General features: G+C 54.3%; 42 protein-coding genes and 1 riboswitch (2 of these 43 running past the window's edge). Of the genes, 10 read left to right on the top strand and 32 right to left on the bottom strand.

The window, feature by feature from the left end:
* From R70723_RS04265 to R70723_RS32525, 8 genes are all read right to left on the bottom strand, one after another.
* A protein-coding gene (locus R70723_RS04265; RefSeq protein WP_039870064.1) for a polynucleotide kinase-phosphatase crosses the window boundary here: on the bottom strand, positions 1–78 show its beginning. 2,538 nt of this gene lie to the left of the window's left edge; the window shows 78 of its 2,616 coding nt (coding positions 1–78); the start codon lies at positions 76–78; the stop codon falls past the left edge of the window.
* On the bottom strand, positions 75–1,532 hold the full coding sequence (locus R70723_RS04260; RefSeq protein WP_039870062.1) for a 3' terminal RNA ribose 2'-O-methyltransferase Hen1: 1,458 nt from the start codon (positions 1,530–1,532) through the stop codon (positions 75–77). Before R70723_RS04260 ends, R70723_RS04265 begins: the two co-directional genes overlap by 4 nt.
* A gap of 2 nt (positions 1,533–1,534) precedes the next feature.
* The gene (locus R70723_RS04255) at positions 1,535–2,386 is read right to left on the bottom strand and encodes a nucleotidyltransferase domain-containing protein (protein ID WP_047171323.1); all 852 of its coding nucleotides are present in this window, start codon (positions 2,384–2,386) and stop codon (positions 1,535–1,537) included.
* A gap of 90 nt (positions 2,387–2,476) precedes the next feature.
* Positions 2,477–2,647: a hypothetical protein gene (locus tag R70723_RS33245; protein WP_156123778.1), complete on the bottom strand. Its 171-nt coding sequence runs from the start codon at positions 2,645–2,647 to the stop codon at positions 2,477–2,479.
* A 162-nt stretch (positions 2,648–2,809) separates the two neighbouring features.
* Entirely contained in the window at positions 2,810–4,795 is a 1,986-nt protein-coding gene (locus R70723_RS04250) for a DUF6449 domain-containing protein (RefSeq protein WP_039870061.1), read from the bottom strand.
* Complete coding sequence (locus tag R70723_RS04245; RefSeq protein ID WP_039870059.1) at positions 4,770–5,672, bottom strand: ABC transporter ATP-binding protein; 903 nt, start codon at positions 5,670–5,672, stop codon at positions 4,770–4,772. The genes R70723_RS04250 and R70723_RS04245 overlap by 26 nt, the downstream gene beginning before the upstream one ends.
* Positions 5,665–6,051 carry a GntR family transcriptional regulator gene (locus tag R70723_RS04240; protein WP_039870057.1) on the bottom strand — a complete coding sequence of 129 codons (387 nt, stop codon included), beginning with the start codon at positions 6,049–6,051 and terminating at the stop codon, positions 5,665–5,667. Before R70723_RS04240 ends, R70723_RS04245 begins: the two co-directional genes overlap by 8 nt.
* Positions 6,052–6,644: 593 nt before the next feature.
* The gene (locus R70723_RS32525; RefSeq protein ID WP_231574821.1) at positions 6,645–7,751 is read right to left on the bottom strand and encodes a polysaccharide deacetylase family protein; all 1,107 of its coding nucleotides are present in this window, start codon (positions 7,749–7,751) and stop codon (positions 6,645–6,647) included.
* Between the two features lie 536 nt (positions 7,752–8,287).
* Here R70723_RS32525 and qoxA point away from each other — a divergent pair.
* The 4 genes from qoxA to qoxD all read left to right on the top strand — a co-directional run bounded on the left by qoxA (position 8,288) and on the right by qoxD (position 12,206).
* Positions 8,288–9,298 (top strand): cytochrome aa3 quinol oxidase subunit II, encoded by a 1,011-nt coding sequence (gene qoxA / locus R70723_RS04230; protein WP_039870055.1) that lies wholly within the window; start codon positions 8,288–8,290, stop codon positions 9,296–9,298.
* Positions 9,299–9,374: 76 nt separating this feature from the next.
* On the top strand, positions 9,375–11,318 hold the full coding sequence (gene qoxB, locus R70723_RS04225) for a cytochrome aa3 quinol oxidase subunit I (RefSeq protein WP_039870054.1): 1,944 nt from the start codon (positions 9,375–9,377) through the stop codon (positions 11,316–11,318).
* On the top strand, positions 11,315–11,911 hold the full coding sequence (qoxC, locus tag R70723_RS04220) for a cytochrome aa3 quinol oxidase subunit III (protein WP_039870053.1): 597 nt from the start codon (positions 11,315–11,317) through the stop codon (positions 11,909–11,911). The genes qoxB and qoxC overlap by 4 nt, the downstream gene beginning before the upstream one ends.
* A gap of 1 nt (position 11,912) precedes the next feature.
* Complete coding sequence (gene qoxD / locus R70723_RS04215) at positions 11,913–12,206, top strand: cytochrome aa3 quinol oxidase subunit IV (protein WP_039870052.1); 294 nt, start codon at positions 11,913–11,915, stop codon at positions 12,204–12,206.
* 105 nt (positions 12,207–12,311) lie between these two features.
* Here the strand turns inward: qoxD and R70723_RS04210 are convergent, their stop codons facing one another.
* The 14 genes from R70723_RS04210 to R70723_RS04140 all read right to left on the bottom strand — a co-directional run bounded on the left by R70723_RS04210 (position 12,312) and on the right by R70723_RS04140 (position 40,680).
* A complete protein-coding gene (locus R70723_RS04210; RefSeq protein WP_039870051.1) occupies positions 12,312–14,021 on the bottom strand; it encodes a methyl-accepting chemotaxis protein in 1,710 nt (569 codons plus the stop codon).
* Positions 14,022–14,163: 142 nt separating this feature from the next.
* Positions 14,164–14,859 (bottom strand): ECF transporter S component, encoded by a 696-nt coding sequence (locus R70723_RS04205; protein WP_039870049.1) that lies wholly within the window; start codon positions 14,857–14,859, stop codon positions 14,164–14,166.
* Positions 14,832–16,526 carry an ABC transporter ATP-binding protein gene (locus tag R70723_RS04200; RefSeq protein ID WP_039870047.1) on the bottom strand — a complete coding sequence of 565 codons (1,695 nt, stop codon included), beginning with the start codon at positions 16,524–16,526 and terminating at the stop codon, positions 14,832–14,834. The genes R70723_RS04205 and R70723_RS04200 overlap by 28 nt, the downstream gene beginning before the upstream one ends.
* On the bottom strand, positions 16,442–17,386 hold the full coding sequence (locus tag R70723_RS04195; RefSeq protein WP_052421179.1) for an energy-coupling factor transporter transmembrane component T: 945 nt from the start codon (positions 17,384–17,386) through the stop codon (positions 16,442–16,444). The genes R70723_RS04200 and R70723_RS04195 overlap by 85 nt, the downstream gene beginning before the upstream one ends.
* Positions 17,383–18,252 carry a DUF4430 domain-containing protein gene (locus R70723_RS04190; RefSeq protein WP_047171017.1) on the bottom strand — a complete coding sequence of 290 codons (870 nt, stop codon included), beginning with the start codon at positions 18,250–18,252 and terminating at the stop codon, positions 17,383–17,385. Before R70723_RS04190 ends, R70723_RS04195 begins: the two co-directional genes overlap by 4 nt.
* Before the next feature lie 240 nt (positions 18,253–18,492).
* Positions 18,493–23,679 (bottom strand): S-layer homology domain-containing protein, encoded by a 5,187-nt coding sequence (locus tag R70723_RS31870; RefSeq protein WP_052421178.1) that lies wholly within the window; start codon positions 23,677–23,679, stop codon positions 18,493–18,495.
* A 244-nt stretch (positions 23,680–23,923) separates the two neighbouring features.
* Positions 23,924–24,131, bottom strand: a riboswitch (cobalamin riboswitch).
* A gap of 1,037 nt (positions 24,132–25,168) precedes the next feature.
* Positions 25,169–28,504, bottom strand: coding sequence for a GAP1-N2 domain-containing protein (locus R70723_RS04175; RefSeq protein WP_039870046.1), 3,336 nt, complete (start codon positions 28,502–28,504; stop codon positions 25,169–25,171).
* A complete protein-coding gene (locus R70723_RS04170) occupies positions 28,501–29,763 on the bottom strand; it encodes a hypothetical protein (protein ID WP_039870045.1) in 1,263 nt (420 codons plus the stop codon). The genes R70723_RS04175 and R70723_RS04170 overlap by 4 nt, the downstream gene beginning before the upstream one ends.
* A gap of 71 nt (positions 29,764–29,834) precedes the next feature.
* A complete protein-coding gene (locus R70723_RS04165; RefSeq protein ID WP_039870044.1) occupies positions 29,835–30,470 on the bottom strand; it encodes a hypothetical protein in 636 nt (211 codons plus the stop codon).
* Positions 30,471–30,514: 44 nt separating this feature from the next.
* A complete protein-coding gene (locus R70723_RS04160) occupies positions 30,515–31,792 on the bottom strand; it encodes a vWA domain-containing protein (protein WP_039870043.1) in 1,278 nt (425 codons plus the stop codon).
* Between the two features lie 125 nt (positions 31,793–31,917).
* Positions 31,918–32,277, bottom strand: a complete 360-nt coding sequence (locus R70723_RS04155) for a hypothetical protein (RefSeq protein ID WP_039870041.1) — start codon at positions 32,275–32,277, stop codon at positions 31,918–31,920.
* Between the two features lie 676 nt (positions 32,278–32,953).
* The gene (locus R70723_RS04150; RefSeq protein ID WP_039870040.1) at positions 32,954–35,470 is read right to left on the bottom strand and encodes a transcription initiation factor TFIID; all 2,517 of its coding nucleotides are present in this window, start codon (positions 35,468–35,470) and stop codon (positions 32,954–32,956) included.
* 4 nt (positions 35,471–35,474) lie between these two features.
* On the bottom strand, positions 35,475–38,864 hold the full coding sequence (locus R70723_RS04145) for a tubulin-like doman-containing protein (protein WP_039870039.1): 3,390 nt from the start codon (positions 38,862–38,864) through the stop codon (positions 35,475–35,477).
* 13 nt (positions 38,865–38,877) lie between these two features.
* Positions 38,878–40,680, bottom strand: coding sequence for a VWA domain-containing protein (locus tag R70723_RS04140; RefSeq protein ID WP_039878227.1), 1,803 nt, complete (start codon positions 40,678–40,680; stop codon positions 38,878–38,880).
* A gap of 176 nt (positions 40,681–40,856) precedes the next feature.
* Here R70723_RS04140 and R70723_RS33240 point away from each other — a divergent pair, with 176 nt between their 5' ends.
* From R70723_RS33240 to R70723_RS04130, 3 genes are read left to right on the top strand one after another with little or no spacing between them, the layout of a single operon-like run.
* Positions 40,857–41,009, top strand: coding sequence for a hypothetical protein (locus R70723_RS33240; protein ID WP_156123777.1), 153 nt, complete (start codon positions 40,857–40,859; stop codon positions 41,007–41,009).
* Positions 41,002–41,925 (top strand): hypothetical protein, encoded by a 924-nt coding sequence (locus R70723_RS04135; RefSeq protein ID WP_039870038.1) that lies wholly within the window; start codon positions 41,002–41,004, stop codon positions 41,923–41,925. Before R70723_RS33240 ends, R70723_RS04135 begins: the two co-directional genes overlap by 8 nt.
* Before the next feature lie 57 nt (positions 41,926–41,982).
* On the top strand, positions 41,983–43,905 hold the full coding sequence (locus tag R70723_RS04130; RefSeq protein WP_039870037.1) for a hypothetical protein: 1,923 nt from the start codon (positions 41,983–41,985) through the stop codon (positions 43,903–43,905).
* A gap of 680 nt (positions 43,906–44,585) precedes the next feature.
* Here the strand turns inward: R70723_RS04130 and R70723_RS04125 are convergent.
* The 6 genes from R70723_RS04125 to R70723_RS04100 form a co-directional block, all read right to left on the bottom strand.
* Positions 44,586–44,915 carry a DUF6468 domain-containing protein gene (locus R70723_RS04125; protein WP_039870036.1) on the bottom strand — a complete coding sequence of 110 codons (330 nt, stop codon included), beginning with the start codon at positions 44,913–44,915 and terminating at the stop codon, positions 44,586–44,588.
* A gap of 82 nt (positions 44,916–44,997) precedes the next feature.
* Positions 44,998–46,137: a 3-dehydroquinate synthase gene (gene aroB, locus R70723_RS04120; protein WP_039870034.1), complete on the bottom strand. Its 1,140-nt coding sequence runs from the start codon at positions 46,135–46,137 to the stop codon at positions 44,998–45,000.
* Positions 46,138–46,177: 40 nt separating this feature from the next.
* Positions 46,178–47,170, bottom strand: a complete 993-nt coding sequence (locus R70723_RS04115; protein ID WP_039870032.1) for a phosphotransferase — start codon at positions 47,168–47,170, stop codon at positions 46,178–46,180.
* Between the two features lie 15 nt (positions 47,171–47,185).
* Complete coding sequence (locus R70723_RS04110; protein ID WP_081957189.1) at positions 47,186–48,046, bottom strand: GNAT family N-acetyltransferase; 861 nt, start codon at positions 48,044–48,046, stop codon at positions 47,186–47,188.
* Between the two features lie 20 nt (positions 48,047–48,066).
* Positions 48,067–48,603, bottom strand: a complete 537-nt coding sequence (locus R70723_RS04105; protein ID WP_039870028.1) for a tubby C-terminal domain-like protein — start codon at positions 48,601–48,603, stop codon at positions 48,067–48,069.
* Between the two features lie 34 nt (positions 48,604–48,637).
* Complete coding sequence (locus R70723_RS04100; protein WP_052421177.1) at positions 48,638–49,147, bottom strand: NUDIX domain-containing protein; 510 nt, start codon at positions 49,145–49,147, stop codon at positions 48,638–48,640.
* A 153-nt stretch (positions 49,148–49,300) separates the two neighbouring features.
* Between R70723_RS04100 and thyX the strand changes: the two genes are divergently transcribed.
* Positions 49,301–50,002, top strand: coding sequence for an FAD-dependent thymidylate synthase (gene thyX / locus R70723_RS04095; protein WP_039870027.1), 702 nt, complete (start codon positions 49,301–49,303; stop codon positions 50,000–50,002).
* A gap of 116 nt (positions 50,003–50,118) precedes the next feature.
* Here thyX and R70723_RS04090 read toward each other — a convergent pair whose 3' ends face one another.
* The 3 genes from R70723_RS04090 to helD form a co-directional block, all read right to left on the bottom strand.
* Positions 50,119–50,784: a P-loop NTPase family protein gene (locus R70723_RS04090; RefSeq protein WP_039870025.1), complete on the bottom strand. Its 666-nt coding sequence runs from the start codon at positions 50,782–50,784 to the stop codon at positions 50,119–50,121.
* Complete coding sequence (locus R70723_RS04085; RefSeq protein WP_039870023.1) at positions 50,781–51,359, bottom strand: GNAT family N-acetyltransferase; 579 nt, start codon at positions 51,357–51,359, stop codon at positions 50,781–50,783. The genes R70723_RS04090 and R70723_RS04085 overlap by 4 nt, the downstream gene beginning before the upstream one ends.
* A 122-nt stretch (positions 51,360–51,481) precedes the next feature.
* Positions 51,482–53,917 carry an RNA polymerase recycling motor HelD gene (gene helD / locus R70723_RS04080; protein ID WP_039870020.1) on the bottom strand — a complete coding sequence of 812 codons (2,436 nt, stop codon included), beginning with the start codon at positions 53,915–53,917 and terminating at the stop codon, positions 51,482–51,484.
* 332 nt (positions 53,918–54,249) lie between these two features.
* Here helD and infC point away from each other — a divergent pair, with 332 nt between their 5' ends.
* Together infC and R70723_RS04070 are read left to right on the top strand one after the other, a co-directional pair.
* Complete coding sequence (gene infC / locus R70723_RS04075; protein WP_039870018.1) at positions 54,250–54,777, top strand: translation initiation factor IF-3; 528 nt, start codon at positions 54,250–54,252, stop codon at positions 54,775–54,777.
* Positions 54,778–55,026: 249 nt separating this feature from the next.
* A complete protein-coding gene (locus R70723_RS04070; RefSeq protein WP_039870016.1) occupies positions 55,027–56,304 on the top strand; it encodes an IS110 family RNA-guided transposase in 1,278 nt (425 codons plus the stop codon).
* A gap of 785 nt (positions 56,305–57,089) precedes the next feature.
* Here the strand turns inward: R70723_RS04070 and R70723_RS31865 are convergent.
* Positions 57,090–57,671, bottom strand: the 3' end of a protein-coding gene (locus R70723_RS31865) for a sensor histidine kinase (protein WP_052421176.1). 882 nt of this gene lie beyond the right edge of the window; 582 of the gene's 1,464 nt are visible here — the last part of the coding sequence; its start codon lies beyond the right edge, outside the window; it ends in the stop codon at positions 57,090–57,092.

Here is a 57,671-nt window from a genome sequence, read left to right as displayed (position 1 = left end):
GTTTGACGGCCCGACCAGCACGATAATGCCGCCGTGCGGAAACGGAATGGTCCGCTGTGCTTCATTTTTTTCCGTCATTGCAGGTGTTCTCCTCTCGTAAATACCGCCATCTGCGTCGGGTATCCATACTCTGCAGAGTCTTCACCGATTCCTGTAATCTCAGCTGTATATTGAAAAGCTTCAGTCCAGCGGGTGCACCAGGCCGAGAAGGCTTCACGCCCCCACTCAAACCGGTGGTCAGCATGCCGGATTTCTTCCTGCTCCAGCCCGTATACGGTGTTGTAATCCTTGTTCGGCGTTGTCACAATCAGGGTCTTGGGGGCATATTGGCCAAATATAGTATCTATCACCCGGTCCAGCCGGTGTTCATCAATGTGCTCTATAACCTCACAAAGAATCATAACATCTCTGCCGCACAGAGACTCATCAAAATAAAACAGCGAGCCGGTAACAGGCTCGGGAACAACCGCTCCCGGCCTGCCCTCAAGCTTGGCAAAGCGCTCCATCGCCCGCAGCTGTGCAGTGGCTGAAGGCTCAACCGCCCGGATCTCGCGGACGCCCGGCACACTGCTGAGCCTGGCCGACAGCTTGCCTTCTCCGGAGCCGAAATCAACAATGCTTGCTTTGGCATCCAGCTCCCCGACCGTCCGGGCAATGGCCTCGTAACGCAACTCATTGAGCCGCACCTTTGGCGCTTCTTGTACTTCGGGCAGAGCACCGGAGGCGCCAGATGCGCTGGAGGCAGCTTCTGCTGCTGCCAGTTGACCAGCGGCTATCCCGGAGCCGTCCGGGGCAGCGGCCTGCAGCTCTTTTGCAGCTGTTTCCTCATACTGTCTGATCATTCCGGCAAAACGCAGCGTACGCTTCAGAATCAGTGTCCGCTGCGGATGCTGCTCCAGCCAGCCTGCACCGTAACGCCGCACCTTATCCACTTCGTCTTCACTGATGTAATAATGCTTGTAATCATCCAGTGCGGGCATCAGCACAAACAGCTGCTGCAATGCAGTCTGCACGGTCTGCCTTCCTTTAAGCCGGATATAGCGTACTGAGCTGCGCGCTTTTAACGCAAAGGTATATTCCGCATCGCCGCGCTCCAGGGCAACCTCATAGCCGAGAGCCCCGAACAGCTCTTCCACCGTGCGGTCAGGCAGATTGGAGGCCACAGGACCGAAGCTCAGCTCCAGCTGAAGCGGCTGTGTGACCCAGGGCAGGTATGCTTCCTTGGGCTTGCCGTTCAGCGCCGTGCCGAGTGCTCCGCGGATATAGGAGCAGAACAGGCTGCCGGTCACGAATTCACGGTCATTGATATACTGCGTAATGTCATTATGTGCTGAGGAATCTCCCTTTACGAGCTCTACCGGATCCGGCGTTACATAGATGACCGCCTCCGCCTCTTCCTCAGAGGAGGCGGTAAAGGCAATACGGACTCTCGCTTCTTTTTCAGTCCGGTCGTACAGGTTGTTCGGGTTTTTGGCCAGCAGATGGGACAGCATGCCCGCTCCGGCTCCGGTCGCCCTGATGATTAAATGCATCTCTAGTTCCCTCCATAAGCGTTGCCTGGCGGCCTCCTGACTCCTTTTAATCCTGCAGTCCAGGAGCTTTCATTCCCCCAAACCTCCGCCAGTGCGCTGTAAAATAGTACGTCCAATTGTTCATCCGGTACACCGTCAGCTGCTTCAAACAGGGATGCTGACTCTTCAAAATGGGCAATTAACTGCTCCAGATAGTTATTTATAACCTCAAGTCGGGGCTCCACATTCAGCTCGTCGCCGGACATTTTACGAAGCAGCAGCTGATCTACCGCGCGCCGCAGCGGAGTTCCCCCGGGAATCAGCGTCTCTACGAGCACGGAGAACTCCAGCGGCGGAACCTCATTATATTTCTCGATCCAGGCACAGGCGAGCAGCGGCCGGAGCACATAGAAGTATTTCTTGATCTTGACCTCACTGCCCTGAAGGTAGCTGCGGTAGTTCCCCCGGGCCATGTTCAGATAGTGATAAATACAGGATTTGGGTGAAAAGCCTAGCGGAGAAAGTGCACGGATGCTCTCGGCCACCGTGTAGTTTTCCTCATACCGGATGCCGGACTGCAGCCATTCCAGCAGCGGCGGGTTCGATTTGCGGAACAGCAGCAGCGCTTTTTTCAGATCCCAGCCGCTTATGTCCAGCAAATTACTGACCGGCCGTTCAATGACATCCCTTGGCTCAAAAATCGAAAGATACGCTTCAGGCCGGCGGATATACAGAAACCTCACATCGTAGTCACTGTCCTTGGACGGAAAGCCCCAGGCCCGGCTGCCTGATTCACAGGCATAGAGTATACGCACCTCTTCCTCCGCTTCAATCATGCGCAGCTGGCGCCTTATTTCCGATTGGATTTCAGACATCTGCTTCATGCCCCCTTCTCTTCAAAAAAATATAAAAAGGCCATGGACTCCATCGTCCATGGCCTTACCCGGTTTGCAGCTGAATGCAGGTTACGTATTGCGGCTACGGGTAGATAAGGGTGCCGTCAATAAATAATCTGCTGCTGAAACCAGATTATGCTCCAGGGAGGACAGGGAGGCTGAATACAAGCAAGGATTCTCGGAATGCATAAGATTCTCAAAGCTATTATTGATGCTGAACGCATTCTTGTAAGTATTCATCTGCCGCTGACCTCCTTTAACGTATAGTTTAAAAATGGATTAACCGTTTCAAAAAGCATGGGCATTGCCCGATGTTAGCATTTTCCAACAGCATAAGCTAAGGCTCCAGTTTCTGTCAACCCGGGGGCGGCAAAAGCCTGCTTACCGGCGTCCTAGCGAGGGTTACGGAAGAAATGCTTGAATTGCCGGAGTCAGATCCTCTTCCCGCAGCGTGATATAATCTCTTCTTCCTTCTTTGAATTCCAGCTTCACCAGATAACCACCCTCAGAGTTAGTATAATATCGTCCCCGGTCAAGGATATCTTTAATCGCTGCCGCATCCTGAACTGCAGCTAAACGGTTCTCCGTGCGTGCCAATTCCAAGTGGCGTTCGGGATCATAACGGTCATTGCCGCTGAATCGGCCGGCATATTCGTTCGGAATAATCTCTGCTGATTTCACATCTGCCGGAGTAATACGGATTTTGTCTGCGTAACCCCGCTGCTCAAGCCACTCCGTCAGCTCACTGAAGGAATGCTTCCACTCGTAATCGGAGAAGTAAGGATAGTCTGGATCCGGCTTGCCTATAATCTGAATGCTTGAATAAGAACGTTGCCCGCCCATCTGGTCTTCATAGCTCATATTCATAATTTCCCGTTTCAATATCTCTTTAAGCTCGTTAACCTCCTGCGGATTGGAGATAATAAGCGCCTTGTTATAATGACTGAAACGTATGCCCTCTATCTCTTTATCAAGCTGGAAAAGTCTATACAATGTGCTTTTATACCCCTGGCTCTCCATCACTGTGCGCAGCTCCGGTTCAAAGCCGGCTACGGGAACCTGGTAGGACCGGTTCAATGTCCGGCCGTTATCCAGCTTGTAAGTCAGATAAAATTCACGGTATTCCCCTCCCTGCGGACGAGGCCTAGCGCTTGTCATGGCCTGATGCAGCATGCGGACAGCTTCAACGTAGTCCTTATCCTTGATGAAGGGATTCACTTTGTCTGTAAAGGGATGTGCATTGTTCCAGTAGGCATCGTATGTTGAATAATTATCTGAAGCAAACACGCCCTCTACCTTATCCGCAGCCGGCACCCGTTTCTCATAGCCGGTGAGCCCGGACACCGGAACATACAGCACAAGCCCCAGCAGTGCCGCATATGCAGCAAACTCCAGCGATGCCTTGCGGGTCAGAATCAGCCACGTTTTACGGATGAGCATCTCCGCAGCAATGTAACCGACCAGAGCACCGATCAGGTGCCCTGCGATAATCCAGCCAAGCTGCTGGTACCGGAGATGAGCGAAATAAGTGCCGGAGAGTAGCATGGCACAGAGCATGACCCCCGCCTTGAACAGCGGATTAAAGTACGTGAACGCGATCGCCTGCCCCGCCTTCTCCCCATGGCGTTTACGGTACAGCAGAAAGGACAGGGCAAACAAAAGGACGGACAGTGCCGAATAAAGCCACAGATAGCCGGCAGTGAACGGATTGGTTTTGACATAGATCATATGCAGCAGCGGGGACCAGACATCATTCCGGCCGCCTAATCCGTACCATGCAGGGTACCCATACAGGTACATGCTGAAATGTTCATTCACCAGCATAAGCAGCACGGCGGGCAGAGCCAGAAGAACATAGATCACTACCCCCTGAAGCACGGATTGGCCGGTACAGATACCGACAAACACACTGAAAATAAACAGGAACAGCGTAAGGACCGTCAGCGTCAGGCACCATTTCCCCACGTCCGCCCAGGAGTAAATATACATGTTGCCATCAAGTGTCCTCACAATTCCGGTGACTGCAGCAGTCAGCCAGACAGGTGTGAGTACCAGAATCAATCCGCTTACGGTATGCGACACCAGCAGGTGTTCCCGGCGCAGCGGCAGGCTGTGCCACAGGTCGGAGGACGCTTTGGCCTGCAGATAACGGAACAGGAACAGGGCTGCCGCAACCGGCACCGTAACGGAGAACAGCATCTGGATCTCCCCGCCAATGAAGAACAGATTGTCTAGAGACCGGCGCTCCGGATTGGGATCATCATTCAAAAACAGCTGCAGCGGCAGCGCAAATAACAGGACGAGCGAGTAAATAATTCCGATCCAGCCGTGCTGGCGCAAGTTCTGGCGGATGACACTGCTGTTAAAGAAGAATCGGCTGCGCATCATATCCGGCATCCCCCATTTCATAAATAAAGATTTCTTCAAGCGTCAGCGGCAGCAGATCAAATACATACGGCTCATATACATGAAAAGCCTGTGCGATCCGCTCACGGTCTCCCTTAACAATATACAGGCTGACACTGCCCCGCTGCTCCTGATGGAGGATCTGCAGCTTCGCTTCAAGCGCGCCGGCGTGGCGCTGATCGCGGAAGGCCACCTGGATTTTATGCGTGTCCGCCTTCAGGTCATCCAGCTCCTTCTCCACCAGCATCCGGCCGCCGTGCATAATGCCCACATGGTCACACAGATCTTCAATTTCCCGCAGATTGTGCGAGGAGATCAGGACAGTGAGGCCGCGGTCAGCCACCTCCTGGAACAGCAGATTCTTGATCTGCCGGCGCATGACCGGATCAAGCCCGTCAATCGGCTCGTCCATAATCAGCACCTCCGGCGTACAGCTCAGTGCAAGCCAAAGAGCCGCCTGGCGCTGCATCCCCTTGGAGAATCTGCTGAGCTTCCGCTTCCGGTCCAGCTTAAAAGCTGTACCCAGCTCCTCAAAGCGCTTCTCACTCCACGAAGGATAGACCGACCTGTAAAATGCAGCCATACTCCGTACCGACGCCTGCGGGAAAAAATACGGGCTGTCCGGCATAAAAATATTCCTCCGCTTGATATCAGGTGCTTCAAAGACCGGCTCGCCGCCGACTGTAACTGTCCCTTCATCAGGCCGGTAAATCCCGGCAAGTGTTTTCAGCAGTGTGGTTTTGCCTGCACCATTTGACCCGAGCAGGCCGTAGATCGTTCCTTGCCGTACAGTCAGCGAGAGGCAGTCGACCGCCTTTTCCCCCTGAAAGATTTTACTTACCCCGCGCATCTCAATCATGCTTCTCCCCCTCTCTTTGTTCCAGAACCTGCCGGTATAATGCGCTGATCTCACTCTCGGTGAAGCCGAGATAGACCGCCTCAGCCATCAGCCGCAGCAGCTGACCGCGCAGCTCCGTACGCTGGCTCTCACTGCGTTCCTGTGCCAGCGGCGCTACAAAGCTCCCCTTTCCGGGCAGGGAATAAATAAAGCCTTCACGCTCCAGCTCCCGGTAAGACTTCTGTATCGTATTGGGATTGACTGTGAGCTGTGAGGACAATGTTCTGACCGATGGAAGCTGTTCGTCCGCCTGCAGGATGCCGTGCATAATCATTTCTTTCACCTTGTCAGTCAGCTGCTCGTAAATCGGCTTGCGGCTGCGGACATCCAGTTCGAACATAGGCGCCCTCCTTTACTAAGCTACAAATATGGAAAACTTAGGTGTATTAACTGTACTACTATTATTAATACAGTTAACCGGAATTGTCAACGCAAAGAAACGGCCTGCCCGCTTTGAGCCGGTTAGCCGTTTCTTTGATTTAGCTATTCGGGGGCTACTGTCGTCCGAGGTTATCGAGATGGATTTTCGCCGCTTTTTCATCAAAATCAGTGCCGGTAGCTCGATTCAGCCCCTAGCAACATCGCTACCATTTAGCAGCTCAGCGGATAGCTGCATTTTGTGCAGCTAAAAAGGGCATTTTTGAGTCTTGGTCGGCTATAACTGCACTCTGTACACTTATATCGCGGTAATTCCAGCCAAATCAGGCTATCCGCCGGTTTTAATTGCACGGAATACATTTATTCCTGAAAAAGCAGCGCTACATGCCACTTTAGTTGCACCAAATACACTTATTCCAACTTCGCAGTTCCGCCACCAGTAACGTCTGTACGCAAGCAGCTCGCAAGCAGCTCGCAAGCAGCAAAAAAGCCAGCAGACTGAGTCTGCCGGCCTCTTTTCACAAACATTTTTACAACACGCAATAAGCTCCCCGCTTACCGCTCATCATTCCAGAAATTTAGCGGCTTCATATCCTTGGTGATTACAGCAAAGCTGTAGCCTTCCTTCTTGAAGGTCTCCAGCAGGCGCGGCAGCACCTTCAATGTGGCCTTTTGGTCGTGCAGCAGAATTACTGGGTTGGTCTTGGAGGACTGCAGCTTGTGCACTTGGCTCATAACCGAGTTATAGATCTTATCGCTGTCTTCCTTGTACCGCCAGTCCTCTGAATCGACATTCCAGTCCCACAGGTGGTAGCCCTGATTCAGCACCTTGTCCCGAAAGTTCTTGGTGAAGTATGGCTTACTGCCGTATGGGGGACGGATGAGCGTCGTTTCTGCCCCGCTGATTTTCTTCAGCACGGCATTGTCTGCTGTCATTTCAGCCAGCGCTGCTGCCGGTGAAGCGTAAAACTTCTCCTTGCGGTGGGTCATCCCGTGCAGCCCGAGTCCGTGCCCGTTCTTCTGAGTCCGCTTAACCTGGGCAGGATAACGGTTCATGTTCGGCCCGAGCATGAAGAAGGTGGCCTTAACCTCATATTTGTCCAGGATATCCAGCAGCTGCGCGGTGGTTGCGGACGGCCCGTCATCAAAGGTCAGGTACAGGGTCCGCCCTTTAACCGCATTGTCCCCGGAGGGAGCAGGCGTACTGACAGCCTGAGGCTTCAGCTTATCGCCATATTTCTCTACGAAGGCCTTGTCACTCAGTGCTGCTGAAGCATCCCGTACTCTCAGTAAATATTTATCTCCCTGAAAGGTTATGCTATATCCGAGGTAGCTGCTTATTTTCACCGGAACCATCAGACTGCCATTCCGTAAAAAGCTGTCCACCGGCACAACCGTTCCATCCTGCAGCTTAAGTCCGCCGTTATTATTAAGCAGACGGGCGGATTTGCCGCCGGCTGCAACCGCGATTCCGTCTGTCTGGCCGGTAATTGTCCAGTTCAGCTCCGTTGATAGCGCACGCAGCGGAATGTAGTAGCTCCCCTGAACCGGGACAGCCTCAATTTCAGTCAGCTTGTCATTCACACCCAGCTTCAGGCTGACGCCCGCTCCTGCAGCGCTTGCTGGAGTATACAGCACACCAAAACATACAAATAAAGACATTATTACAAGCATTCCTTTTTTAAGCACAAGCAGAATCTCCAATCTATGTATATTTGAATCTAACTCTACCATACATAGATATAACGAAATTTGAGAGATTGTAACCGGGCGCCTAAAATATTGTTACTTTTTCACGCAGTGACATATAGCACAGCATCCCCTTTTAACAAATCGGGCGCAACTTTCGTCGAATGCTGTCACACCAACAAAGAAAGCGGTTAATTTTAATCAGTTTTACCTATAATAATTGTGACGATTTTAGTAACTTTAAGCTAATTTTGAACAAAGTTTGAACAACCTTAAAATAAGCTTAAAGCCCGCTACTACAGTGATGTTTGTCATACATAACAATAGTTGTAACAAATTGATCACATATTATTAACTTTATCGCCATTTTTGAGGTCTTTTCTAGATATTCTTACAGAATATGTATTTTGCAATTCGGGTAAGTAATTCTTAATATATAAACAGGTTAATTTTTCGCCAGCCAACAACGAACGGCTAATGAAAAGAATTATTGAAGGAAGGAGTTCTATATGAAAAAAAAGGGACCGTTATACGCTTTGTTTCTCGCCCTGCTCGTTATTCTTCCGGGATGCAGTTCGCTCGCCGTACTGAATCCTAAGGGCCCGGCTGCACGGACGTTATCTGACACCATTATCCTCTCAATCGTGGTGATGGCGTTTGTCCTGGCAGTTGTCTACATCTTATATATCTTCGTCCTGGTGAAATACCGGGCAAAGAAGAGCAATGAAGGCTACATTCCTGAACATGAGGAGGGCAACAAGGTCCTTGAAGCGATCTGGATTATTATCCCGATTATCATCGTAGCCTTTTTGTCCGTTGTGACTGTAAAGTCCACTCATGCGGTAGAGAATGTTGCAAGCGAGTATAAGGATCAGGCTCCGCTTGTCATCTATGCCTCCTCCTCCAACTGGAAATGGCATTTCAGCTATCCTGAGGAAGGCATTGAAACGGTAAACTACGTGAACATCCCGGTTCACCGTGCAGTAGAATTCAGACTGTACTCCTTCGGGACGATCACCAGCTTCTGGGTTCCGCAGCTGGCCGGACAGAAATACGCGATGAGCGACATGCTCACCTACCTTAACCTCTCCGGTGATACCGTAGGCTCTTATATCGGAAAGAACTCGAATTTCAGCGGCAAAGGCTTTGCCCATATGGAATTTGAGACACTGGTTATGACAGACGCGGATTATCAGGACTGGGTAAAAGAAGTGAAGGAAACAGCGCCTGCGCTTACTGAGGATGAATTCAAAGGCCTGCTGGCTGCCGAGCATCTCGGCCGCAAGACTTACTCCTCTACCCATCTGGAATTCAGCCCGCCTCCAGGCGATCACAGCGAGCATATGAGCGGTCACGGCACGGAAACGGATATGCACAACGGCGGTGAAGAGCACGAGGATAACAAGGAAATTCATCCTTCCCCTGCACCTTCCAGCCAGACGGAGTTCGACAGCAATCCTGCCCCTGAGGTAGAAGAGCCGCTGCCTAGCTCGCCTGTCGAAGAGCATACTCACGAGTAACAAACAACCATGGAGCTAAACAGCTCTTATATAGCATGAAGCATGCTACAGCAACAACCTGAAAGGAGCCACCCTAATGGATTTAGAGAAATTTAAGGTTCACGGCGAACCCTTGATTTATGGAGCCATGATCAGCATCGCACTTGCCACCATCGGGATTCTCGTCGGGTTGACCTACTTTAAGAAGTGGGGCTATCTCTGGCGTGAATGGCTTACCACTGTGGACCACAAGAAAATCGGGGTTATGTATATCCTTGCTGCCCTCCTGATGCTCTTCCGCGGTGGCGTCGACGCCATGATGATGCGACTGCAGACTGCAGCGCCTGAAATGAAATTCCTTGATGCACAGCACTACAATGAGGTCTTTACCACCCACGGTCTGATCATGATCCTCTTCATGGCCATGCCGTTTATCATCGGTCTGATGAATGTCATCATACCGCTGCAGATTGGCGCAAGAGACGTTGCCTTCCCGCGTCTTAACGCCGTCAGCTTCTGGCTCTTCTTTTTCGGGGCCATGCTGCTTAACATCTCCTTCGTCATCGGCGGTTCACCGGATGCAGGCTGGTCCGCTTACTTCCCGCTGGCGAGTCTGGAGTTCAGCCCGACCGTAGGTAACAACTACTACTCTCTGGCCTTGCAGATTTCCGGTATCGGTACGCTCATTACAGGGGTTAACTTCATTGTTACCATCCTCAAAATGCGCGCTCCGGGCATGACCCTGATGAAGATGCCGATGTTCACCTGGTCTGTCCTTATCACAAACGTTATTATCGTCTTCGCCTTCCCTGTGCTCACCGTAGCACTGGCACTGATGATGTTCGACCGCCTGTTCGGTTCACAGTTCTTCACGATGGCCAACGGCGGGATGGATATGCTCTGGGCCAACCTTTTCTGGGTATGGGGACATCCCGAAGTATACATTGTTATATTGCCGGCCTTCGGTATATACAGTGAAATTATCGCCACCTTCTCCAAAAAGAACCTGTACGGATATACCTCCATGGTATTCAGTATGGTTATTATCTCCCTCCTGTCCTTCCTGGTATGGGCGCACCATTTCTACACCATGGGTCAGGGCGTAATGGTCAACAGCTTCTTCTCCATCACCACGATGGCGATTGCTGTACCGACAGGGGTCAAGATATTCAACTGGCTGTTCACCCTGCGAAAGGGACGAATAACCTTTACTACACCGATGCTGTACACGCTGGCCTTTATCCCGATCTTTACCATCGGCGGGGTTACCGGCGTCATGCTGGCGATGGCCAGTGCCGATTACCAGTACCATAATACGATGTTCCTGGTAGCGCATTTCCACTATGTCCTGATTCCGGGCGCGGTGTTCGCCGTTATTGCCGGGTTCCACTACTGGTTCCCGAAAGTATTCGGCTTCCGTCTCAATGAGCGTCTGGGCAAGCACGCCTTCTGGTGGATCATTATTTCCTTTAACGTAACCTTCTTCCCGCTGTTCTTCCTCGGTCTGATGGGGATGACCCGCCGTATGTACACCTATTCGGAAGAGACCGGCTTCGGTCCGCTGAACATGCTGTCATTCGCCGGAGCGGTAGGTCTGGCTATCGGCTTCCTGCTGCTGGTGTACAACATCTACTGGAGTACCCGCTACATGCCGAGAGATACAACAAGCGATCCGTGGGATGGACGTACCCTGGAATGGGCTACACCAAGTCCGATCCCGGCTTACAATTTCGCAATTGTGCCTAAGGTTAAATCCCTGGATCCTTTCTGGGAATCCAAACAGAAGAACGTTCCGCTGTTTGAAGACAAAATCACCAAGATTCACTTGCCGAACAATACCGGGAAGCCGTTTATCCTGGGTGTAATCTTCTTCTTCCTGGGCTTCTTCCTCGTATTCAGCATGTGGATTCCGGCTATTGTCGCCGGTGTCGGTGTCATTGTTATGCTGGCAGCGATGTCCTTTGATCAGGACCACGGCTTCTACGTATCAGCCGAAGAAGTTATTGCAACTGAAAAGAAACTGCGGGGTGAGACTGTATGAAGATAGATGCGTCGAAGCCGCTGGAATATTCAACAGAAGAGAATAGTAACAAGATCTTCGGCTTCTGGGTTTTCCTCGGAGCTGAAATCCCGCTCTTCGCTACATTGTTCACTGTATACTTCGTAATGGTTAACCGTTTTGCCGACGGACCGAGCGGACCAGAAATCTTTGAAATCGGCCCCTTGCTGATATCAACCTTCCTGCTCCTGACAAGCTCGTTCACAATCGGTCTTGCGGTGCACGCTATGCGCCACGGATACAAGAAAGCCATGATGTTCTTCATGGCGATTACACTGCTGATGGGTCTTGGCTTTATCGGCGTTGAAATTGAGGAGTTCCTCACCTACGTTCATGAAGGGGCCACACTGCAGACCAGCGGGTTCCTGTCCAGTCTGTTCGTATTGCTCGGAACCCACGGTGCCCACGTCAGCTTCGGCTTCCTGTGGGGAGTAGGGATTATGATTCAGTTGTGGCGCCGGGGAATTACCCCTGCTACCGCCAACAAAACATTTATCTTCTCACTGTTCTGGCATTTCTTAGACGTAGTCTGGATCTTCATCTTCAGCTTCGTCTATCTGAAAGGAATGATGTGATATGATAAAGCAACTGTTTCCGATCCGCCATGTGATGGGCTATCTGGCCTCGCTGGTCCTTTCAGCCGCTGCGCTGATTGTCATTTACGGCGATCTGTCCCATACAGCCAATGTGGTGGTATTGACGGTCACTGCACTTATCCAGGCTTCCCTGCAGCTGTTTGTGTTCATGCACATCGGCGAATCGGCAGATACCAAGAAAGAGCTTTACCTCAACATCGCCTATGCTTTGTTCGTAGGTCTGATCACCCTTTTCGGTACCCTCTTCATCTTCGTATGGGGCTGGTACGCTTAAGCTTTACAGCTTAATGCCTGTTCCTACTAAAAATCCCCTGGAGCTCAATGCTCCAGGGGATTTTTGCTGTATCTGTGCTGCTAATATCTATTGTTTGTTATACAGCTATAGCTTGAACCTTCCAAGCTCCTTCTGCAGGTCCTCAGCCAGTGTAGCAAGGTACTGGGCAGACGTGGACATCTCACCCATTGCTGACAGCTGCTCTTCACTTGCGGCGCTGGTATCCTGAACATCCTCCGCGCCTTTCCGGGAAGCCTCACTCACCTGCTCCATCGCCTCTGTCACCGACTGGGATTCTCCGGAGACATGCTCAACCGCGTTTCTGATCTGCTCGGTCTGCCGGACAGCCGAACGGATCGCCGACTGAATATCGGCAAAAGCCAGAGAAACCGCTTCACTCTGCGCTACACCCAGCGCTACAAGCTCAGACCCGGCTGTCATCGAATCGACAGCACTGCCCGTCTGCTGCTGGATATCTGTAATAATCTCTGTAACCTGCAGGGAGCTCTGGCCTGTCGCTTCAGCCAGCTTGCGGATCTCTTCAGCCACAACGGCAAAGCCGCGGCCGTGCTCCCCTGCTCTGGCAGCTTCAATGGATGCATTAAGCGAGAGCAGGTTAGTCTGGGTAGCAATTGCATTGATTGTAGTAATGATCGTGTTAATCTCCTCAGAGAGGCTGCCCAGGTTGCTGACAACATTCTGAGTAGCGGCCACACTCGAGTTAATTTCACCCATCCGGGTAATTATGCTGTCTACCGCCTCAGCACCGTGCTCAGTCGAAGCGGCAGCAGCGTCCATCAGCTCAGCCATATCCATGCTGCTGCGCTCAACTGCCGCAATATCCTCTGCCATCGTCTGTACGGATGCCGTAGTGCGGTTAATACTGTTCGCCTGAGCCTCAAAGCCGGCAGCAATATCGCCGGAGGCCTCTGCAATCAGATGCGAAGCGCGTGCAGTCTGCTCTGCACTGGCACTCATCTCCTCGGAAGAAGCAGACAGCATTTCTGCACTCTCGGAGATGCCCTGCATCATCCGCTTCAGGCTGGCGAGCATCGAGTTGAAGGACTGGTTAATCTGGCCGATCTCGTCTCTGGAGGTATAGGCAGCCGTTACCGTCAGATCCCCTTCTTCCGCCCGGTTCATCAGCGCCTGAAGCTCCTTCAACGGCTTCGTAATCAGCCGGGAAATTACAACGCTGATGGCAATGCACAATACCCATGCGGCAGTGATTAGAATTGAGCTGACGGTACGTGAGGTTCTGGCATTATCCAGCGTCAATTCATTATGTGCTTCAGCATCTTCTATCAGTGCAGCCGAAGCATCATCCAGCAGGCTGACCATTCTTGCCCGCAATTCACTAAAGGCGCCGCCTGAAAAAACCTGATAGCCTTCTTCGCTCAGGTTCCTGCCTGCCAGCTGGATGATATTGTCCCGCTGTGTCCGGTAATCCTCAAGCAGCGACAGATATTCACTGACTCCGTTGCTGACTGCAGCATTGGTGAAGTCAACGGCTTTCAGCTCTTCCATCACTTCATTGTTCCGCTCAATCCGGTCCTGAATCTGCTCAGCAAGCATCTCACTTTGGTCAGCCGAACTTGCCAGCAGGTCCTCCAGAAGAAAGGATTCAATCGCCCGGTTATTGGCGCGTATTTCCGTTACCAGATAAATGGGCATGAGATTCTGGCTGTAGGTCTCCTGCGAGCGGTCAGCCAGCTTATCCGTGAACAGAATCCCGGTCATGCCGACGCCGATCACCAGAATTACAGCTACGGCTACCAGAACTGCCATTTTAAATTCAACTCTTAAATTCCTCATTATCCTTATTCCCGCCTTCTCCCAATCTTGCTACCTATATTATATCGGCGAAAAAAGTCGAAAAATGATGCATTGTGAAAAATATTGTCGAAACAAGAATTCTGATTTGAACTACTGCTTTTTCTGTTAAGGGGTTGTTAGTTCAGTCTGTATAGTCCTTAAGCAGCCCATATTTCCGGCGGAAGCGTTCCAGCACACTGGTCCAGCCTCCGGCGAGTATAACCAGAAAGAAGACATTTGACAAGGCATGGGCCAGGTCAAAATAAAAGCTGGAAGCAAAAGCGGCGGCCACAAGGCCCCAGCTGAAGGCATCCGGCAGGCTGATTATGTACCAGATGTTCATGATCCACCCGAACAAAAAGCCCCAGAGAAAGCCAAACAGCAGCATTCCGGCACGTTTCTTCATCCACCACGAATTCCGCAGCCACCCGGTGCTCAGCCCGGCCATCCCCCAGGCAAACATCTGCCATGGCGTCCATGGCCCTTGTCCGAAATAGATGTTCGAGACAAGCGCAGCCACCGCCCCGATAATGAAGCCCGCCTCAGCACCGAAAACATAGGCTGACAGCATAACAATGGCTGATACCGGCTTCACACTGGGCAGCGCCGCGAACGGAATCCGGCTGACCGCGGCGATTGCCGACAATACAGCCAGCAGCACCAGCTCCCTGGACTCCAGCCTGCGGCGTTCCAGCCGGAGAAAAACGGGCAGCAGCGCCGCCCCGAGCAGCACTAGGCTGAGCAGCATATAATGGCGGTCCTTCAGTGCTGCCATTAGCGACAGCCCTGCCAAAAATACCGCAACAGCGATTAGGAGCGGGTAGCGTAAGCGTGCCATGCTGTCATCACATCCTCAATGGTCAATGCCCGGGGCAGCAAATCACGCGCCATGCGGTTGACCGCAGTTGTATAGAAATAATTGCTGCTGAAAAACGCTGCAGGCTCACCCTCAGCCGTAATACTTCCGTCAAACAGCAGTGCACAGCGGGAAGCATAACGTGCAGCAAACTCCACATCATGGGTTACAACAGTAATGCTCATCCCCTGCTCCCGCAGAAGCGCAAGCAGACCGGCAAACCGGGCCTTTGCAGCCGGGTCAAGCCCTTTGGTCGGCTCGTCCAGCAGCAATACCGCAGGCTTGAGCAGCAGCACCATCGCCAGGGCCAGCTTCTGCTGCTGGCCGCCGCTTAGGTCATGCGGATGATTCTCCAGCACCTGTCCCAGCTCAAATATGTCCACCAGCCTGCTGATCTCGCCTTCAGCCTCATCCGGTGTAAGGCGGGCTGAAGCTGCCATATGCTGGAGTTCCTCCATTGCAGTATCGTAGCTGAAATACAGCAGCGGGTTCTGGGCCAGAAAGCCGGCGGTTATTCCGGCAGCCGTTACGACCTTCCCGCGCTGCGGCTTAACCATTCTGCTCAGCACATGCAGCAGGGTGGACTTACCAGCACCGTTGCCGCCCAGGATGGCAAGCAGCTCACCCTGATACAGTGTCAGGCTCAGCTTGCGGAGCACCTCCCGGCCTTCCTTCTCATAGCGGAAGGTAACCTCCTTTGCGCTCAGCAGGGGGACCCCTGCTGCTGCCTGGGGCAGAGGCACCGCTTCAGCAGTCTGACCGGCTGCTGCCGGGATTAGCCCAGGTGCTGTGCGGGCTGCAGCCTCCGCATATTGATGGAGCCAGCGTCTGCCCTCGCGGACTGTCAGCGGTATGAACTCTGGCAAGCCCCGGCTCAGCGCCGGCAGCTCCAGAAACAGCCGTGCTGCCGTAGGCAGATAGGCCTGAACTGCCGCAAACGGCTCCCCGCCCGCTCTGGATACAAGCTCGCGGGGAGGACATGCCGCCTTCAGCAGCCCGTTCTCCATAAGCAGTACCCGGTCAGCGAGCGGAAGCACCTCCTCCAGACGATGCTCACTAATGATAATGGTCATCGACATTTCCTCGTTCAGCCTGTGCAGGGTCTGGAGGAACTCACGCGCCGCAACCGGATCCAGCTGCGAGGTCGGCTCATCCAGCAGCAGCAGCTTCGGCTGAAGCAGCAGAACAGAGGCCAGGTTGAGCAGCTGCTTCTGTCCGCCGGACAGCTCGTGCACCGGCTTGTACAGCAGCGGCTCCAGGCCGAACAGCCCGGCCATCTCGGCCAGCCTGCTCCGCATCACCTGCGGCGGATAGCCGAGATTCTCCATCCCGAAGGCAAGCTCATGCCAGACGGTATCCATCACAATCTGCGCATCCGGATTCTGAAAAACCATGCCGATCTCTGCCGCAGCCCGTTCCGCCGGAAGAGCAGCCAGCGGCTGTCCTGCATAACGGACTACACCGCTTTCAGTCCCAACAGGGGTAAGCTCGCGCTTCAGCTGGCGCAGGAGCGTCGTCTTTCCCCCGCCTGACGGGCCCATTAGCACTACAAACTCCCCCTCCTCTACTGTGAAGGTGAGCTCATGGAGCGTGTCCCGTTCAGCTCCGGGATATCGGAAGGATAAGCCTTCCGCCGCGATGATCTCCATAGCCATATCTCCTTTCCTTCCAAGCCTGATGGTATCAGCACGAACAGGCTGAAGCTGATATACATCAGCGCTTCTCCTCCGCCGAATTCAAGCGGCTTCATACGCGGATAGATTTCAAATGCTCCGTAGCCCTGCAGCCACAATATCAGCGGAATCAGTCCGCTGGCTGTAAGCAGCAGGAGCACGGCTGTGTCGAACCGGTCCATTCTATAGACTGAATAGGTGCTGCGTCTGCGGATACCATACCCCCGCGCCTTCATGGAATCGCCTGTCTGCAGGGCTTCCTCCAGCGACCAGGTCAGCAGCACCTTCAGCAGGGTCATGCCGTCACGCATTCTTTTGCGAAGCCTGCCCTTACCTGCATCAATGCCCCGGAACCGCTGAATCATAGTAATCTCGCGCAGCCTCCGCTGGAACAGGGGTACAAACCGGATGGCCATCAGCGTCAGCAGCGCCGTCTTGGGGGCAGCAGCGGCAAAGGCATACATGAATTTATCTGTTGTTACTGTGTAGTTGTAAGAGATGAATAAGACAAGAATCGTAAGCAGCACCAGCATCATAATCAGCCCGTACAGCACAGCCTCAAGCGTAATAGGCTGATCCCATAAATAAAACAGGATATGTGCCCCCCTGTGCGAGAACAGCGGGTTCAGCACCGCTACAGAGCCGGCCATCAGCAGATAGAACGGCAGCCCGCGCAGCAGCTGCCGGCCCTGCCCCTGAAGCAGCAGGAGGATTACGACTCCCGCGAGCTCGGTAATCAGGAATAGCGGGTGCATCAGCAGCGCAGCGAACAGCAGAAGCCCGGCATAATAGAGCAAGGCTACTGCCGGATGCATGGCACGAAAGCCGCTGCTCATGGCGCTTTGGCTCCGATATCCTTGCCGAGATCCAGGGTATACAGCCACTCTATTGTATCCCCGGGCTGTACAGTGTAGCTTCCGGCACTCTTGTCCGGGAACTCCCCGTTCACCCTGTACATCCAGCCGCTCTCCGCGCCATGATCCAGTTCATACAGATTGTCTATGCCTTCAACATAAGCAAAGCCCTTGGCTCCCTGAAATTCCATTTGGATCTTATGCTGCCGGGTAATCCGCTTCAACAGATCCAGCGCGCTTTCGCCTTCCTTGATTTCGAACGCCGCCGGCGCAAGAATCACCCCGTGCTCCGCATCTCCTGTAATGGAGATGACGGCTGTGTCCGCCACAGCGGCAGGCTGAGCAGCCGCTGTAGCTTTGGCCGTCGCCGCAGGCTGCGGCGGCGCCGTGGCTGCCGGCTTCGCAGCGCCGGCAGAGGGGCTTGCGGCAGCGGACGGCTTCGCCGCTGCCGCTGCCGTTGCGCCGGCGCCCTTGGCGGGCGGCGCCGCAGCCGAGGCCGCCGGACGGGACGCGTCCGGCGCGGCTGTGCCTGCGGGGCTGCTGCCCGCAGGCGGTGTGGCTGGCGCGGCGGCTGCAGCCGCGCCCTGAGGGGCCGTCTCCGCGGCTGCGGGAGACGGCGTGGTGTTCCCCGCCGGCGCGGACGGCGGGGCAGTAGCGGCAGCGTCTCCGGGCTGCGGAGACGCGGTGGCCGCCGGCTGCGGGCTCTGTGCCGCAGCCGTGGCAATTGGGCTGCCGCCGGACGGGGCGGCAGTGTCATTCCCGCCGGGGGCTGCGCAGCCCGGCAGCAGGAGCGCTGCCAGCAGCAGAAGCGCCGGCGGAAGCAAACGGCGGATAGCCGGTCTGGTCATTACTCTTTGCACCTCCTGAAATAAACCCGCCAGACAGAAGCTTGCCTTGATGCCAATTGCGGCAGCTTACATGCAAGGCGGGGCTAAATACCTTTTTTCTTTTCTCTTTGAAAAAAGGGAAAGAACGAGAGCCCTATGCCCCCGTTCTATCCCTATCATTAAGCTTATACTATTTTAGCTTAAATCGGGCGCTAAATCTGCCCCATCTTTGTAATCTTTCGCTTCGCACGCTGCGGCGCTTTACGGCAGCCGCACTGCCACTACTGCAGCCATTTCCCGGGTTACCGCAGCTGCCGGATCAAAGGCGCCGTTATAACCGCTCATATAGCCCAGCTGCGATACAGTGCGGACAGCGGACAGCGCATAGCTGCTGATCCGGCTTTCGTCCGTAAAGGCACCGGCTGTGCCGCTGCTGTCCAGCTTAAAGGCTCTCATGATCATGACCGCCATATCCTGACGGGTAATATAGCCGTCAGGATTGAAGACAGTATCGCTAACACCTGAGATGATTCCCAGCTCCTTCGCCTTCAGCACCGTTCCGTAATACCACGAGCCGGCCTTTACATCACTGAATACAGAAGCTGCCGGGGAATCCGCCGGAGCTTCGCCTGCCAGTCTTAACAGCAGTGCCGCGAATTCTGCACGGGTGATCTTCTGCTTGGGAGCAAAGACCAGCTCTGTCTCACTGACACCCTTCATCAGTCCCTGGCTATAAGCTGCTTGTACGGAAGCTAGAGCCCAGGCAGAAATTTGATTCTCATCGGCAAATCTGGCTTCGTTCACTGCCGCCGGTGTAATGCTGAACAGCTTGTCATCACCTGCCAGGAACCTGCTGTAGGCTGACAATGCCAGCAGTGCCTGTTCAGTAGCCAGTCCGTTGCCCTGCTGCCCTGCAGCATGGGCATAGCTGCCGTCTGCCTGTCTAAATGAAGCCAGATGGCTCAGCAGTCCGCCCTTTTCTTTTACAAAACGGACATCTCCCGGACCTATGCCGGCACTGCTGAGGGCAATGATGACCTGTGCGGTGCTTTCACTGTTTTCAGTACCTGAAGCCTTATAGCCTCCATTCTCCTGCTGCTGCTGTGACAGCCAGGCAACCGCCTTTTCCAGGGCAGCCTGAACTGTCTTCTGCTGCGTATGGGCGGAGAGCGCCGTGACAGCCATCGCTGTCAGGTCTACATCCTCGGTTCCCCCGGCAGTCAGCGGGAAGCCGCCGTCCTTGCTCTGCAGCTCCAGGATGGAAGCAATCAGACGTTCCTTGGTCCACAGCGCATTTGCAGGCACCTGATAGGAGCCGCTGTCCAGGGCAATCAGGCCAAAAATCAATCCGTTACTGCCCTGGCCCGCCATATTGCCGCTGTTATAAATCTTCTCGATCAGATTATATCCGCCGATATTCTGCGGATCTGCCCCGGCTGCAGCCGCAGCCAGCACCAGTCGCTCATAGTCCGTTACCTTGCGGAATTCACCGTTGCTTGCAGCAAGCTGCTCCTTCACAGCGTCCAGATAGCTTGCCGGTACAGCATGGCCGGTACGGGCCAGGCCAATTGCCTGCCAGTCGCTCAGCTCCTCTGCTGCTGCCACCGTTTTAGCTGTAGCTGTAATATCTGCGTCCAGCTGGTCACGCTGCGGTTCATACTTACTGCGGTCTACGACTGCATATGTTGTGAAGTGGCTGATTTTACCGGTAATGACCCCTGTTTTGGCATTAAGCACTGCCGGAACAGGAATCCAGTTGCCGGTATTCTCGTTCAGCCACGCCAGTGCCAGATTCGCCTGATTGGCTGTCGTGACCGGGAGTTGAATCAGCAGATCTACTTCATTCAGGAACTTCGTACCGTCAGGCTGGAAATCATACATTCCGGATACCACTTCTGGCCGGCTTGCAGGCAGCTCCTGGACAATAATCTCAACCGTACTGGACACCGAGCCTGCCGGAAGCTGCAGCTGGACTTCACCGGCGCTGTCCTTCAGTACAGACGCTGCACCCGGAGTTACATTCTGCCGGAAGGTGGCTACATTGGCGGTGAGCAGCTTTTGAAGCGCTGCTGCCTCTTCCGCTGTCATCAGGGTGCCGGTTACGGCTGTCGTCTGGCCGGCCTGCTGAAGCGGAAGCATATTGTCTGCAGTGATTTTAACACCGCTAACTCCTGCTCCTGCTCCGCTACCCAAGCCGCCGGATGCCCCGAGTTCGTTGATATAATACCAAGCCACATTATCGCCATTGCTTAGCCTGTAGCTTGCTGCACTATAATTCGGCTCCGTGCCGTTAACAGAATACTTCCAGCCGCTCTCTGGCCCGCGGGCTCTTTCAGCCAGCCCGTCGATGGATTCAACATAGATATCACTGCCCGTTCCTCTGCCCACCACTTTGCTTCCAAGCTGGCGGACCAGCAGGCTGTACGCTGTCTCGCCTTCGTTCAGCGTTACAGTTGTACTGGAGAGGATCGTGCCTTTCAGGCTATCCCCTGTTACGGAAATAGTCGCCGTGGCCGGCTGAGGAACCGTGGCCGGAGGCGCAATCGTCAACACCTGTGTATAACGGACGATGCCTGGCAGCTGGCCTTCAGCATATCCCGTTACAGCCAGTGTATGTGTACCGGAAGGCAGGCCTTGTCCGAAAGCAGCTACCCCCTCAGCGTTTGTTACAGCTGTAACTCCACCGGCGCTGACCTGGACCCCTGCAGCCTTAGAAACAAGCAGATCAGGTACAGGGTTCGCACCCCAGATTTGTGCGATCTTTTCAACCTTGACCGTGAACGCTTCACCCTGCTTAGGCTGTGCAGGCGTAACCGCCACTGAATCAACAAGCTGTGTACTGCTGCCGCCGTAATAGATCAGCACCTTGTCTGACGCCTGTAGTACAAAATCGTTCATTCCGGTTTCAGGATAGATCCATTTACCGCCGCGGGATACGGCAAAGCTCCAATATCCGTCTTTGTGGTAAACTCCGCCTTCAATCCCGCCGATTCCCTGAACGAAAATGCCGTACTGGGAATCGGTGGCCTGCAGCGCAATGCTGCGGGAAGCCGTCAGCTGCTGCAGCGCATCATAAGCGTTGAACGCATCCAGCGTACCTTCGGCTAGAACCCCCTGCGGCCCTTCAATCGCCAGGCTGGCTGTAACATTTCCCGGTGCTACCTTCAGGGACTCTGCGTAGCGGGCAACCTTTGGGACAGCCCCCTTGACGTAGCCGGTTACTGTCAGCGTATGAATTTTGGCAGGCAGACCCTGCTCAAAAGCAGCCGTGCCGCTGCTGTCCGTTGTTACAGTTATGCCGCCCGCTGTTACTTGTACACCAGCAGCAGGTGATTCTGCCGGACTATTGCTGTCCCAATCCCATTTAGCCTGCTTCACTTTAACCGTAAAGGCCTCATCCGGCTTTGGCTGTTCCGGAGTTACAGTTACCGTATTTATTATTTGTGTATCTGCTCCTGCAAAGTAAATGAGAACCTGGTCAGACTGCTGGAGCTCATAGGCTCCCATGCCTACAGCCGGGTAAATCCACACCCCACTGCGTTTGACTGCAAAATTCCAGTAGCCGCCATAGGTCCCGCTCTCTATTCCGTCTATGCCGGATACATAAGGACCATAAGCAGAATCCGTAAGCTTGAGCGGTATGTCCTGATTTGCTGTAAGCTTCTTCAATGCTGCCAGCACATTAGCGGCTTTTACCGTCCCTTCTGCTACTGGGCCTTCCGGCCCTTCGACCGTCATATGAGCAGATACATTGCCTGAAACTACGGTTACACCCTGTGTGTATTTAACAATCGCCGGAGCCTGACCTTCAGCATAGCCGGTAACGGTCAGTGTATAGTTCCCTTCTGCCAGTCCTTCTTTAAAGACCGCTACCCCGTTCTGATCCGTAACCGCCTTTTGGCCGCCGATTGTGACCTCGACCCCGGCAGCTTTTGAAGTCACCGGATTTGAAGTAGAGGCAGCACTATCCCAGATCCATGTAATCTGTGAAACAGTAACGTCAAAAGCCTCATCTTCTGCAGGCTGAGCTTTGGACAAAATCACTGATTCAACAAGCTGGGTTTTAGCACCCCCATAATAAACGACAACCCGGTCTGAGCTCTTGAGACTGAAAGCCTTCATGCCTACATCCGGGTACAGCCACTGTCCCCCTCTGACTACAGCATAGCTCCAGCCATCCCAGCCTCCGAACATGCCCGCAGCCACATTGCCGATTGCCGTAACATAATTTCCTGAAGGGTTCTTAAGTGCCAGTCCGTTCTGGGCTGCCACCTTCTCCAGCGCTTCAAGGGCATTGCCTGCATAAGCATTGCCTTGCCCCAGTGTTCCCTGCGGCCCTTCGATTACAAGCGGTACATAGACCAGCGGATTCTGCGTTGCCGGTTTAGTAAAATCATACAGCTTGCCGTTATTGCCGCCGCTGAACAGATTGTAGGCAGCCAGCGCCTGCAGCCCTTGTTCTGTGGCAAACGCATTGGCGGCGCCCGCCGATTCATGGGCAAAGCCGCCTCCGGCTCTGAAGAAGCTCAGCAGTCCTGAGATCAGATCGCCTTCTGCTTTAGTAAACTCAGCGCCTGCCGGATCTATACCGTAGGAAGTCAGTCCAATGATAGACTGTGCGGCATATTCACTGTTGTCGCCGTATCCGCCTTTACTGTCCTGTGCAGCGGATAACCAGGCTACCGCCTTCTGTCCGGCAGTCGCTACTGCCGGGTCATTCTGGTGGGCAGCAAGTGCCGTTAAAGCCATAGCGGTCATATCCGGGATGCTTGCACCTAAGGATAGGGCGAAGCCGCCATCGGCATTCTGCTTGGCCAGAATCTCGCTTAACAGCGCACTCTTGCTCCATTTGGCATCGCCCGGAATAGTATAATTTCCGGAATCCAGCGCAAGCAGCGCATATACCGGGGCGTTCAGCGTCTGTCCGCTGATGCGATCGCTGTTATAAATTTTCTCGATCAGATTATAGCCGGCGGAGGAGCCGTTGCCGGCAAAGCTCTCCGGATCCGCACCTACAGCCTTCACGGCAAGTGCAATCCGCGCATAATCCGTCACGTTGGCAAAGCTGCCGTTGACATCATTAACCCGCTGCTCAAGCTTCTGTACATAGCTGTCAGGCACATCATAGCCGGCCTGGGCCAGTCCAATGGCCTGCCATTCCGATAATGCTTCACCGCTGCCAAGAATATACTCGGCAGTTTTGTATGTCGCTTCTTTTACAGTAACCTGCTGATTTGCCGTCGCTGCCGCCAGCGTACTCAGCAGTTCTGAGGAGGAATCCTCCGCTGCATACACAGCATCCGTTACACTTGCCGCTCCTTGAACCGCCGAAGCATCCGCTGCGGCATAGCTTTGGCCGGAAGGGACAACAGCCCCCCCGATAATCGAGATGACCAGCAATAAAGCCAGGCTGAGTCTCAGGAACCTGGCAGAGAATTTCTTTTTCATCGTTACCCTCTTTTCTGTTAATAGAATGATTGGCGGAAACACACAGCCTGAAAACCTTAACCCAACATAAAAACCGCCCTTATTAAGGGCGGCCGGGAAGAATACAAATTAACGGCTGGACAGCTGCGAGCTAAGCTTGCTGATTACAAGCGCATGCAAGCGAGTGTACCTACTGCAAGGCACACCAATGCCCGGAGCCGCAGTTCATCTGCATATGTTCCGCATTCTTACCCCACGAAGAAGTGAAACGTCTGTGAAAAAGGCAGGTCTCCTGGCTTATGCCTCATCGCTTCCCCCCTTGCCTTCCCGCCCTCATAACAGCCGGACAGTGGCGCAACAGCAGGAGTCGCTCTGCATTTACAGTGGCGGGACCGCACCGGATTTGCACCGGCCTTCCCTATTAAGCGGTTCTATGAAACAAAAGAACGCGCACCCTTTTCAATAGCTTATTAAATTTTAATATTCATAATCATAGCTAGTATTTCCCTCTATGTCTATAGAAAAGCTGTTACAATCTCATTCCATCCTATGTCAACTGTGCGGTAGGAGAAACGGCGTAAGGAAGCAGATTCTCTCCTGTCTGACATACGCGTGCGTAAGAAACTCTTGCCCGTGCAGACTATGCCACTCCGACTCAGGTCTCCAAGCACATACTAATTACTCAACCCCCTGCCGCGCAAACCAAACCATCTCTCCCATCACCCTACTCCTGCTCAGCCACCCATCCGCCACACGCACATTACTCAACCCCTGCCGCGCAAACCAATCCATCTCTCCCATCAACCTACTCCTGCTCAGCCACCCATCCGCCACACGCACATTACTCAAACAATTTGCCGTACAAACCAATCCATCTCTCCGATCAGCCTACTCCTGCTCAACCACCCATCCGCCACACGCACATTACTCAAACAACCTGCCGCGCAAACCAATCCATCTTTCCCATCACCCTACTCCTGCTCAACCACCCATCCGCCACACGCACATTACTCAAACAACCTGCCGCGCAAACCAATCCATCTCTTCCATCACCCTACTCCTGCTCAACCACTCATCCACCACACGCTCATTATTCAAACAACCTGCCGCGCAAACAAATCCATCTCCCGCATCCTACAACAACTCTTCACTCCGAACAGACACATTGGAATTTAGTTTGAAAAAGGTAACCTAATTCCGCCAAAATCTCTATTTAAGTGTAATTAGGTGGAAAATAGATACTTAATTCGCTGGTTATACGCACATTTCCGATAATCGCCTGGATTAGGTGACGAAAATCCACTTAATTCTATTCATCGCATGTTTTAGCAGAGATTAGGTGTCTAAAATCCACTTAATTGTAAATTGGTAGCCGCTAAAGAGTCGGTAAAGCACCTGTCCAGCCAGCTGCAGAAAAAAATCCTGAACGTACCCGCGCCGTCATCCGGCCACTTGTACTGTTCAGGATCTTGTTCGTTTGTTTCATTAGTTAGTCTGGGACTAATAGGCGTTACTCCGTTCCGGCATTGCTATCTGCATCTGCACCGTTTGAGCCAGCTGCGTCTGCGTTAGCTCCACCAGTCACATTGTTGCCGCCGGCATTATTGCCAGTACCGCCGGCACCTGCCGAAGCATCAGGTGTTGCTCCGGCTGTAGCGGCAGGCTGCACCGCTGGAGCAAAGGATGCTCCAGCCTCCGGATCAGACTGTATAATCAGCTTGTACTCACCGGCGGTAATCATGCTGCCGGCAGCAAGTGTTGCGCTCTGCTCCAGGTCAACGATGACCTGGTACTGCGCAGCGTCCGGCTTGCCGGCTGACGGCGGGGAGGAGACGGACTGATCTCCGTCCCCTGCCCCAGCACTGCCGCCTGCATTACCAGCCGCACCTCCGGTCGTTCCGCCACCTGCATTCCCGGCTGCATCATCGGACGTTCCGCCACCTGCATTCCCGGCTGCATCATCGGACGTCCCGCCGCCCGCATTCCCAGCCGCATCTCCGGTCGTTCCGCCGCCCGCGTTCCCGGCTGCATCATCGGACGTTCCGCCGACTGCATTCCCGGCTGCATCACCGGACATTCCGCCGCCTGCATTACCAGCCGCATCATCGGACGTTCCGCCGCCTGCATTCCCGGCTGCATCATCGGACGTTCCACCGCCTGCATTCCCGGCTGCATCGCTGGACGTTCCGCCGCCCACATTCCCGGCCGCGCCTCCGTCCGTTCCGCCGTCCGCGTTCCCGGCATCGTCACCGTCTCCCGGTTCCGGCGAAGCTACCAGGCAGCTCGCCGTCGTCGCAACAACCTCATAGGTGTCCGTAACCTTGTCCCCGGACATGAGCCCAATCTCCTCGGGCTTAAAGGCTGAGCACTCGGCAGCACCCTCAAAAGAGAACACCAGCCGGGTGCCGGCCGCGCCGCCGCTGCCTAGCGCTACCGTAACCGCGCCGTCCCCTGCGCCAATCTCCGGCTGTGCCGGGTCCGGCCGCAGCAGACTGACCGCAATCATTACCACGATGATCACGAGCCCCAGAATGGAGCCGCTGATCAGGAGCTGAAATCGGCTGCGGCTGACCCACCGCGCCAGCGGTGAAGCCAGCTTGCCGCGGGCTTCATTATATACATTCTGCAGCGCCGGTCCTGCGGCGGCTGCATAGCTTTTGCGGAAATCCCGGCTTTTGAAGGCTTCACGGTCTTTGTTCATGAAATACTTCAGAATGGCCCGTTTATATCCCGGCCACAGCTTTTTATTCGAGACTGTGAACAGCCAGCTGCCCTGCGACCAGTCAAAGAAACGGTACACCGTCTCTTTATCTCCACCCGCCTTACGTACGACCAGCTCCAGCAGCGCATCATAATCCAGCGGCCCGTCCTCGCGCTCACTGATATGATAGAAAGCCAGCGGCAGGCGCTCAAAAGGCTCAGCACTGCCCGTCTCCTTCAGCCAGCGCCGTCCGAGCAGCTGAACATCGTCCAGCTCACGCGGGGCAAGTCCGGCAAAAATCCCCTCATCCGGCTTCTCCTCGCCAAACCAGCGGTAGGCAGCCCGAAGGGCGTTGGCCTTGCGTCTGCTGATGGAATCCAGCGGCGGCTGCCAGTCCTCGGAGTCACGGTAGCGCAGGAATGAAATATCCAGCAGCTGCTCCAGCGTCAGCCTGTCCAAATCTACACGGCTCAGCAGGAAACGGTCAGCTGCCTCCGCCAGCTCCAGCAGCAGCGACATTGCCTCCGGATAGAGGCCGCTGCCTCTGCGCCGCTCTTTTTCCGCCTTTTCTACAAAATCATGGGCAGCTGCCACGGCAGCCACGGGATTCCTGTCCCCGGCCAGCTTCTCAAGCAGATACTCCTTAATCATGTCCCGGGCAAAGTCCTGCTGCAGCACCTCCGGCAAAAAGCGCCCCCAATGGAACACAAAGCGCAGCACATCCCTGGAGTCAGCCGCAGCAGCCAGCCGGGATTCCATATAAGGCTCCAGCAGCTGTCTGCGGAATACAGGCTGGCCCAGTACTTTTTTGAAAAATGCTGCACTCAGCCCGTCATTGCTCTCGATTATGCCATAAGCCGCAGCCAGTACATCCTCACGCCCTGCAGCCGGACAGTTCAGCATGCCGTTGATGAAAAAGTCGACGATTTTGCCGCGATAGTTATGACCCTCCAGCACAAAATACTCCTTGAACTGTTCAAGCACTTCAGGCTGGGGAATCCCGCGCTGCCGGATAGCATCATACTCACGGTCGAAGCGCTCCAGGAACAGATCATTCAGCCGCACCCGCGACTCCAATGCTCCCTGGGGCTTCAGGTAGGACAACAGACCGCTGAGCACAGCGGTTTTATTGTCCGTGTACGCCTGCTCCTCCCCCTGCTCAATCTCATAAAAGACCGCCAGCTCGTTATATACCGCCAGCTGCAGCTTACGCTCCGGCCCTTCACCTGTCAGGAGGGAATCGGCAAAACGGGCATAATCCTCCATGCTGCCCTTCCGGTTAAGCATCTTCCAGACAAGCTCGGCAAAGGGCTGGCGCGTACCGCCAAAATCAGTATTCAACATCCGGCCCGAGGCCAGATCGAACACATAATCCTTCTCGATATTGCGGTCCCCGGGACGCAGCGAGCCTTTTTCCACAAAGGTCAGATGGATATATTTGCGGCTCTGCGGCTCATTCGCATACGTAATGACGCCCAGCCGGCGGCGGAAATCATATGGCAGCACACTGAACAGGACCTCCGTCAGCTCTGCGGCACGCCGCGACACCTCGCTGATCGGCACATCAAGCGCAATGTAGATTTTTTTCTTCCCGGCTACGGAGAGCATAACCGCCTGCAGCAGGGCCTTGAACGTTTCTTCGGTAAAACCGAGCGTGCGCAGCACCGTCAGCGGGTCAGGCCGGCTTTCGCGCTGCCGCACAGGGATATGGTCCAGCTCCGGCAATGTTCCCCCTGGCTCCCCTTCATGACTGACGGCAAAGTCTGCATGCAGCCAGTCCCCGTAATGCTTCACAATTTCCTCCGAGCGGATCGGCGGCACAATAAAGTTATGGGCGAAAAAAGCGCTCCGCTGCCCCGTAAAATCAGCCGCCAGATAGCGGCTCTGCCCAATTACGGTATCGTTCGTCTCCGTATGGAACAAATGCAGCGCAGGTGGATAAACCTCCTCATTCTTCTCGCCGCGTGCCGAAAGCTCAGCCGGAGCATCGTAGACGCAGAAGGGGTGGAGGATTTTTTTGACAAAATTATTATCCAGACTGTCCGATTTCGCTACCGTATCGAAGCCCTCGGTTGTCCGGTAAACCCCGCGCCGCTCGCGGGTATACATCTGCTGGGTGATGCCGGACCCTGAAAATCTGTTCACGGCCCGTCGCTCCCCTCAATATAATTCAGCTTATGCAGCAGCCAGATAAACGGCTCGTCCACACGGATCGGGCTGACCACACCCTCTATCCTCTGATTGACCGGATTGCTGCCCAGCGCAGACACGGCGAAATACCCCGTATTGGCAAAATAAACATCCATCGTATCCTTGAACGGGCGGTCCACCTTCTCGATGAAACGGCGGATTTCCCCGTCGATGTTATGATACTCGTCAAGATTTAATGTTTTGCGGTGCACATAGTTATTAAAAACATTGCTGTTCGACTTGATATAATCGCCGTCCTCATCCTTGAGCGAGTGCAGCATATCGCTTTTGGTCAGCACGACCGCTGTCGGGATGGAGGTTTTGCTCTTCTCCTGATAGGCGATAAAATCGCCGAACATCGTCAGCACCACATCGCGCGGCTCATCATACTGTGATACCCACTCGCCGGGCTTGTCGCCGTAGTTGATGCGGATCTTCTCGCGGATGGAGCGGATCTGCAGCGGATCGACCATGAACAGGATGCCGGCGGAGTTTTTGATATGCTGGCCGTGCAGACCGAGGTAATCCTGGTCCACCATGCCTTCGCCGGCAACATCAAAGAATACCAGTGTCAACGGCGGCTTGCTCTCATCCTTGAAGACGAACTGGAAGATGAACGGCTCCTGCATTTTTTCCTTCTGGGTCGAAGCCAGCAGATCGCCGCGCTCAAACAGCGGTTCTTCATACAGTGTGCGGAACTTGCGGCTGATCTCGGCATTCAGCGGCATGCAGGCTGCGTCAAAATGCCCCGCCGTCGTATGCTGCAGCGTATGGATCAGCGAGGTCATATACACCGACTTCCCTACCTGGGAAGCGCCGATGATGGAGATAATATTGCTTGGCACCTTGCCCGCGGTCACAGGCAGCTCATTATGACAGGCCGGGCAGAGCCGTCTGCGCGTCAGCACCCCGTAGCGGTCGGTTAGACCGGTGAGTACATGGTCCGTGTAATGATGGTATTCTTCCGGAATGTCCGCCGGATTCAGAATGGCTTCCATGTCGTCCACCGTATCAAGCCCGAAGCGCTCACGGTACTTGTTGAGGGCGTCATCCTCGCCCAGCGCGTAATTCTCATCATCCTCGCGGCTGTGCATGGCCCGGAAAACGACTTCCTCCGGCTCAAATTTCGTGAAGCAGTAAGGGCACACAATATCATAAAAAAGCGGCCGCGGCTGCGGCTGGTTTTTCTTCATAAAGCGGCTGAAAAAAGACATTTCTTGTCCTCCCAACGTTTTGTCGTTGTCTGAGCGTTACTTTTCTGTTGGTCTTGATGCATAAAGCAGACTTATTCCGGTACCAGCTCATAATATTGTCCGTATTTACGGCCATCGGTGAAAAAAATCCGCACGAAGTCCTCTTTGCCGATTTCGATCGGCGGCAGCGCGTTCCGTCCGGCGGCAAAATCCTGCACGAACGGGAACAGCACGCCGTCCTCTCTGGATGACGGATGTCCGCCTCTTTTTTTGACATAGCAGAGTACATCCTTCGGCACCGGCACTTCGGCGGTAATCGTCATATGTACTGTTTTTTGCTTGCCGAATATCGTTTTTTTCTGGCTGACGGAATAATATATTCTGGCCTTGCCGGCACTGACTGTAACCTCATTGGAACGGTCCGCCTGCCTGATGAGCAGCGTCTCGCCGTTCTCGTTAATCCGGGCATATATGGTATAGACCACCAGGCCGATATCATCCATTCGGTCCCGGTAGCCGTTGTTCGCTTTGTATTCCTCGCGGGTGTACAGCTTCATGCCGGAAGGCGGAAGCTCCCCGCGTTCCGGCCCCTCCGCTGTTTCTTTGCGGATGCAGACCGCCTGTACGCCGTCCGGCCAGCGCCATCTCAGCGTACAGAACCGGTCCTCCACCCTGGCAGTCACGTCACTGATTGCCGCTGCAGAGTGACTTTCTTCGGCGTACCTCATGACTGTCTACTCCCTTCACTTATGGATTCCTGCTTGCTGAGAGCTTAAAAGCCCTTGCTGTTCCTGTTTCTGCGCGGCGAATGAAACCCTTCGGAGCCGGAGGCTGCCGCAGCCGCGTCCCTTCTTCCCCGGCGGGACAGCCGTCCTTCGCCGACCGGGATCACATAGGTAAAGAGTGAAATAATAGCCGCCAGCACCAGTACCGCGCTCAGCCGCACCAGCATATCGCCGGCGGAATGGCCGTCTAGCCCGAATTCCAGAATCAGACCGGCGCACAGGCCGGCTGCCCAGCCGCCGATGCCGAAGCTTTTGGCCAGATGCCGGTTATCAAAAATAATGCCAAGCCCGATCCCAAGCGCCGTACCCACCAGCATCAGCGCCAGAATCCGCACAACTGCATAATAAGGACTGTCTGCTGTAGCATCGCTGCGTTCTGTCAGCAGAGTACGGTCGCCCAGTCGGTCGTAAATCTGCTGGAACACATCCCCCAGACGGCCGGCATCGGTAACATCGTAGTACTGCCCGCCGGTTGCCGCTGCAATATCCTGCAGCAGACTGGAGCCGGACGGGTCATTCAGCGCAAGCCCGATGGTATTCACGGCGATACCGCGGCTTCTATACTCATTTAGCTCGGTAGCTGTATTAAATTGGCTGAAGCCGTCAGACAGCAGGATGACCATGGCCCCGCGGCTGGTCCCGCTGTCCGTATTAATCACGTTCATGGCTTCACTAAGCGCCCCGCTGATATTTGTGCCGCCTTCAGTTGTCTGCAGGTTATTAATAACCTCCGACACCTTTTCACGGTTTTCGGTGCTCCGCAGTGAGATCAGCGGCTGGACAACTGCAGCCTCCTGGCTGAAGGTGACTACAGCCACCTGATTATCGGTATCCATCTGCTGCACCAGTGCCTGCGCAGCGGCATACCGGCTGTTATCCGGGTCACTCTGCTGCATGCTGCCTGAGTCATCGATGACCATAACGACATTCTTGACCGTTTTGATGCCGCCGAAGTTCAGCTCATACACAAACTCCATCAGAGTGCCGACTCCGAACAGTATAACTACAGTCAAGGGCAGCAGCTTCCACGACAGCCCCAGATAACGCTGCTTCCACGATAAGCCGTTCAATCGCGGGGAGATCATCTCCGCCAGCAATGCCCCCAGTCCAATGCCAAGCGCCACTATCGCAAAATAGATACCGACAATTAATATGGACGGCAGGTCATACGGCCTGCTGCCCAGCAGCAGCTCCCCCAGCACAAAAGCTATGCCGCCGCCAAGCAGGCTGAAACACAATAAAAGCAGATTGATTTTCCGCTGCATCCATCCTCATCCTTTCAGGAACAAACTTATAATATATTTATACTATTGCCGGAGCACAGCCAGCCTGTCATCCTCTTGGACGTGTGTTCCCTGGCGAAATAGGCGGCGGAATAACTCCTTTGCTGCTAATAACTGACGTATTGGCCGTTTCGGCTGAATTCAGAGGCATTTTTGCCTCTCATTCCGGCCGTTTGCCCGTTTCGGCTGGAATCAAAGGCATTTTTGCCTTTCATTTCGGCCGTTTGCCCGTTTCGGCTGGAATCAAAGGCATTTTTGCCTTTCATTCCGGCCGTTTGCCCGTTTCGGCTGGAGTCAAAGGCATTTTTGCCTCTCATTCCGACCGTTTGCCCGTTTCGGCTGAATTCAGAGGCATTTTTGCCTCTCATTCCGGCCGTTTGCCCGTTTCGGCTGGAATCAAAGGCATTTTTGCCTCTCATTCCGGCCTTTTGACCGTTTCGGCTCGTATCGGCTGAATTCAGAGGCATTTTTGCCTCTCATTCCGGCCTTTTGCTCGTATCGGCTGGAATCAAGGGCATTTTTGCCTCTCATTTCGGCCGTTTGCCCGGTTCGGCTGGAATCAAAGGCATTTTTGCCTTTCATTTCGGCCGTTTGCCTTTGACTCAACAGTCCGGAGTATACTGGGGCTAGCTGCAGCATCTTAGACTGAAGTTTCGACAATTTGCTTTCTGGCAACTTAGCGCCACAGCCACCGATTAATGGATACCTTAACCTATATAATTAAAACAGAACAAACCACCTTTTTAATTCAGTGATTCAGCATTTCAGCATTTCAGCATTTCAGCACTCGGCATTCGGCATTCAACATTCGGCATTCAGCATTTCAGCATCAGCATCCAGCATTCGGCATTTCAGCATTTCAGCATTTCAGCATTCAGCATTCAGCATTCAGCATTCAGCATTTAGCATTCGGCATTTAGCATTCAGAATTCGGCATTCGGCATTCGGTATTCAGTATTCAGCATTTCAACATTCGGCATTTCAGCACCTTAGCCTTTAATGCCCTTAATACTTCAGCATGCTTAGCACCTCGGCACCACACCTTTAGCGCAACAGTTCCACAACGCAGCAGCACCTCAGCGGTCTGCCTTAGTGGCAGCCTTGCCCAGCCTCATTACTGATATTACTCATATTACTCAACTATCATCTAAGCTCAGGCAGTTGTTCCTCATCCACACCGTGCAGCTTATAGCCGTTCTGGACATAGGTTTCATAGTAAACCTTGCCGTTGCGGTAGTAGAGCAGGTCCTCCAGATGGAAGCCGCCCATCAGGTTGAGCTTCTCCACGCCGCTTCTGCGCTGCTCGTGGACAACGCCCAGGCGGTAGATACGGGTCGTGCTGTCAGCGTTCAACGCGTAGCGCAGAAATTCGGAGCCGCTGTCGCCGAAGAAGTATTTCTCCTCATGGCGGTGCTCCTGCGTATATTCGAACAGGCGGACGTTGATGGCTGCACCGTCTTCAAGACCCAGATAGAGCTGCTTGAACAGCTCTTCCCTGGACACAATCTCCCGGTTCTCGTACGCCGCTGCAACATTGGCCCGCCGCAGCAGCTCTTCCTCGAAGGGGAGGGTAAACGGTGCAGCTGTAAGCAGCTCTCTCCTGCACACTTCGATCAGGCGCCGGACAACCGCCGGACCGCCCTGGCGCAGCAGCTCCGAGATGCTGCCCATGAAGCGGTCGCTGAAGAAGATGCCCTGACCCCGCCGGGTTTCAATATCCAGCATGACCTCTGCGGTCACGGTGCGGTAGTATTCCATGATATTCTGGTCCACCGCTTCACCGGATCGTCCGATGCTGGACAGCGCAAGGCTGCGCAGCTCTTCTTCCAGCGCCTGCATCGTCTGCACCTTGGCTCTGCTCTCTGCATGCAGCTGCTCGAGCGCAGCGTCATAGCGGAGCGCGATACCCAGCTCCAGCTTCAGCCTGAGAATCTCGTATTTCCTACTATATATACTCTCAAACAAATAATGAATGAAATTACGCACGGTCCGCTTGTCGAGCAGCGGCACCCGCTGGAACGGCTGGCGCTCCACGCTCTGCGCGTAGAGCTGCTCCAGCTCCTCCTCGGCGCTAGCCAGCGCCGAGCGCAAACCGCCCATGTGCTGACGCAGCGCGTTCAGCACACTGCCCCCGGCCTCGCCCTGCTCGGCCGTCCACTCCGCCAGCTGATAGAACGTCACTGGCGGAGCGGCCTGCTCCTGAGCCGCCAGTACGGCGGCCCATTCGCGAGCAGGGTCAAGAGCCGCAGCACGCGCAGCGGATACATCCGCAAAGTTGCTGCGGAAATACGCCTCACCGCCGTCGCCGAACAGCAAAGCCTCCGCCTCGCGCAGCGAGAGCGGCTTCAGCTCGCTGTAGGACGGACGGCCGTGGCTCATCAGCCCGGTCATTTCGGCGATGCCCGCCTCATCGGGCAGGAGACCCGCTGCCCGCTCACGCAGCGCTTCCGGCGTCAGTCCAAGCAGCGCCTGGCGCTCGCGCAGGCTCAAGGCACCGCCGGTCTGCAGCTTCGCGGCCAGAATATGAAAAGCATGGTACAGCACCGCCATGGCAACCGGCCTGCTAGGCCTGCGCACCGCCGAGAATCCGGCGGAGGCATAGCCCTGCCTGCCGGTGCTGCCGCGGATGCCGCTTTTGAACGTCATATTATTGTAGCCGCCGTGCCCGGAAGCCTGATCGGAGGAAGGACGCACACGGTTCTTGAGCAGGCTGATGTGCGCGATAATCTCGTAGTTATCCTCCATGCCGTTCACCGGGGTCATACCCCGCTCGTTTTTATCCGAGAGCAGGTAGACCAGATCGAACAGGGCGGAAGGTCCATGGGCTACCGGAATGGACAATCCGTCCTCCGTAACCAGAAGCGGAGCTTTGAACGTATAGTCCGGCAGCTGCATCCCGTCCAGCTCACGCAGAAAAGCCAGCCCGGCCGAGCTGGAATATCCGAAGTTATCCCCCTGCTCCCGCTCGTTGATCAGCGTGTACAGGTCGGTCTGCACCGATTTGAACGACTGGCTGAGAACCGCTCTGGCCAGCAAGGCAACCTCCGGCAGCAGCACATTAAGCGGGTCATCGACCCGCGTAATGATGGTGAGATGGATTACGTCAAAGGAAGAATACAGCCGTCCATAGTCAGCTATGCTGTTACCCATTCGGCGGAGCGTCCGGTTCATTCCCGCCAGATACCGGCCGTCCTCGTGAAACTCACGGTAGACCTCCTGGCGCACTGTACGGGGATCACGCCCTGCCGGATCCGGCAGGGACATCGTCATCACCCGTTCCCGGCTGCCGCCTGCGGACTGCTGCTCTTTAGAATCCCAGCCTGTACTCCCGGACGGCCGCTGCTCTGTACCATCCCGGCCTGCACCGCCATCCTCCATGCCTGCATACCTGCCCTGAACAGCAGCTCCGCCTGCCTCATTCCCGCCGGACTGCTCCTTGCCGCCATGCGCGCCGGCATGCAGCGCCAGCACCCCGGCGGCATTATCCCATTTCCGCTCGCAGCGCATAAGCACCGGCTCAATGGCCGGGGATACCTTGTCACCAAGGAAAAGAAACAGCGCGGGGTAATGGATGCTGCTGCGTCCATCCCCCTTGCTGTGCAGCGCCTCTTCCTGCGCCGCATATTGCTCTGCATAGACCAGTGCTTCTGTTCTAATCATAGGCTTACTTCAGCTTTCTGCGGATGCTGGCCAGCTTGCCGGTCAGGCTCTTGTAGAAGCCGTACATTTCATCGCCGTCGGCATGCTCCACCCGCTCATATTCCAGACTGTCACGCGCTTCGAGGAAGGAGACATACAGCCCCTCCAGCTTATAGAGCAGCGGGGTTACATCCTCGGCTGCAGTCATTTCTCCCGAACGGCGTGCCGCTTTGCGCAGCAGCACACTGCGGCTCTTCTCATCCAGAGCGCGGAAATGGCGGTACACTGCATATTCCACATAGCTGCGTTCCTTCATTAAGTTAGCGAACGGCTCCCAGGCATCCTCTTCTTCGTCGCGGTCGTAGACGTAGAGCGCCCCTTTTTTGACAATGGTGTCGGTATAGAGGGCTTCGATGAACTGGTCGAGCCATTTATCCTCATCGAGATGCTGGCGGAGCAGTGCATCCAGCTCAGCAGCCTTGGCTGCCAGAGCATCATATTTAACCAGCTCTTCACGCACACGGCTGATCAGCTGCGGCGAACGGATCAGATTCTCCTGAGCCAGCTCTTGATTGATGCTGCCAAAGATGTCCTTCACGGCTTCGCGCTCCAGCCCGTTCTCACGCAGCGACCGCAGCTCATCGGCTGCCTTCTTCACTTCGCCGAGGTTTGGCCGCGACGAACCAATCTGCAGGTCATAGCCGCTTAGCAGCTTATCCAGATCGAACGGCTTGCTGAAGACGACAGAGAAACGGCTGCTTGTATTTTCATCCAGCCCTTTTTCGATAATGACGCCGCTCTCCAGCGCCCGTGCAAAGTCAGCCCGGACTCTGGCATTGTACTCGCGCACACGGGCATTTACATAGGTGTCGCCCCATGATTTCTCAGGAATCGGGGACGGCAGATAGGTCCAGTTGTTCTTGTCGGTCATCACCAAATGGCGGCCGATCCCTTCCTTGTCCAGAATGGTGCGTTCGTAGTTTTCTTCATACACTCTTAGCGGAGTATAGACAAAGAGCGGCACACCGTTACGGGTGTTAAGCCAGAATATCCGGTTCTTAACCTCGCTCTCCTTAATCGTAAACTGCGATTTGCCAAGCGCGTTGTTCTGGTAATTGCGGATCCCCTTCAGGATACCCGGTGCTTTAACCGGCACAGAGACAAAGCCCCAGGACGGGAAGTGCAGACTGCCCGAGCTGTTGCTCAGATGGAAAATCGGCACCGCATCCTCATCCAGCCGCCCTGCGATGATCCGCTCCACAAATTTATCCAGCGGCTCCTCGCGGCCGTACTTCATCACCAGGAAGTCTTCCATCGAACGGGTAATCAGATCGCCGAACTTGTCGGTCAGGAACTCGGAAATGGAGCGGACGATATCAATCTCCTGCTCTCTGACCCAGCGTCCGGAATGCTTCAGCATTTCGCGGGCAAAGTCACGGATCAGGTCGTCGCCGTCCTTTTGGTCCATCAGCTTGGAGATATTCGAAGCAATATCCGGCACGTTGACGATATTCCAATAGTAGGTTTTGTTGCCCTTATGGTCAGCCTGCTCCTCACCATTCAGCAGAATATTACCGTTCTTCTCAAAAATCGTGCTCAGCGCACTCAGAATCTCTGTGAACACCCCGTAAATCCGGCTGTTTTCTTCATTCAGCAGCTCAAACAAATCCTCATAGAACTGGATCATCTGCTCCGTACGCTCAACATCGGCGTGCAGCCAGTACTCGTTGATTTTGGCTTCAATATAGGCATTCTTCTTCTTCTCTTTGGACACAAAAGCGCTCCGCGCATCGCCAAGCTTCTCCTCCGCACTGTCCTGAGCCGTCTCGATATCACGCGGCAGACGCAGCAGGCTTTCGCGCAGCGCTTCGATATAAGACTGGATCAGCTTCAGAATGCAGAAGCCCTTCTCGGTATAGAGCAGCCGCGACACATAGAACGGCCCCTGCTCCGGATGCAGGAAAATCCGCTCCAGCTCCTCGCCGAACCGTCCGGTAATTTCGCCCGGCAGCTGTTTTTTGGCCTTGATATATTCTTCACGCGCTCGGGACAGGAAGCTCTGCTCAAGCTCCGTGTCCATATCGACAACCTGATTCTTAATAACATTGGCGTGGCTCAGCCGCTCGCTGTTCTGATAGCCCGGCAGCGGTTCTGGTACGCGGGATTCAAACGTTTTGATCATCGTATCGAGGTCGATGCCCAGCTTACGTGCGAATTTCTCGACATCCTCCTGGCCCGGAGCCTGCTGGAACATCTTGTCCATTTTGTCGAACAGGCGGTAGGCCAGATAGGTGGTCATCTCTTCAATCGGCAGCACGGCCGACGAAGCCCCGATAATGTTGTATTCATAATTGGCCGGATATGCCTTGTTCATCTGCGCGATATTGGTCCGGATGTTACTGATATAGTCATGGATGGCGAATTCCTCGCCGGAGGCTTTTTCCTCGCTGGCCATAAAGTTCGTGATGTTCTCCGCTGTTACGTTCATGCAGTAGTCGTAAGCATTCTCCAGCAGCTTGCCCTCGGTATTCGTTGCGGAGATCAGATGGCACAGGTTAAATGGCGGCAAAGGTGAATTCACGGTCAAAATATTGCCGTACTGCTGGCGGAAACGCTCACCCCGGCTGTCCACATTCATCCAGTAATCCAGCTCTTTAAGCGCCGCGTAGCCGTTTTTGCGGATATACTCGCGGGTATGCTCGCTCAGGCTTTTGTTGGACAGATTGACGTCCGGTGTGAACAGGTAGCCGAGCGTGTTGACCCGGTCAATGCCCGCCGCGCCGTAATCACGTTCAATAATCCCGCGCACGATATAGGAGATATCGAGAAAAGCACCGCTGCCTGTCCCGCCGGACAGACCGGTAAGCAGGAACACCATCAGCTTTTTGTTGGTGCCGACCGACAGCGTCTTAATCTTCTTATCAATCGCGCCGACAACCTGGTTGATCTTGGTGAACAGCAGCAGGCGTCCGGCCTGGCGCACACCGGCAGCCCCGTTCATGCCATCGGTAATGCTTAGCTCCGGCGACAACCAATCGGTAATGTAGGGATCAAGGATACTGCGGTTTTGGAGCAGGCCGCCGATTTCCGCGTTCGCCAGCAGCACGAATTCATTCTGCGGATCGAGGCCGATGCCTTTGTATTTTTTGCCGCGGTCCTGTTCATTCGTTTCAAAAGCCAGAAACTCCACGTTGTCCGGCTTATCGCGCTTCTTCTTGGAAATCGGGTCCTCTGGCAGCTTAAAGCGGCGGTTAATCTGGTATTTCAGGCGCAGCAGGGCGTCAATTCCCGTCCCCCCAAGGCCGATGATCAGAATTGGATTATCAATCGTATCCACTCTGATCTTGTCACTGACGATTCCCCCGCCAAGCGATACGTCTAGCTGCTGAATATGCTCTCTTACTACCGGTTTCATAGGTTCTCCCCCTCTATATTAAAAACTCCAACAGAATCGTCTTGTCTACTGTCTGCAGCGGCACCGATACGCGGTCCCCGCTCTTTAGCTCCAGCCCGCGTGAAGCGTCAGCCGCCCGCCCGGATCTTTCTACTGTGATGCCTTCGCTGCTGCGCAGGAGCAGCCGGTCGTTTTTGCCCGGAGTAAAGATGACCTTCTCGCTCTCCTTCAGTTCAGGAGCCAGCTGGAGCAGCTGATGCAGCGTGAATTTGCCGCGGAACCCGGACAGCTTCTTGTACTGCGGATACGTCTTCTCTCCGGTGTTGCCGTCCAGCACCTCTACGACCATCTGTCCGACAAAGCCCCGGTTGGCCTGCTTGCGCAGCATATATACAGCCGCCGCAATGAGCAGCAGGAGTACGCCGCCGATGATAAAGTACAGGGTGTTTGAGGATTCTTTTGGCTGAAGCGGCTCTTCTCCTGTTGTTCCGCCCCCTGTTGCAGGTGCTGTGCTTACAGCCCCCGTCTTCGCATCGATCTTGAGCACATCACTTTCACGGTAAAAGCTGCTCTCCTCCGCACGGACCTTCAGCTCATAGTTATGACTCTCTTTAATTTCAAAAGCGCCCTTGAACTCCGGCCCGGAATTGTCCAGCGGAATCTCCTCTACTGTCCCTGTATCGAGGTCCGTCGCAAGCAGTACCGCATTCATATCTTGATACAAATTGCTGAGTGTTACCTGAGCACCGTTGCTGTACAGGTGGGAGACGATATCGATCGTATCGCCCTTCTTGTACGCTGCCGACGGCAGCGCCTCTATCTTGAGCTCGAGATCATAGTTGAATACGAGATTGATGTCGATTTTATCCTTGGGAACGCCCTTGACCTGCAGCTTCCAGTCCCCCTGCTCCGGTGACAGCAGCTTGATGAGGCTGTAGGTGGACGACTTGGACAGCAGCACATCATCTGACGGGATCGCGACCTCCTTGCCCGACGGATCGGTCAGCTTCGCGGTCACCGGCTGTGCAGACATAATCGAAATGTTCGCTTCCAGCACACTGCTGTTAGGAACGTTAACCGTAACCTCCTGGAAGCTGCCGTCCGCCGTAATCGACTGGACCGGAACAATCTTCAGCTTCAGATGACTGGCAAAAATCTCGCTCAAAATCTGCGGCAGATCATCCGCTGAGTTCGTCGTAAACGATTTGCCGCCTGTCTCAGCAGACAGCCCGGCGAGAATATCCTTATTCAGCTTGCCATCAGCATTGAGCCCTATAGTATAAACCGGGTAGCCCTTCTGCTTGGCTGCATCCACCGCAGCGGACAGCTCCTGGTCTGACTGGCTCTGCGTCCGGCCGCTTGCCTCATCGAGGTCATTGTTACCGTCTGCAAGCATGACGATCATCGGCTCATGGCTGGGATCACTGCCGTTCTGCAGGACTTTAACCGCTTCTTCCATACCTACGGCGATGTCCGTGTAAGGTCCGCGGTTCAGCCCGTCGATGAAATCCTTCAGGTCCTGCTTGTCGCCGGCTGAGCCGATTTCAAGCAAAGCCTTCTCACGCTGCACCTTGTCGGTGTATGCGACAATGCCGACCTTGTCACCTTGCGTGGACAGCATATCTATAAACATTTTCATCGCCTCACCGGCGATATTGTTCTTGTCACTCTTGTTCATGGAGTTGCTGACATCGATCAGCAGCACCGCGTCAATCCGCGACGGTCCCGCCGCTGATACGGATGAACCAGCCGAGGCCGCCGAAGCCCGAAGTGCTGTAAAGGGTGATGCCGTAAGGCACAGGATCAGCAGCAGTACCGGGATCAGCCTCTGCAGCATATTCTTGGTTGTTCTGGGGCAAAGCTGTGTACGAAGCATAAAGATGGCTCCTCTTGTGTTATATTCGGTATTAGGGACATTGCGTCAGTTAGCTAAAATCTGTCAATAGCATGCCATTATGATATAATTAAACATTGTAAACTTCAACTTTATGCCTGCATGAAAGGGAGAGTTCCATGATTTCATACGTCATACTCGGCATTGCGTTTCTATATGCCGTCATTCAAATTTCACTTTACGCCTCAAGGCGGCGCAGGCCGCTCACCCGTGATGACATCGACGAGCGGCTGCTCGCCGCCCTGAACGGAGGGTCCCCATCCCGTGACTAAAAAAAGACCCGTCACCTTCCGGACGTTCAAGGCTCCGCGCTACGCCCATGACAAGCTGCGGGTCTGCCGGCACTGCGGCAATTACACCGCGCTCGGTGAAGAACGCTGCGGCAAATGCGGCCGGGCCGCTCTCAGACCGGTGGCCCGGCAGGCTGCTTCACTCGCCGGGCGCAAGATGCATACCCGCCTGCTGCTGCTCCTTCTGCTTACTCTGGCTGCTGTCTATTTCGGGCAGAGCCTGCAGCAGATGGCACTCAGCGGAGTCTGCGGGGCCGTCCTGATTGCAGCCCTCTATTATATGCAGCGGAAGGTCCGGCAGAATGAGAACCTCTTTGCCTTAAACGAGCTGCTCGGCCGGAATATTGACCGCATCCGGGAAGGGCTGGAGCTGAACCGCCAGGAGGCCGTTGCTGTCTTACGTGAAGATGATGTGCTGGCCTATGAGAAGCTGCGCGAAATTTCTGTCCTGCTGCGCGGAGACCGGATCGCCCGCCAGCGCGTTGCCCTGCTGCACGGCTTCCAGCTGCGCAAGGATATGAATCTGGAGCTCGAGCAGCTGCTGCTGCGTGATTTTGAGCCGCTGCTTGCCGAGTATATCGGCGAGATTGCCCGGGTCCGGCCCGAGCTGATCAAGGACCGCACACTCCGCTATGTCAAGAATTATGAGGTGCAGATTCTTGAAATGAACAAGGGCAGAGAAATCCTGACCGGTGTAGCGGGAGCGGCGGTCCGTCTGAAACGGAACGCGCTGCTGTACTCCGGCATGATCGGAAGATATGTACAGGACCTGCCCAAGGACCGGTTTCTGCGGCTGTCCAGACTGATTTCCGCCAGCCCTCATGAGGCCTGGAACGGTCTCGACCAAAGGATAGCCGAAGTCAGGGAAGCGAAATACCGCTGGGACCCCGATTTTTAGATAGAGTGCCGTAAGACTCAGGCATGCTATATTTTTGAAAAAAGGGGCTACTATACTATGACGTTCAAACAGGCCATAACCCTGCGGAATATTATGATCATTCTGTGTATATGCATGGCGGGGCTGCTCGTTTCAAAGGGCCTGCGGATTGAAGACAAGCTCCGGATGGTGCAGGAGGCTGAGCGGCTGTACGCCGCCGGGGACCTGATAGCGGCCGAGCGGCTGTACCGGCAGGCGGCTGATAATTTTTCCGTTCATTATAAAGAGGAGCAAATTGCCGGGCGGCTTACAGAGCTCGCGCCGATCACGGCGATCCGCAGCGGTCTGGATACACTGGTCCGCATATCAGCAGATCAGCTTGTTACGAAGGATTTTGCAGGCTTCATGGAGAGCTATGCCTCCCTGCTCAGCCTGAAGGCCAAGTATTTTGTCAGCGGCGGGCCGTATGAGGCCTTTTACCGCAGGCTGTCAGAGGAGTCAGGGATTTCTGCGCAGCTCACCGGCGGCTTCCGGCAATTCAAGGACCAGTTCCTGGCCGAGCTTGCAGCCGGCGGCAGCGGTGAAGATACCGGCGAACCTTACAAATGGAACCTGCTCCTGATTCCTGACGCTTATTATGGAGACGCAGATACCAAGACGGAGCTGCTGGCAGCCGGCTTCAGGTCGCATGACATCGCTAGGCTGAAGGTGCTGGCAGCAGCCGGGAGCTTCCAGCCTATGCTTGACAGTGCCTTATCGATGAAGGAAGCCTATGATAGCCACGGCTACCAGGCTTCATGGGTGCAGGAGCAGGCTGAAGGAAGCGCGCGCATTATTATTGAAAAAGACCTTGATGGTGACAATACAGCTGCGTTTGCCAGTCATGCTGTGATGTACCGTAACTACGCTGCGGCAGCAGGACTTGATGCCGGCTCGTCCAAGCTGCTGGCCTCTATTGAGCGAAGCACATCGAAGCTTCTGTCCAGCGCCGCCCGGCTTGTGCGGAACGGGCAGTTTGCTGAGGCGATCCAGCTGTACAGCAGCCTCACTCCACTGCAGGACACTTCGGCAGACATTGCTGCAGCACAGCTGGCCTGGAACACCGCCGAGCCTGTCCGGCTGCTGCCGGGCGGCGATGAGGAAGGTAAATATGTATTTGTTGCTTCCGTCTCCGGCCGATATGGGGCCAAGGTGGCTGTAGCGGGGGTTGACGGCAGCGGCATGCTGCATTATGCATATCTGCAGGAGGACGGAGTCGTCTCAACGCAGACAGGCGGCGTTATTCCGGAATCCGGGCGGCTGAGCGGCGTTTCCTTCGACGACCAGCTTGCTGCAGCAGCCGGAGTGCCGGTTGTGGTAATCCGCGGGGGCCGGGATGACGGCCGCACGGATTTTATGGCGTATCAGATCAAGCCTGAGGGTATTTCAATGCTCTTCTCTTTTGCCGGAGACAGCTATGAGCTGCAGGCAGAGGATGCCTCGCTTCTCGTAACTAATGCAGATACCGGCGATGGCGTGTCCGGTGAGACAGGCGTGTATACCTTAAGTGATGGCGGCTATCAGTTTACCGGTATCATGCAGACGGTGCCTCCGGTTATCTCCGCTGCCGATCTGGAGCTTCATCCTTATACGGATGTCACAATGAACGCCGAAATTTACATTGATAACTCCGGTCGAAGCGTCGGCATTGCTGATGGCCGTTATCTTTTGCTGCAGGGTAATGCCGGCTTTGTTACGGGAACTGCCGTCATTACCGGACAGTATCAGAACAGATATGCTTATGCGGGAACAGAAACCGGTGAGCAGTATATGCCTGTCTTCACTATCAATTCGCTGGAGAGTGTCGGGTCAACTGCTGCGGACGCAGGCACAGACATGAATATGGATCCGGAGCTGAGTACGAATCCTGGCGCAGAGACGGATTTGAATCCGGCGCCGGAGGATACCGGTGAGCAGACGGATACCAATGCAGAGGCAAATGCAGGGGCAGGCTCGAATTAAGCGGCATTAACAGGATACTGCTTCTTATTAGGATTCATTCGACAGATCCTTGAGAACAAGAACGATAGAGCCTTTAACCCATAAAGAGCAGCGGTCCTCAGACAATCTGATTATCTGAGAACCGCTGCTCTTTCAATTGGCGGATAAAACTGTATGTTGTTAGTGCGTGCACAGCCGCTGTGACGGCATAGCTGCCAGCATCGGTGCAGTTGCAGTACTTGCGTGCAGTCGCAGCACTGGCACTATTCTGTTGCAGTACCCGAGCCAATGCGGTAACTTTAACGGACACAGCTGACGCTAAATACCTGATTTACGGCGGTTTTTCCTCCTAACGGACCCAGATGCGCTTATTTGGACCCATAAGCCGGTTTTTCCGAGGATAGGCAGGCAATAAAGGCTGTGGGGTCCGCCAGAACTGAGCCTTGTCTCAAATCAGGCAGATAACGTCATCTCAGTCCGTTCGATCAGCAGCAAGCCTCTCCTTTTCGCCAAACAGCCCATTGTATCGCAGCATCCTTCGTGTATTCATCCCGTTTGCTTGTTCCGCTAGAGACAATCCGCTTCCATTCAATCCGCAGCAGACACTCTAGGCAAATTCCAGCTGCTTCGCAGCCCGCGCACCCCATCATGTCCTGCTGATTCATCAAGTTCCCGTTTACCTGATTACTTCAAAAACGGCATTACCCTGCCGATCCGGCAACGTCTGCTTTTTTCCTGCGGCCCAGCAGCCGTTTATAACGTTTCTGGGCATATAGAACACCAGAGGCTGCAGTGACGGTATCCTTAACCTCACCCAGCACCGCTTTGGTCTCCTGCACCGATGCCTTCATCCGTTTAACCTGCGTCTTAATTCCATCCGTGCGGCTCTTGGCCTCATCCAGCGTCTCCTGGACATTGGCCTTTACCTCGTCAACCGGCTCTTTCAGGCGGTCCACCGATTGCTTAACCCCATCCAGTGACTTTTTCAGGCCATCTATACTATTCTTGAATTCCTTAATCGGGTTACCCATGTCTATCCCTCCTGCTCAGCTTTACTATTACTTACCCCGATAAGCAGCAAGGCCTTCAACGTATACGGGAAGGAATGCTGCGTTACCCGCGTAGCTCCTGCAGCAGCGCCATAATCGTCTCTTCGTCCACCGGCACTGAGAAGGAGCCGTCCTCAAACGTCTTCATAGCCCCGATCCCCTCCTGGAAAACAAAGCGGATCCGCCCGCTGCGCACCTTCTTGTCTGTATACATTTTGTCCACCAGCATACGGTTTGTAATAGAGGCCGGAAGCTCTGTCGGCAGGCCGGCCTGCTGCAGCAGCTTCACAACCCGTTCAGCTTCACCACCCGTCATGTACCCCAGCTTCACTCCAAGCCGCGCTTGTATAACCAGTCCTACAGAAACGGCTTCACCGTGCAGCAGCTCATATCCGCTCACCGCCTCCAGCGCACGTCCCGCCGTATGGCCGAGGTTAAGAATCTGCCGCAGATTGCTCTCATGCTCATCCTGCTGGACCACCTCATATTTGATCCGGCAGTTGTGCAGGGCAATCTGTTCACATATCTCAGGATCCAGAATCAGCTGACCGTCCGGCGATACGACCTTACCGATATGCTCCTCCAGATAACGGAAGAATCCGGCATCCGCCAGACAGGCATGCTTAATCGTCTCGGCGAGGCCGCTCCGGAACTCCCGGACTGGAAGGGTGCACCACGCCGCCAGATCAATGTACACCTTACGCGGCTGATGAAATACGCCGATCAGGTTGGTGGCGACCGGTGTATTGACACCGGTCTTGCCGCCGACGGAGGCATCAGCTGCCGCCAGCAGCGTCGTTGCATAGTTCAGGCTCGGCACCCCGCGGCCGAACGTCCCGGCAAGGAAGCCGGCCAGATCGGTCACGGCCCCGCCGCCGACGGCGATAATGCAGCTGTCCCGCCCGTAGGAACGGCTCAGCAGCTCATCTTCCAGCCGCGCTTTGGTCTCACGGGTCTTGGATTTCTCGCCGGCCGGGAAGGAGAACAGCTCTGCCGCAAAGCCGTTCTGCAGCAGAAGCTCAAGCAGCGGACGCCCGTAGAGCGGCTCTACCGAGGAATCCGTAATGACAGCAAATTTGCTGGCGCCGGGGACAAGCCCCTGCTGCAGATCGCTGATTAGCGACGGAAACAGCCTTTCGCCGATTTCAATCTGATAAGAGTGATCGACTGTCTTTTTGAGTACAACCTGGAAGCTTTGGGACATCGCTGCAGACCTCTTTTCCTTATGCCGGAGCATAATATATTTAGCATTCTTGTCCGCTGTACAGCGGATCGGTTACCATCCTCATATAGTTGACCAGATCGGCCCTCGCCTGCTCATTCGCCTGCCACACTCCCAGGTTCCAGCACATGAAGCGGAGCCCCAGGTAACGTGAGGCTGCCCGGAACAGCCCGGCGTACTCCTGCTGCGGAATGTCACAGCCTAGAACGGCAAGACATCTCCGGTACTCCTCTGCCTGCTCCAGCGTCCTGCAGCGCATGGGGATGTCCATGAACAGCGAGCCGTAGCGGGCCTCCTCCCAGTCAATGAAACGGATTTTATCATTGTTATGCACCAGAACATTGCCTGGATTCAGATCATTATGAACCATTGTAAAGGTGTCTGCAGCATAGATAACCGGTATCATATCCTCTGCAATTCTTCCGGCAATCTCCTCAATATTCTCAAGGGTCTGCAGCCCGAAGGCTTCAGCAAAAGCCGGATTCTGCCTGGCGGAATCCCAGGAAGGTCTCCAGTTTGTATTAAGGATCTCGGCAATATAGGCCTCACTCACCTGCGGCAGCCAGGGCAGATCGCATCTGCAGCCAAGATTAACATAATGGATATAGGCCAGCGCCTCTATCTCCTTCTTCTGAAGGGCAGGCAGATCCAGTCTGCTGTAATCCGTCCGGTAATCCACATCCTCAATACACAGCAGGCTCCGCCCTTCGTAGAGCGGCTGGCCTGAGAGGCTGAAGGGTACTTTGGCCCCCTGCGAATAGAGCCTGGAAAGTGCCGAACGCTCCACAAAAGTAGCCTGCTTCGTTATTAAAGAGATTTCCTCTTTTACCGCTGTCCCTTCCGGCATTCCTGCTCTGGACTGCAGCCACACTTTATTGCGCATCAGCTCAACAGCCCGTGACCCCGCATGCACAGGTACGCTCTCTACACTCAGCACTTCGGCTTCGGGGGAGATAAAGCAATAGACAGTATCCTTAATCAGGCCGATCCTTTTGCTGCTGTCGGTTAATTCCATGGCACTCATCCTTAACTATGATGGACTTACTACTGCTACTGACGGATAGGTATGTTCGGCAAAACTCGCTGTCATTACAAACTGATTCCGCTCATAAAACCTGAGAGCATCTTCATTACTGGCAGCCACCCGCAGGTAGACGCCCCCGGTTCCCTGATTTTTGATCATATGGCTTATGCATTGGTTTAGTATAATTCTTCCATACCCTCTATTCTGCAGCTTCGGCGCTACTACAAGATCACGGATATAATCACCTTCTGTGATATATGCACCCGCCAATTTCTCCTGGAGCCAAAATGAACGGACCCGGCCTGCAGCCTCGTATGCTTCAAGCCTCTGCCCAAACCATTCCGCCTGCCTGCGGTATCCGCCTGTCTCCCAGCCATTCTCAACACAAAGCTGCTCGTAAGCTGTATCAAAAAGCATAATAAAGGCATCCAGCATCTCCGGTATAAATCCCTGCTCCTGCAGTAACAAGCTATCCGCTTGATCCGGCGGTCCGCCCGTATACTTCAGCTGATAACCCTCCAGATCAGATACAAATCCATGCTCCCTTACAAATTCTATAATTTCTGTATTATCTCCATATACATTAAAGCAGATCTCCCGGTGCTCACTTGACTGCAGATAAGGAAAGATTCTGTCATCTATTAAATCCAGCAGCATATCTGGCTCCCCGCATACGCTGAATGCAGCGTAGGCTATCACACAGCTGTTATCCTCCGCCAGACATAACACTCCCTGGTTGTTCCCGGATTCTGCATAAAACAGTATTGTAACTCCATTGCGTTCAAAGGCAGACCGTACAAATTCCAATGCTCCGGTAGAGATTTGTGCTATAAGCCGCAAAATCCTTTTGTTCCGCTCTTCCATCATGCGCGCTCCTTCTTCTAACCTCAATGATTCCGGCTGTCAAAAATATAATATAACGCCGCCGCATCTAAAATGTGAATGTCCGCCGACTCCAGCTTTACCGTTATGTTTCGCCGAAATATCAGATTCTGATAGCTGATTTCCGCCAGCACCTGATCCTCTTCATCCATCATATAGACACCCTTGTTGCCGATGTTCTTTTTTAGCCTTATAGTAAAATCTCTTTCGAGCTGAACATTCATTCTCGGATTCGCCTTAATCTTCGTAGCATCACTGACCGTAAACTCCCCCAGATGAATGGAGCTGCCCGTCCACTTGGACCTTACAAGACTATCCCGCCCAAGCTGCTCACTGATGCTGCAGACCGGCTGCCCGCTGTTATCAAACGCCTGCACATTCACAAAAAAGGTTGCGTTAAAAATAAAATCACAAGCCTGCTGCAGCCAGTTTTTGTACACTCTTTGAATCGAGCCGACTGGGATATGATTAGCGCCATAGATGGTTATTGATTTGGTGCTTCCCCTGTACACGGGCTTTACTAAGCTATATTCCCGTATCATCTTAACTCCCTTTCCGGATCATCGTCCTCATCAATTAATATTCCTCCCAGTCCTCCAGTACACTCCAGCTTACCGCAGGATCCCCCTGCTGCGAATGCATGGTACCGGTATAAATGTGATTGTTATGTATTCCTGTCTCCAAATAATGCTGCAGCACCGCGCGTGTTGACGCCGTGGCCTGCATGCCGCCAGCCCTGCCGGCTTCCAGCCACAGCAGTTCTCCTTCTTCACCGGGAACCAGCCGGCTTCCAGGTGCAACATTGCCCATAAAGATGTACTGTATACGAATCTCCTGTCCGGCCTTGAGCCGGTTAATAATGTAACGGAGCGTCAAGCCGCCAATATCCTGCCCGGTAAGTCCTGTTTCCTCAGTAACCTCCCGTAAACAGGCAATCCGGGGGTCGCTGTATTCCCCGTCTTCGATGTGACCCCCAACGGGAACCAGATGCCCGGCAAGAAAACGGCTGCCTTTCTTTTTTTGCAGAAATAACACATCCTGAGCTTCATTAAATAAAAAAGCTACCGCCATCTGCCTAAGCCGCATATCTAGATCACCCCAGCCCCGGAATACGAACACACAGGAAAATTATACCACGGTCATTCCCTGCCGATAAGCTAAAAAAGGCATATGCAGGAAAAGTATTCCTGCCAGTTGAATAGAAAGCAGAGGCTTAATTTCCAAGTGGGGGTTATAACAATGTTGATCAATGTGCTCGACAAAGGGTATGTCCGGCTGGTAAATCATATGGGCAGTGACCTGACTGTTGTGAATGCAGCGCGGGTATCCTATGCCAAACAGTCAGAGGAGCTTAGCGAAAAGGACATCCGGCTGATCCGGTTTCTGGCCCGGGAAGGCCATACTTCACCGTTCAGGCACGCTGTCATCCAGTTTGAAATCTATGCGCCGCTGATGGTTGCCAGGCAGTGGTGGAAGTATGTGGTGGGCTCGGCCCATTACGAGGGTACAGGGGACAGTCTTGAGGCCTGGAATGAGTCCAGCCGCAGGTATATTACGGAGGAGCCGGCCTTTTATCTGCCTTCGGGCGGAGAATGGCGGAGCGCGCCGGAGAATTCCAAGCAGGGCAGCGGCAGCCTGATTGCCTGGGAGCTTGGGGAGAAATATACGAAAGAGCTGATGGATTACACCGAGCTGGGTATGCAAAAATACGAAGCCGCCCTCGCGGACGGCATCTGTGCAGAGCAGGCGCGCCTGTTTCTCCCTGCCTACGGCCTGTATGTCCGCTGGTACTGGACGGCGTCCCTGCAATCGGCCGCCCACTTCCTGCAGCAGCGGCTGGAGCATGATGCCCAGAAGGAAATTCAGGATTATGCCAAAGCCATTCTCAGTATGGTAAAAACGTTATTCCCGGTTACTGTGGACGAGCTGCTGTCACGCTGACCGTTATGCTGACTGTGAAATATCCTCTCTCTGCGGAGATTCCTCAAGCAAGCACGTACTTAAACACCCCTGCAGCATAACTGCAGGGGTGTTTCATCATTACACAGAGTTTCTGCTCAGTAAACGTTAATAACCTGCTCCTCAATAAATCCGCCAACACGTTGCTTGTATTCAGCCCACCGGTAATCCTTATTTTCAATAACCAGCTTCGGGATATCCCATACGTCCACTACCGACCGGACGAACGCCTGACTGCCGCTCCATAACGCCGCAGCCTCCCGGAAATCCTCATCCGTATGCAGCGAGACGGGCCCCCATTCATTGCCGCGCACACTGCAGATAAACCGCCACTGGGCCTCCACATCAGGCTGGTAAAAATAGATCAGCACCGGATTCAGCGCAGCCAATATCTCCTGCAGCGACGCGGTGAGCTTAATCAGTTCAGGTAGAGCCATTCCCATATGATGAGCGCAGCTGACGGCGTCCTGAAAAAGCACACTTTCAATAACCGTTACTTCATCACCGCTTCCCAGCCGCTCCTCCACAAATCTCCGGAACACAGCCTCAAGCTGTATTGTGAACAGCTCCGCCTGATCCTCATCCGCCAGGGAGGTGAATTCATACCCCCGGATAAACAGCGGATGATTCTCCTCCAGCTCCAAAATACATCTGTTTGCCACTCCCCGGGATGTCAGCAGCTCTGCAGCGGAGGAGGCACAGGTTGTTTTACCGGAGCCCGGCATGCCGTCGATGATGATTAACTGTTTAGGACGGGTTGTCATTGTTGATGCACACCCCTAATCCAATGTTTTCTGGACAGCACATACATCTCTTCTCCGTTACAGTCCGCGTAATCTCCGGTCAGGCCTTCGAGCACACGGTCCAATGTGAAGCCGAGCCGGCCAAGCACCTTAGCTGAAGCTGTATTTCGCGGGTCGGCTTTGGCGTATAACCGGTCCAGCCCGATTACCCCAAAGCTATATTCCGCCAAGGCCGAAGCCGCTTCAGCAGCATACCCCCGGCCCCAGTACTGCCGTCCGATCAGATAGTACAGCTCTTTGTCAGGCGGACAGAAGTCGAGTGTGCCTGCACCGCACCAGCCGATGAATGCACCGGACTTTTTTTCCCGGATGGCGAACGAATATTTAAAGGCTTCATCAAACGGTATATCGTAGCTGCTGATCAGCCAGTCAAAAACCCCCTGATACTCCTCAGCGGAAAAGACATCCATATGCATATACGTAAGCACTTCCGGGTCCTGCATCAGCTCAAACGATTCCTGCAGATCGCTTTGGATATATGGGCGGATAATCAGCCGCTCCGTTTCCAGACGCATTACGGCTAAAGCCTCAATCATAGCCATTCCTCCCGTTTCTTTCAGGCAATATGAGCTAAGCATAATCCGGTTCGCCGGCATGTGCCAATGTAGAGTTTGATTTTAACCGAGTTTACCCGCTGTTTATAACAATCAGATGCTTCTTAATCAAGAGTCACCGAGTCATATAAGGATTGATCGATCCCCTTAATAAAAGGTGTCCAGTCCCCGGACGAATAGAGCATCAATTGATGCATCGCACGCGTACATGCTGTATAAAAAAGCTTCCGCTCACTCTCCCGCCGGTACGTCTGCGCAGAAGCATCATAGATCAGCACGGCGTCGAATTCGACACCTTTGGCGAGGTAGGCGGGAAGGACCAGGATTCCTTTTTCAAAAGTGAGTGTATCCTTCGTAATCAGCCGCAGGCCTTCAACGCCATGTGAAAGGAGCGCCTCATAGGCTTCACGGCTTTCGTCGGCTGTTTTGGTAATGACTGCGATGGAATCAAGGCCTTCCGCCTTGAGCGCAGCAATATCCTGCATCATCCGCCCCGCCCGGTCTCCGCCGCTGCCGGTACGGGTAAGACATGGCTTCCTGCCCTCCCGCTCAAACGGGATGATCCCTGCCTCCGGCAGCAGCGATTTCGTAAACTCCACAATCTGGCGGGTGGAGCGGTAGCTGCGGACAAGCGTTATCAGCGCGGTTTCTTCTTTGCCATATAGCCCTGTCAGAGACGGACCTGCTTCGGCCAGATTCGTCGCCTGCGGAAAAATCGCCTGCCCGAAGTCACCAAGCACAGTCATCCGCGCCCTTGGAAACAGCTGCTTCAGAAAAGCATACTGAAACGGCGAGTAATCCTGGCCTTCATCTATAAAGAGATGTCTGACAATTGTATTCGTCCGGGTGCCTTCAATGAGCTCCTTCAGGTACAGTAACGGGGTTGCATCCTCATAGAAAAGCTCAAACCGCTCCAGCTTCTCCTTCGTCTGCGCGCAAATGTCCACCCACAGCTCCGGTACAGCTGCAGTCCCCGTCATTTGCCGGTAAGCCTCCGCATCCTCCGCAAACAGCTGGCTGTAAAGTCCGGTTACATCTATAAATTTCAGGCGTCTGGCCTCCCGTCGCAGCGGCTTGAAGCTCTCCTTTACAATCAGCCGCAGCAGCAGCTCTTCCTCCTGTTCGGCGTAGTCGAATACATTCTCTTCACCCTGCTCTTGTCCGCGCAGCTCCCCGTAGAGCTCCTCGTATTGTTCAGCGAAATCGAAGACTGCCGACTGCCGCTGCACTTTTTTGAGCAAGGTGCTGTAGGCTTCGGCATATTGCTCGGTATCGAGATAATCCAGCTCATCCCGGGCCCAGTCTGCCTCCAGCTCCTTGACTTCGAGCGCCGCCAGCTCCCGCAGCAGCCAATCCCGCAGCAGGGTAATCCGGTTAGCCAGACGTATAGTAGGAGCGTAGCTGTAGAACTGCAATTTCATCTGTGCAGCCGTAATCAGCTCACGGTCCCGGAAGCGGATGCTGCGGAACAACATGCCCTCCTGTCCCAGCCACAGCGCGTAGCTCCGGAGTGCCTGCAAAAAATCACCGGAAGCCTTATAGGTCATCCCGCTCATCCGCGCTTCATAAGCCGGTGCCGCCCCCGGACTCATCGCATACTCGATCTGCGCGAACGGGTCCTCCAGCCGGAACTCCGCCCCAAGCCAGTGCTCCAGATATTCCTGAAAGGTCGTCTGCTGCATGTTCTCCTCACCAAGCTCAGGCAGGACGGTGGAGACATAGCTGTTAAACATCGGATTCGGCGAAAAAAGCACGATCTGATCTGCCGTGATCCGGTCGCGGTGCTTATACAGCAGATAGGCTACCCGCTGCAGCGCTGCGGAGGTTTTGCCGCTGCCGGCCGCCCCCTGGACAATAAGCATGCGGCTTTTGTCATCACGGATAATCGCATTCTGCTCCTTCTGGATTGTAGCTACAATGCTCTTCATCTGTGAATCGGCACCTTTGCCGAGCACCTGCTGCAGCAGCTCATCACCGATGGTCAGGCTTGTATCGAACACATTCTGGAGCCTGGCAGCGCGGATCTGATACTGCCGCTTCAGCGTCATCGTCCCGGCAATCTCTCCGCCCGGTGTATCGTAGACAGCAGCGCCGGGTGAGTGGTCATAGTACATGCTGGCAATGGGGGTGCGCCAGTCATAGACCAGGAAGTCCAGACCGTCTTCAGTGGCAAAAGAGGCTACGCCGATGTAGACTTGTTCTCTGCTGCCCTGTCCCTCTTCCTGAAAATCAATGCGTCCAAAGTACGGGGACGGCAGCAGCCGCTTCATGCTCTTGTAACGCTGCATCCGCACCCGGTGGCTGCGCTCCCGCTCGGACAGCAGCGCCTCCTGCTGCTTGATGCTGTAAAAGGTCTCTTCAAAATCCTCGTCAGTGCTGGTATTAACGGTCACTTCCTCCCAGAACCGCTTACGGATCTCCGTTACCTGCTCCCGCAGTCCGGACACTTCCGGTTCAATTCCGGCAATGGCTGTCTGCAGCTCCTCCGTTACCAAATCCAGCCGCTCCTGCTCCCGCTGCCATTCCTCCGCATGAATCATCCGCTGACACGCTCCTCTATTAATCTGGTCTGCCTTCTGCAAAAATCGGGTTTGACAAAGCTGCAAAGCCTATGGTAAGATTAAGGTGTAAATAAGATGTTATACTTATGTCTTAATTTAAATGAAAATAGTGACGCTGTTTAACTATATCACAACGGATTTTATCATGCAACGGATTTATATACGTGGACCCGGCAGAGACTGCCGGGTTCTTTTTGTTCTCCCGGGAGTTTGGGCGGGGATTTCATGCGGGGCTCCATTCTGCTGATTGAACTGGCAGGCCACTTCCCGTTATGATAACAGTATCCATGTTTGCAGGAGGTTAACGATCAATGGCAGTATTCATGAACGAACAAATACGGGCGTCCGAGGTTGTACTTACCGGTCTCCGGGGCGAGAAGCTGGGCATTGTCTCCAGGGAGGAAGCGCTGGCGATGGCCCGGTCACAAGGGGCGGATCTGGTCTGCACCTCACTGATGAGCAGCCCGCCGCCCTGCACCCTGATGCCCAAGGGCAAAGCAAAGGCTTCGGCCCAGAAGGAAGCAGCATCCGCACGTAAGACCGGCTCCAGCCAGACCGCCGGGCGGAGCGGCGGCAAAGACAAGGTCAAGGTGAAGGAGCTGCGCTTCACTGCCCACATCGAGGAGCATGATTACGACACGAAGCTGCGCCAGGCGGACAAGCATCTGCGCTCCGGCAAGCCGGTGCTGCTGAATGTCCAGGCCTCCGGCGCCAAAGAAGCGGCCGCAGCCAAGACCGTTATCGAGCGGCTGGTCGCCGATCTGAAGGATGCCGGAGTCAAGGACACCGGTGTCCAGAGCGGCGGCAAAGGCTCAAAGGTGCAGCTGAATCCGCGCTGAGCAACGGGGCAAGTGAAAAGGGCATCCTAACAGCCGGGATATGGCTGTTAGGATGCCCTTTTGTTGCCGAAGATCAATCCGCGCAGCTCTAACGGACTGAGACGACCTTATTGTTCGAAATGCCGGTATTTGCGTTAGCTAAACATTCCTGTATTCGCTAAGTTATTGGCTTAGACAAAAACAAGAGCGCCTCGTATGATGAGAGTATAAGGGGTCGGAAGCCCAAAAACTCATCAGGAGGCGCTTACTATGAAGTTTAACCGAAACGAAACAACGAATCAACGTATTGAGCGAATTACGGTGCAGCATGTAGTGGTTGGGATCGACATTGCTAAGGATATGCACGCCGCGCAGATGACCGATTTTCGCGGGCGTTCGCTTACTCCCCGCCATCTGTCTTTTCCCAATACGCTAGAAGGCTTTGAGAAGCTTTTGCGTTGGGTAAAAGAAGCCCAGAGCAAGCACCGGCTAACATCCCTTCTTATTGGACTTGAACCTACGGGGCATTACTGGTTTAACCTTGCCAATTGGCTGCTTCAACAAGGGATTGAGGTGGTGTTGGTGAACCCGGTGACCACCCACCGTAATAAGGAAAACCGGGACAATAGCCCATCCAAGAATGACCCCAAGGATGCGCTTGTCATTGCAGACGTGGTCAGTCGCGGCTACTACACAGACTATGTGACTCAGGAAGCCACTTTTGAGCGTCTAAAGACACTCATGAGTGACAGAGAGTACTGGGTAAAGCAATCGATAAGCTTGGGCAATCGAATCGTCCGCTGGATCGACCTTTATTTCCCCGAATTCCGCCAAGTCTTTCCGGACTGGACAGTGCTTCGTTCGCTAGCATCGCTCCACGCTTGTCCTTTGCCATGTGATCTAAAGAGACTGAGTGTGGATGAGGTGATTAAACTTTGGCGCAAGCAAGGGATGAAACGGGCCTCCGGCGTCAGTGGCAGAGCGAAAGCAGGCGCGTTACTTGCAGCAGCAGCGCGCAGTATTGGGGATACGAGAGCAACGGAAGAAGCACGGCAAGACCTCTACCGCCTGATTCAAACCTACAAGCAGGTAACCGTCATGCTCGGTGAAATAGAGGAGGCCCTCGGGCGGATCCTGCAAGAAATTCCTTTGGCTGAGCAATTACGAAGTATCCCGGGTCTTGGCACGATGACGCTGGCAGCCATTCTAGCCTCAGCGGGCGACCTGCGCCTGTATGCGCACGGCAGGCAATTGTTACGACGAGCCGGTTTGAATCTGGCTGAGTGTACCTCCGGTAAGTTCAAAGGGCAAATCAAGCTCTCCAAGCGGGGGGACAGCATGCTCCGCAAGCACTTCTACTGGGGAATGCTGAATCTGGTGCGGCAAAACCCGGATTTTAAGCGGTGGCATACGCACAACCAGGAACGGGGCATGAAGAAGCAGGCGTCGCTTTTTAAACTGATTGGCAAGCTGGCTCGTATCCTGATCGGTATGGTCCAGCGAGGGGAATCATACCAAAGTGCATCTGCAGCCCCAGTTGCCGCATAAATTGGAACCACGAGAATTGACTTGTTCGCAGGATTCTACAACATTGCATGTATAAGAGAACCGAGTGTGTGTGTCCGGAAGGGCCTTGACCCGTTAACTAAACGCTATCGGTCTCCACGCCATGGACAGGTGTAACGAAGGAATGTGAGGGCATAGACCCGTAGAGATCTGGGAGGGTGAACCTCCATGGGCCAAGTGGAGTATGCAGGATATCCTTGGATTAAAGCACGTCATACGCTGCTTTTGTTCCTGCATGCCCCTAGCGCTCCTGGCAGCTCAACCCCCACCATTAACTCGCACTCCCTGTTACTCCAGTACGTTGAAATCCTGCGAATGAGTGAGTATTTGTGAGAGAAACTCTTAAATACGAGGGACGGACACCACAGGCGTTATTTAGCACAACTTCGCAGAAATCACAGCCTTTTCGTTGCAATAACGGCAACTGGGTCCGTTAGAAGCTCCCACTGCCGGAAAATGGACAGATAACGTCACCTGGGTCCGTCCGGCAGTGTTTGCAGGCTCATATAGCCGCAGGCTGGCGAGAGTCACACTCACACCACGTACAGCTAAAACCCGGCAATGGTCATCATCTCGAAAGAACTATTACAATGAACAACCGGTATGCTGTGCTTGCTAAGACCAGCTCCGCTTCTGAAGGAAATCCGCTCATTATAATGCGCCTTCTCCGCTGGGGCGATGCTGGTTATCTCAGACTGCTTGCAGCACTCTCCGCTCTGACAATCGTTACAGCCCCCGAATCAGCTTACTGTACTACTACCTATTCCTTACTCACTACTCCTTACTCCCTGCTCCCTAATTCCTGCCCCCTTGCTCTCTGCCCCCGATCCCCGCACAAACGACAGCACCGCTTTGGTGCCTGCCCCCTCTATACTCTCAATGGCGATCGAGCCTCCGTACCGCTCCATGATCGCCTTGGCGATGGCCAGCCCCAGTCCCGATCCGCCCTTTGCCCGGCTCCGCGACCCTTCGGCACGGTAAAAACGGTCAAAAATATGCGGAAGCTGCTCAGAGGAAATCCCGATTCCTGTATCTGTCACGGATACAATAACCCGATCAGGGTCTGCTTGATATGCAATGTGCACACTGCCGCCTTCCGGTGTATATTTCAGCGCATTCTCCACTATATTGCGCAGCACCTGGTAACAGGCACCCGCCGGCATCCGGACCATCAATGGACCGGTATTCCCGGCTTCACCGGCACTTAAAGTAACACCGGGACCTACGTGCACGGTCTGGGGCAGTAGCTCGTGCAAAACCTGCTGTACCTCGCATTCTTCCCCGGTACCTTCCTGTACCGGCTCTTCCGTCTCGGCCAGCAGCAGCAGCTGGGCAATCAGCTGCCTCAT

Origin of the sequence: Paenibacillus sp. FSL R7-0273, from assembly GCF_000758625.1 — a bacterium.
Classification (GTDB): domain Bacteria; phylum Bacillota; class Bacilli; order Paenibacillales; family Paenibacillaceae; genus Paenibacillus_AQ.
The sequence above is the reverse complement of the archived record's forward strand: the minus strand, read 5'-3'. Positions and strand labels throughout refer to the sequence as shown.

What these genes read in the sequence shown, in the direction of transcription:
- R70723_RS04255 (WP_047171323.1), bottom strand. Translation starts at nt 2,386, where the DNA reads ATGTCTGAAATCCAATCGGAAATAAGGCGCCAGCTGCGCATGATTGAA.
- aroB (WP_039870034.1), bottom strand. Translation starts at nt 46,137, where the DNA reads ATGTCCCAAAGCTTCCAGGTTGTACTCAAAAAGACAGTCGATCACTCT.
- qoxA (WP_039870055.1), top strand. Translation starts at nt 8,288, where the DNA reads ATGAAAAAAAAGGGACCGTTATACGCTTTGTTTCTCGCCCTGCTCGTT.
- qoxC (WP_039870053.1), top strand. Translation starts at nt 11,315, where the DNA reads ATGAAGATAGATGCGTCGAAGCCGCTGGAATATTCAACAGAAGAGAAT.
- R70723_RS04105 (WP_039870028.1), bottom strand. Translation starts at nt 48,603, where the DNA reads ATGATACGGGAATATAGCTTAGTAAAGCCCGTGTACAGGGGAAGCACC.
- R70723_RS04145 (WP_039870039.1), bottom strand. Translation starts at nt 38,864, where the DNA reads ATGAAACCGGTAGTAAGAGAGCATATTCAGCAGCTAGACGTATCGCTT.
- R70723_RS04100 (WP_052421177.1), bottom strand. Translation starts at nt 49,147, where the DNA reads ATGCGGCTTAGGCAGATGGCGGTAGCTTTTTTATTTAATGAAGCTCAG.
- infC (WP_039870018.1), top strand. Translation starts at nt 54,250, where the DNA reads ATGGCAGTATTCATGAACGAACAAATACGGGCGTCCGAGGTTGTACTT.
- R70723_RS04110 (WP_081957189.1), bottom strand. Translation starts at nt 48,046, where the DNA reads ATGATGGAAGAGCGGAACAAAAGGATTTTGCGGCTTATAGCACAAATC.
- R70723_RS04155 (WP_039870041.1), bottom strand. Translation starts at nt 32,277, where the DNA reads ATGCCTCTGAATTCAGCCGATACGAGCCGAAACGGTCAAAAGGCCGGA.
- helD (WP_039870020.1), bottom strand. Translation starts at nt 53,917, where the DNA reads ATGATTCATGCGGAGGAATGGCAGCGGGAGCAGGAGCGGCTGGATTTG.
- R70723_RS04250 (WP_039870061.1), bottom strand. Translation starts at nt 4,795, where the DNA reads ATGATGCGCAGCCGATTCTTCTTTAACAGCAGTGTCATCCGCCAGAAC.
- R70723_RS04140 (WP_039878227.1), bottom strand. Translation starts at nt 40,680, where the DNA reads ATGCTGCAGAGGCTGATCCCGGTACTGCTGCTGATCCTGTGCCTTACG.
- R70723_RS31870 (WP_052421178.1), bottom strand. Translation starts at nt 23,679, where the DNA reads ATGAAAAAGAAATTCTCTGCCAGGTTCCTGAGACTCAGCCTGGCTTTA.
- R70723_RS04190 (WP_047171017.1), bottom strand. Translation starts at nt 18,252, where the DNA reads ATGACCAGACCGGCTATCCGCCGTTTGCTTCCGCCGGCGCTTCTGCTG.
- qoxB (WP_039870054.1), top strand. Translation starts at nt 9,375, where the DNA reads ATGGATTTAGAGAAATTTAAGGTTCACGGCGAACCCTTGATTTATGGA.
- R70723_RS04125 (WP_039870036.1), bottom strand. Translation starts at nt 44,915, where the DNA reads ATGGGTAACCCGATTAAGGAATTCAAGAATAGTATAGATGGCCTGAAA.
- qoxD (WP_039870052.1), top strand. Translation starts at nt 11,913, where the DNA reads ATGATAAAGCAACTGTTTCCGATCCGCCATGTGATGGGCTATCTGGCC.
- R70723_RS04195 (WP_052421179.1), bottom strand. Translation starts at nt 17,386, where the DNA reads ATGAGCAGCGGCTTTCGTGCCATGCATCCGGCAGTAGCCTTGCTCTAT.
- R70723_RS04130 (WP_039870037.1), top strand. Translation starts at nt 41,983, where the DNA reads ATGACGTTCAAACAGGCCATAACCCTGCGGAATATTATGATCATTCTG.
- thyX (WP_039870027.1), top strand. Translation starts at nt 49,301, where the DNA reads ATGTTGATCAATGTGCTCGACAAAGGGTATGTCCGGCTGGTAAATCAT.
- R70723_RS04200 (WP_039870047.1), bottom strand. Translation starts at nt 16,526, where the DNA reads ATGGAGATCATCGCGGCGGAAGGCTTATCCTTCCGATATCCCGGAGCT.
- R70723_RS04165 (WP_039870044.1), bottom strand. Translation starts at nt 30,470, where the DNA reads ATGAGGTACGCCGAAGAAAGTCACTCTGCAGCGGCAATCAGTGACGTG.
- R70723_RS33240 (WP_156123777.1), top strand. Translation starts at nt 40,857, where the DNA reads ATGATTTCATACGTCATACTCGGCATTGCGTTTCTATATGCCGTCATT.
- R70723_RS04090 (WP_039870025.1), bottom strand. Translation starts at nt 50,784, where the DNA reads ATGACAACCCGTCCTAAACAGTTAATCATCATCGACGGCATGCCGGGC.
- R70723_RS04070 (WP_039870016.1), top strand. Translation starts at nt 55,027, where the DNA reads ATGAAGTTTAACCGAAACGAAACAACGAATCAACGTATTGAGCGAATT.
- R70723_RS04085 (WP_039870023.1), bottom strand. Translation starts at nt 51,359, where the DNA reads ATGATTGAGGCTTTAGCCGTAATGCGTCTGGAAACGGAGCGGCTGATT.
- R70723_RS04170 (WP_039870045.1), bottom strand. Translation starts at nt 29,763, where the DNA reads ATGTCTTTTTTCAGCCGCTTTATGAAGAAAAACCAGCCGCAGCCGCGG.
- R70723_RS04210 (WP_039870051.1), bottom strand. Translation starts at nt 14,021, where the DNA reads ATGAGGAATTTAAGAGTTGAATTTAAAATGGCAGTTCTGGTAGCCGTA.
- R70723_RS04160 (WP_039870043.1), bottom strand. Translation starts at nt 31,792, where the DNA reads ATGCAGCGGAAAATCAATCTGCTTTTATTGTGTTTCAGCCTGCTTGGC.
- R70723_RS33245 (WP_156123778.1), bottom strand. Translation starts at nt 2,647, where the DNA reads ATGAATACTTACAAGAATGCGTTCAGCATCAATAATAGCTTTGAGAAT.
- R70723_RS04115 (WP_039870032.1), bottom strand. Translation starts at nt 47,170, where the DNA reads ATGGAATTAACCGACAGCAGCAAAAGGATCGGCCTGATTAAGGATACT.
- R70723_RS04205 (WP_039870049.1), bottom strand. Translation starts at nt 14,859, where the DNA reads ATGGCACGCTTACGCTACCCGCTCCTAATCGCTGTTGCGGTATTTTTG.
- R70723_RS04260 (WP_039870062.1), bottom strand. Translation starts at nt 1,532, where the DNA reads ATGCATTTAATCATCAGGGCGACCGGAGCCGGAGCGGGCATGCTGTCC.
- R70723_RS04150 (WP_039870040.1), bottom strand. Translation starts at nt 35,470, where the DNA reads ATGATTAGAACAGAAGCACTGGTCTATGCAGAGCAATATGCGGCGCAG.
- R70723_RS04240 (WP_039870057.1), bottom strand. Translation starts at nt 6,051, where the DNA reads ATGTTCGAACTGGATGTCCGCAGCCGCAAGCCGATTTACGAGCAGCTG.
- R70723_RS04245 (WP_039870059.1), bottom strand. Translation starts at nt 5,672, where the DNA reads ATGATTGAGATGCGCGGGGTAAGTAAAATCTTTCAGGGGGAAAAGGCG.
- R70723_RS32525 (WP_231574821.1), bottom strand. Translation starts at nt 7,751, where the DNA reads ATGTCTTTATTTGTATGTTTTGGTGTGCTGTATACTCCAGCAAGCGCT.